Source organism: Actinacidiphila oryziradicis, from assembly GCF_005047355.1.
Classification (GTDB): domain Bacteria; phylum Actinomycetota; class Actinomycetes; order Streptomycetales; family Streptomycetaceae; genus Actinacidiphila; species Actinacidiphila oryziradicis.
Map to the genome: position 1 here is coordinate 1 of NZ_SUMC01000056.1, position 56,000 is coordinate 56,000.

The window sequence follows — 56,000 nt, forward strand, 5'->3', positions numbered from 1 at the left end:
CCTTGGCGGTCCGTGCCGACGATCTCAAGGAAGCCGTGCTTGGCCAGGTTCTGGACGACCGTGTAGAGCGAGCCCCACTTGACACCCATGTCCTGGTCCTTGCCATGGGCCCGGATCAGAGAGGCGATCTCGTAGCGGTGCATCGGCCGCTGCATGACCGTGGCGAGCACCGACAGGGCCATCAGGTTGTCGACCTTGCGCTTCGCGGCCATCGGCGGTCGCCTCCTTCCCGAGTCCGCAGTGCTGCCTCGGTTACTCGCCAACAAATATACGTCGGCGAGTAATCGAAGGCAACAGGTCCGCGCTACCACGTCCCGAGCCCCACTTGACGCCTATGTCCTGGTCCTTGCCACGGCCGCCGCTATCTGGCGCAACACCAAAACCGGCGCAGCCAGCAAACGATCTCTCCGCACCGACCGCACCACGGAGGACAAGGTGCGGACGGTCGGTGCGCACCGACCGCACCTCCGGAGGAATCGGGTGCGCACCGCACCTCGGTGCAGACGGTGCGCTCCGGCCTGGTGCGTGAGGTGCGGTGCGCAGAGCCGGTCGGTGCGCCTCCTGGCGCACCGGATGTGGTGCGCCAGGAGGTGCGGTAGCCGGGCCGCGATACCGGCCCCCAGCGCCGACCCCGCACCGTCCTGGATTCCGGAGGCCGATCGACCGAAGGCGATTGCGGACGGTGACGATCCGCCCCCCTTGTCCAGGCTGTCCTCTCTTACCGACCCCTTGTCCGCTCCCGGCGCCGCCCCCTTGTCCGAGGTACGCCGCCGGAAAGGGCACCCCCTTGTCCGGGACTCCGTTCGGCCCGGGACCCTGCGGGTGCCGAAAACCCCATCCATGGCCTGTGACGTGCAGGTTCTCGCGAACGGCCGGTGATCGCCGGGCCAGCGTGTCAGGCTGATTGATCGTGCTGCTGCGACTGTCCTACCTCGCCGTGTCGGGTGTGTTCGCCTTCATACGGCTGCTGCCGGTAAGTGATGTGGACAAGGACATCGAGATATTGACGCTGCGCCACCAGTTGGCCGTCTTGCAGCGGCAGATTGACAGGCCGCGCGTCACGCCGACGGACCGTGCGTTCCTTGCCGCGCTCCTCCATCGGCTCCCGAGGCCCAAGCTGCGGCAGCTGCACCTGATCGTCTCCCCGGAGACGATCCTGAGGTGGCACCGTGACCTCGTGCGCCGTCGCCACGCCGAGGCGTCTGGTCGCAAGAAACGGCCGGGCAGACCGCCAACCCGGCGCAGCATCCAGGCTCTCGTCCTTCGCCTGGCACGCGAGAACAGTTCCTGGGGTTATCGGCGCATCCACGGCGAACTCGCTGCCCTCGGCATCAAGGTCGCACCCTCCACGGTCTGGGAGATCCTGAAGCAGCACGGAATCGAGCCGGCGCCCGAACGCGACCGTCAGACCTGGGCCGCGTTCCTGCGCGGCCAGGCCCACGCGATCCTGGCCTGTGACTTCTTTACCGTCACCACCCTGAACGGCGTGACTCTTTATGTCTTCGCCGTCATCGAGCACGCCAGCAGCCGCATCCGCATTCTCGGTGCTACCGCCCACCCCACCGCGGACTGGGTCACCCAGGCCGCCCGGAACGTGGTCATGGACATCCAGGACGCCGGCGCCACAGTCACGAACCTGATCAGGGACCGCGACAGCAAGTTCACCCGGGCGTTCGATGCAGTCTTCGAGGGCGGGGGTATCGAGATCGTCACCACCGGTGTGCGCGTCCCCCGCATGAATTCGATCATGGAACGCCTGGTGCAGACCTGCAGACATGAACTCCTCGACCGTACCCTGATCTGGAACCTGCCCCATCTGCTCCACGCGCTCGGCGAGTTCGAGTCGTTCTACAACCAGCACCGGCCTCACCGCACCCTGCACAGCGCGGCACCCCTGCGGCCGGTTCCCGAACCGATCACCGAACCAGACCGACTCGATGTCCATCGACACGACCTACTCGACGGCACCCTGCACGAGTACGCACATGCCGCCTGAGCTGCGCGGACGTAATAATCGGCACCCGCACCGTTTGGCCACCAAGATGCTGGGCCAATGGGTCAAGGGGGCGCTCGGCGCTCCAGCCCGCTATCGAGCCCGGAGCAGGTCGAGGCCGAGGGGGGTACAGGCGTGCCAGACGACCTTTCCCTCGCGTCGCGTCGTGATCAGTCGGGCGTTGCGAAGAGCCGTGGCGTGTTCCGAGGCGGAGGATCGGCTGACGCCGAGCGCGCGGGCGATGTCGGTCGTGGTGTGAGCGCGGGTGAGCAGGCGCAGCGCCGCGGCCCGGGTGCGGCCCAGCAGCGTGGCGAGCGGATCGGCGTCGGCGGGCGCGTCCAGCAGTGGCAGCGGGGTGATGGCCGAGTAGATCAGGAGGGTGGGGCCGTCGGCGGTCGGGGCGACCAGCGGGGTACCGGCCCAGATCATCGACGGCAGCAGCAGGAGCCCGCGGCCGTTGAGGATGAACTCTCGGGTATCCGCGGCGTCCAGCTCCAGCGTCGTCCCGCGCCAGCGTCCCCGCGGCGTGAGACCGGCCAACGTCACCTGAATGCCAAGATCAGCCACCATCCTGGTACGCCAGGCGTGTTCGGCGTCGAATCCGGACCGGATTCGGGCCCAGGCCGGTTCCACGAGGCACGCGTGCGCGGCGCCCAGCGCGTCCCCCAGAACGCGCCACGCGGCGTGCTCCTGCTTGGCCAGCTGACGCATCCACAGGGTCGGCGGGAGGCCCGTGATGGTGCACGCGCGTTCGAGCTCCGAGCACACAAAGCTGGATGGCGCCGACATGACGAGATCGAGGCCGTCCTCCAGCCCCCGGCTCATAGGGTCGAGGAACAGCGGGCCCTTACCGGAGGGCGGAATCAGCTCCAGCAGCGGCCGCGCGCTGCCCGGGAGGGCATGCTGCAGCCGTTGTTGCCAGCTGCCGAATACCGCGGGCGCGTCGCAGCGCTGCAACATCGCCACGGCCAACCCAAGTTCCATCAACGGCGCCGGATGGCCAGCGAACGTCACCTGCAGCAGATCCTCCGCCGTGAACCGCAGCCGTAGCAATGCCTTCCCCCGTTCACCTCGCGCGTTGGATTCGGCCAGGACCGAAACCATTGCGATTGTCGGCCGCGCATCCCACGCTGTGAAGCCAGTCGTCGAGGGAGATCGCATGAAGCGCAGTGTCCGGGCCACAGGGGTGGCCGCAGCGGCAGGAATCCTCGCCCTGTGCACGGCGGGCGCGCCCGCTCAGGCCACCACACAAAGCGGCGAGCCGGTGGTGACGCATCCGGTCGAGCAATCGTTCAACTACACGGCGGGCGAGGTATGCGCCTTCCCGGCCCACGTGGACTTCCCGGTGAGCGACCTGACGTTGAGAACATGGGCCGACTCGAGCGGCAAGCCCGTATTCTCCATCGAGAGTGGCCCGTTGGTGATGGGCGTAACGAACCTGGCCAACGGCAAAACCGTACAGCGCGACATCTCCGGCACCGGGACCCTCACCTACCCCGACCCGAACTCCTTCATCTTGAGCGGCGACAACTGGAGCGCCGGATTCCACACAACCGACCGCCCAATGCACAACCACTGGATCGTCGCGTACGGCTACATGTCGGTCAAGGTCACCACGGTGAACGGCCAAACATCAAGGACGCTGCTGGCCCTGCACGGCCCGTACGAGGACCTCTGCGAAACCCTGGCATGACCCCGTGGCGGCAATCTCAACGGCACCGGGACGGCGCCTTCGCGTTGATGAGAACCATGATCCTGGGTTCCGCAGCTGGGGTGCCGCTCTAGATGATCAATTCCAAGGGGTGCCTGCGGAGACGAGAACGAGGGCGTCCATGATCGTTTTGTGACGAACAACCTGGACACCCTCGCGACAGCACTTTATGCCACAACCGACGATCTGCTGAAGCAGCGTCCGGACCTGGCGCCGTGGCGGCCGGCCGTGGGGATCGCGCCGCAGCTCACCGACGCCGAGCTGGTCACCCTTGCGATGATGCAGGCCATGCTCGGTTTCACCTCCGAGGCCAGATGGCTCCGGCACGCCCGGGCCCACCTGCGGCATCTCTTCCCGTACCTGCCGCAGCAACCCGGCTACAACAAGCGGCTACGCAAGGCCGCCGAGCTGCTTCGCCGGGTCACCCGGATCCTGGCCACCAGCACCTCGGTGTGGAGCGACGACGTGTGGATCGTGGACTCCACACCCGTGGAATGCGGCCGCTCGCGGGAGACCGTGAAACGCTCCGACCTTGCCGGATGGGCCCAGTACGGCTACTGCGCCAGCCACAGCCGCTTCTTCTGGGGCCTGCGGCTGCACCTGGTGTGCACCCTCCAGGGCCTGCCCGTCGCCTTCGCCCTGACCAGAGCCAAAGCCGACGAACGCGAGACCCTGCTGGACCTGCTCGCGGCCGACCCCCACCTCCTCGCCGCCCGACCCGGCCAGACACTGATCGGCGACAAGAACTACTTCGGCCGCGCTTTCGAACAGGAACTCGCCCAGCAGGGCATCCAGTTGCTACGGCCGACCCGCAAGGGCGAACGGCAGCGGCCCGGCGGATCCCTGTTCAAGCCATTGCGGCAGGTCATCGAGTCGGTCAACGAAACCATCAAGGGACAGCTCGACCTAGAACAGCACCGCGGGCGCACACCCCGCGGTGTCATCACCCGCGTCATGCAGCGAATACTCGCGCTGACCGCCGCGATCTGGCACAACGACCACATCAGACAAGACACCCTCCGCTCACTCACCTCGTACGATTCCTAATCTTTTTGTCAAGCGGCGTTCGTGACGGAGACTGCAGGGTCATAGCACCGTCCGTCACGGATCAGGGCCCACAGGACGTTCACTCGTCGCCGGGCCAGGGCGAGCACTGCCTGGGTGTGCCGCTTGCCCTCGGCGCGCTTGCGTTCATAGAAGCGGCGGGAGACGTCGCAGGTGCGGATGCTGATGAGTGCCGAGGTGTAGAAGACGCGTTGCAGTCCGCGGTGATAGCGGCGGGGCCGGTGCAGATTGCCGCTGAGACGGCCGGAATCGCGAGGCACGGGGGCGACCCCGGCGAGGCTGGCCAGCCGGTCCGGGGTGCCGAAGCGGCTGAGGTCGCCGGCGGTGACGGCCAGGAACTCCGCGCCGAGCAGTGGGCCGATGCCGGGCATGCTGCCGAGCACCTCGGCGAGGTCGTGGGCACGGAACCGGGCCTCGATGAGCTTGTCGATCTCGGCGATCTCCTCGCTCAGATCCAGTACCTCCTTCGCCAGGGTGTGGACCACGTGCGCGGTGACCTTCTCCCCGGGGAGTGCGGTGTGCTGACGCTCCGCCGCATCCAGCGCGGCTGCGGCCAGGGCTTCGGAGCCGCGGACCTTGCGGTTGCGCAGCCAGGTCTCCAGCCGCTTGCGGCCGGTCCGGCGCAGGGCGGCCGGGGTCTGGTACCCGGTGAGCAGGATCAGCGGGCCGAGATTCCCCAGGTCCAGTGCCCGCTCCAACGCTGGGAAAATGCTGGAGAGTTGGCCGCGCAGACGGTTGATCTTCCGGGTGCGGTCCGCGACGAGGTCGGCCCGGCGATTGGTGAGGACCCGCAACTCGACGACCTGCTCGTCCTGTGGCCGCAGGGTGGTCAGGTCGCGGCGCATCCGGGCCTGGTCGGCGATGACGGTGGCGTCCTTGGCGTCGGTCTTGCCGGTGCCCCGGTAGCCGGCGGAGGCCCGGTTGACCGCGAGGCCGGGTATGTATATGAGCTGCTGGCCGTGGTTGAGCAGGACGTTGACCCACAGGGCGCCCATACCGTCGGCGACGTCGACCGCCCAAACGACGTCCTCGTCGAGGGCCAGGACGTCGGCGAGCAGATCCAGCAGCTCCGGCTCATCATTGAGCACCCGCCGGGACAGCAGCCGCCGGCCTTCGCTGTCCAGCACCACGCAGTGGTGGTGAGTCTTGCCGATGTCCGTCCCTGCCCAGATCAAGGCCACGGTTTCCTCCGGTCGTTCGATGTGCTTGCGTACCGACAACGACCGCGCCGACGTGGTCCTACTCAGCGATGCACCCGCAGGGGCCCGCAGCTCCTAATGAGTGGCCGGGTCGTTGTGAGACACCGGGCGGCCAGGTCAGGTGAACCATCGAGGGCAACCCTATGAGAGCCATACCCGGTGTCTCTGGGTCTCTGGACCTTACGACTGGCCCGTCCGACCCACGCAACAAGGTAGGACTCTATGAGGGCCGGGCCCCCTTCCCTGCTCAGCCCGGCGATACCTATCGTCCGGTTATGTACGAGCTCACGAAGGAGGCCCTCAATGTCCGTCTACGTCGGAATCGACGTCCACCGCAAGCGCAGGTCGCCGTGGTCGAGGAGGGCCGACCTCCTGCCGGAGGCCTGGATCGCCCCGCTGCAGATCCGCCAGCAGCGGGCCCTGCTGCGCCACCGGTGCCAGCTGGTCCGCCTGCGCACCCTGCTGCGCAACCGCGTCCACGCCGTCCTGGCCGACCACGGCTGCGACCGCCCCGGCAGCTATTTCACCGCCCCCGGCCGCGTGTGGCTCGACGGTTTGGACCTGCCCGGCGCCTCACGCCGCGTGGTCGTCGACCTCCTGAGCCTCACCGACGCCCTCAAAGAGCCCATCGACGCTCTGGACAAGCAGCTGCTCGCGCACGCGCGCGGTGATCCGCGGGTCAAGGTCCTCACCCAGCTGCCCGGCGTGGGTACGCTCACCGCCCTGATCATCGCGGCCGAGGTCGGCGACGTCACCCGTTTCCCCTCCGCCCGCAAGCTCGCCGCCTGGGCGGGGCTCACCCCCACCGTCCGCGGCTCGGACCTCACCGTCCGGCACGGCCACATCTCCAAGCAGGGCTCGCCCTGGCTGCGGTGGATCTTGTGCGAGGCGGCCCAGACCGCGAAACGCTCACCGGAATTCGCCCCCGCCTACCAGCGCCTCGCCCACCGTCGCGGCAAGAAGATCGCCACCACCGCCATTGCCCGCCGCCTGCTCACCCGCGCCTACCACCTCCTGCGCACAGTCCAGGCCCCACACGACCGGCAGGGGACCCGATGACAGCAGCCGGCCACCACCGCCAAGGGCGGCCCCAGACTCCGGGTGAGCTCGCATCACTGCATGAGACGGCCTCACGGCCGCGCTCGATGACCTGACTGAGCAGCCCGGATCCCCGAACCACGGTCATGGCGCCGGCCTTCGCGGCCAGACGCCGAATGGGTGCATGTGAGCCCACTCCGCCGACCAGAACGCATCGGGGACGTCAACGACCGCACCCCTGACCATCCGTGACGCTTCCTCGCAGACGATTGTCGGCTGCCGCTCCTCGGCCTCCAGCTCGTTGGGTGCGTTTCTCCTGAGGTGACGGACGTGTCTGTTGGTGTCGCTGGTTCGTTTCTGTAGCGGATTGCTTGTGCTGCTCGGAGAGGTGGGCCGGTGGGCTGCGGGTCACATCGACCTGTACCAGATCCACCGCAACGACCATTCGACCCCGCTCGAGGAGACCCTCGAGGCACTCCACGACCTGGTCAAGGCCGGCAATGTCCGCTACCTCGGCGCCTCGTCGACGCCGGCCTGGGAGTTCGCGAAAGCGCTGCACCTCCAACGCGAACACGGCTGGGCCCGCTTCGTATCGATGCAGGACCACTACAACCTGCTCGCCCGCGAGGAGGAGCGCGAGATGATCCCGCTGTGTCTCGACGAGGGCGTCGGCACGATCGTCTGGAGCCCGCTAGCCCGGGGGCGCCTCGCCCGCGCGTGGACAGACGCGAAATCGACCGCGCGAAGCAGCAACGACGGGTTCGCCGACATGCTGTACACGCCGCTGACCGAAGCATCCGACCACGACATCATCGACGCCGTCGGACACATCGCGGACGCTCGGGGCGTCGGGCGCGCACAAGTCGCCCTCGCCTGGCTGCACAGCAAGCCGGTCGTCACCGCCCCCCTCGTCGGGGCGAGCACGACGCAGCAGATCGACGACGCGGTCGCCTCGCTCGCGATCAGGCTGAGTGCCTGTTTCTGAGCCAGTCATGTCAAGTCGCGGCGCCGGACAACGCATCGGCAGGGCATTTGTTGCGGCAACCTCCCGTCACCCGAATGGCCTACGCGCCGCCGTAGGGGTGCCCGGCAGCACTTCCTTGCGCTGCGGGGCCCCGAGGTGGAGCGAGCACGCCGCTGTCCGGCGTGCGCCGTACTCCGTTCGGCCCCAAGCTGAGCTGAGCCGGTTGGCTGCGCAAGGAGGCAGCTATAGCTGGTGGGCGCGGTGTACCTGGTCGCGATTGGCACATCCCTGTGAACGGCCAGCCGCGGCGAGATCGAAAGCAAGATCTGAACGGCAGACGTCATGCAAGGGCGCGGCGCGGCGCAGTCGGGGCCGTGGAGCGCGATCACCTGGCCCCCTCAGGAGGCGACCGTGGTCTTGATCTTGATAGCCCTGCTGGTGCCGATATTGATGATGCTGCTCATGCTCGCCCTGAGCGTGTTCGAAGACCGAATCTTCCGCCCCCCGCCTCCTCCGCCTGAAGGCATGCCGGGACTGATGCGACCAGCCGCAAGCCCGCCCGCCACCGACACCCGCCCAGAGGGGCCCACCCCCGAGTGAGGCCGCGCCCGTCGTTCGCGCGCATCCAGTGGTGCCCAGTGCGCGGGAGGGGCTGCGGGCTCGTCCAGTGTTCGCTGATTGTCCGCTTGGTTGAGGATGGTGGCGGCGTTGTGGCCCGCGGCTTCAGCCTCGGCGAGCACGGTGGCGAGTGCGCCTATTACTGTCTTCCCGACTCAGGGCAGCTGCGTCCCGCAGTACTCCTCACGGCTTGCCCTCTTTCGGACGCTGGTCCTGTCCTATCGGCGCGGTGTTGTTCGTCGTGAGGGTAGAGAACCGTTACGAACAAGGAGAAAGCTATGAAGTACGTGCTGCTGCTCACCCGAGGCGCCTGGCAGGAGGAGGGCTCCGACCAGGAGCGCGGCGAGGTCTTCGGCCGTATCGGGGAATGGTTCGCCAAGCACCGCGCCGACGGGACGATCATCGAGGCCCAGCAGCTCCGTGAGCCGCACACCGCTACCACGGTGGTGGTGGAGCGGGGCCGGTCCACCATGATCGACCGCCCCCTGCTGGAGGCCAAGGAGGCGATCGGCGGCTACGCCATCGTCGAGGTGCCCGATCTGGACATCGCCCTGCAGCTGGCGGCCGGTTTCCCGGTGCCTGACGGCAAGGTGGAGGTGCGCCCTGTCGTCGAGCGCTGACCCGGGCAGCGCCGGAGCCACCCGATCGCTGATCGAGCGGGTCTTCCGCGAGGAGGCGGGCCGGCTGACCGCCAGCCTGGTCCGCCTCCTGGGCGACTTCGACCAAGCCGAGGAGATGGTCAGCGAGGCAGTGGCCGAGGCGCTGCAGCGGTGGCCGAGCGCCGGCCCGCCCAAGCGGCCCGGCGCCTGGCTGCTGACCTGCGCCCGTAACAAGGCCCTCGACCGCATCCGCCGCGAGGGCCGCTTCCAGGACAAGCTCCCGCAGATCGCCGCACTGCCCACCTCGGCCGAGCGCGAACCCGACGACCGCCTGCGGCTCATCTTCACCTGCTGCCACCCCGCACTCGACCCCGAGGCCCAGGTCGCCCTCACCCTCCGCGCCGTCGTCGGCCTGACGACCGCCGAGATCGCCCGGGCATTCCTGATCCCCGAGGCCACCCTCGCCAAGCGCGTGACCCGGGCCAAGCAGAAGATCGCAACCGCCGGGATCCCGTACCGGGCCCCCGAGCCCGACGAGCGGAGTGAGCGACTGCCGCAGGTCATGCGCGTGATCTACCTCGTCTTCAACGAGGGCTGCTTCACTACCGGCGGCGGCCTCGGAGTCCGCCGCGAACTGATCGACGACGCCGAATGGCTGGCCGCCCTGCTGGCCGGCTCCCTGCCCCAGGAGCCGGAACCCCTCGGCCTGCTCGCCCTCATCCGACTGCACGCAGCCCGGTGGCCCGCGCGCCTGGACCGCAGCGGACAACTCGTGCCGCTCGCCGACCAGGACCGCTCTCTGTGGGACGCGCAACGCATCCGCAGCGCCACCGCCCTGATCGAGCGGGCCGCCGCGCTGGGCCGCCCAGGCCCGTATCAGATAGAGGCCGCCATCGCCGCACTGCACTGCGAGGCGCCCAGCTGGAAGGCGACCGACTGGCCCCAGCTCCTCCGGCTCTACGACATGCTGTTGGCCGTCGGCCTGTCACCGGTCGTGTGCCTGAACCGTGCCGTCGTGGTCAGCCATACCGACGGGCCGGCGGCCGCCTTGGCCCAGGTCGACGACCTTGCGGACCAGCTTGGCCGCTACCACCTCTTCCATGCCACCCGGGCATCTTTTCTGCGCGACCTCGGCCGAATCGACGAGGCCGCACATGCCGACCAGCGAGCCCTCCACCTCACCACCAACCCCGCCGAACGCTCCCTGCTCACCGCACGCCTGCGAGCGGCCGGCGACACTGCATGAAGCAGTGAATGACCCTGGGTGGATTCTCAGCCGTATCGGAGAACCTGCAGGTCACACGCTATGGATGGGGTTTTCGGCACCCACAACGCTGTCAACAGCATGTGGATGTGGGGCGCGCTGCTGGCCTACAACCTCTCCGCCTGGCTGCGGATGCTCGCCCCGATCGGCGCGGTCCGCCGCCGGATCGCCACCGTGCGCCGCCTGCTGATCCGTCGCGCAGCCCGCTGGACCACCACCGCCCGCCGCCACGAGCTCCACTTCACCCAGGCCGCCGACGAGTTGATCGCCGCCGCGCTGGCCCGTATCCGCGCCAACCGGCACCTCCTGTCAGCCTGAACACCACCCCGACCGGGGCGAACCACTCACCACCCGCCCTGGGAAGCCGCCCACCCGACGCGCCAGCCGGGCCACACGCCTGCCCACCATCCCCTCAGCAAATCTGACGGCCAGACAGGCCACAACCTGACCGACCGTCGGCCACTACCTGCCGATTCGGGTCAGTACCTGCTTGTGAGCCCGGAGCATGCCAATCGAGGTCTGGCCACCGACTTCCTACGGTCGGCAACGACCCCGCCCCCGCAGGCGCCTGATTCTGCCCACCACTGAGCCGGACGAGGTCGTCGCCCGTGACGATGCACGCGGCACGCGGCGAGCCGTTACAGGTAATCAACGGGATGATGCTTGTCGACAGCTGGCCGGGGCCGTTTCAGCGGATGCGGATACGGTGCGGGACATGGACTCCGTACGGATCACCACCGCATTCATCCCGGTCGCAGACCCGGCGACCTCGGCCCACTGGTACAGCCGCATTCTTGGCTTCCGAATCTACTCAGAAGACGAGTGGAGTGCCGTTCTCCGCTCGGGAGAGGGTGTTGGCTCGACGTCCCTGACGTTGCTGGGACCGGCCAGCGGTATCCAGGCCAAGCCTGGACTGGGCTGGGCGACCTGCAATTTCGCCGTGGCCGGCCTCGGTCAGGCTCGGTCGGACCTGGAGGGGCAAGGCTGCGAACCAAGCGCGATCGAAGGGGCACCCGAGATCTGTTGCTTCTTCACCATCCGGGATCCCGATGGCAACACGCTGCTGATAACCGACCGGTAGGACCATCGTGCGAAGCAGCCCTCGCAGCCACTCGTTGATGGATGCGCCCAGCACGGTGGCCTCGTAGCGGACGGCGAGCTTGTCGTATCGGGGTGTATCCCACCTTGCTCGATCTGCCGCACCGTCCGGATCCGCAGCGCTTCCAGCGTCGCGTGGTCCAGCTTCCGACCGTCGTTCTCGCGCACATTGAGAATCATCGCAGAACACGTCTACCAACTAATGATCTCCTTCTTCTCGAATATGCCCACCCGCGTTCCGGCGAGAGCCCCCAGTGTCGCGCCCTTCGTCGAGCGTGCGTAGGTGTCCAGGGTCTCCCGCGGCTTGATGTCCTCGTACTCGGCAAGGTTGAAGACCAAGATGCCGAAGCCGATGGCAACCGCGTAGGCCGCGAAGGCCGCGGCGCCGGTGAACGACTCGAAGTTCCGGGAGGCAAGGAACTGGGCGGCTGTGGCCGCGAACCCCACGAGGAAGAACGCCTTGGTGTCTACCTTCGCGCCCGACTCCGACTGCCGCGCCAGACGCGCCGCAAGTTCGCTGTTGATCAGCTCCAGAGTCTGTTCCTGATCCTGGAGCTCTTGCGGCGTCATCTTCATGTCCTGAGCGTATGAGTCAAGGTCCAGTGGCGTGGCTGCGCGTTCTGGTCAGCCTCCCGCCGGCAGTACCGGGAGTACGACCCCGAGGTAGGTGGTGAGAACGCTGCCCAGTGCTCCGCTGACAACGGGCGACAGGATGGCCACCGCCTGGTTACGCCACCGCTGGAGGCGGCTCGGATCGGGGTTGGTGCTGGTGGCTTCCTCTTCCATGCGCGTCGCCAGCTGGGTGACCTCAGCGGCATCGTCTTCGGGCAGGCCCAGGATGGGCACGGCCTGGCGGAGTGCGCGGGCGGCCATGACGACCTGGGCGAGGTCGACGCCGCTGTGCGTGGTTGCGTTCAGTGTGAAGTCGCGGCTGTTCGCGGCGATGTTGCCGGTGTTCTGCCCGATGTGGATCGTAGTGTTGCCACCGGTGTTGCGGCGTTCGTACGCGCCGATGTCGCCCTGGTAGTTATCCACGCAGTCTTCTCCTTCGGCGGTGATCTCGGCTTGCACGGGCCCGTCTGAGCTCGCGTTCCGGTCACCTTTGATCAGGCCCTTAGCGCTGAGATAGGCGGAGGCCCGGTCGATGCCCCTGTCGGTGAGGCGTTCGCCTTCGAAGAGGGACAGGGGATCGTTCAGCACGTCCGCGACTGCAGGCAGAAGGACGTCTTCGTGTTTGCGGTGCCACAGCCAGACCAGCAGGCCCCTGCGCGCGGCGACGGCCCGCGCGGCCGGATCGGCGCGCCGGCGCCTGCGCTCCTCCATCCACTCAAGGCCGCGCGGGGTCAGGTTGGCTTCCGGGCCGTCATGAGTCGTGTGGCGGTCGTCCAGGAGCCGTTGGCCCTTGCAGAACTGCAGGAGCTGGTACGTCTGGTTCTCGGTGAGGCCGTGCGACTGCCCGAACTCGGTGATCGACACCCCGCCCAATGGATCAGCTCTCGTGCGGTCGTAGATCCATTCCACCAGCGGTTCATGCAGGGCGGAGAAGTCGGCGGACACAGGGTGCTCCCTTGCTCGGTACGACGGGCTTACTGGTGCTCATGGCTTTTCGATGAACGGCAGTCCGACGGCGGCGAGTTTCGTCTGCAGGTTGATGTCCCTGGTGGCCACGTAGACGGCGGAGCCTGGGTGCCGGGACTGCAGCAGCAGAGTGGAGGCCACCAAGCGGTCGTCGGGCACGTCCAGGTCGAGCCAGTTCGGCAACCCGTCGCCCTTGGGTTCGACGTGCTCGAAGACGGCGTGCACATCGCCGGCCACCCGCACACCGCGCAGAACGTCGCCGTTGGTTCGCAGCCCTTTCAGGCGGCGGTCGGCCTTCTTCGCCGCATCGCGGATGTCGGGGTTGCGGCCGGCGAGCTTGTGGTCGTCCAACTCCCGCAGGACAACGGGCAGCAGGTGGACCATGTACCGATTCCCGAGCAGCGGCGTGTAGATCGCCACGTCGGGGTCATCGAGCAGCATGTTCGTGTCGACCGCCACACGCACCGCCCAGGTGTCATCCGGCAGGAGTTCGCCCAGCTTCCGGAGCGTGGCCACGGCCGCCTTGACCTTGTCGATGGCTCTGTCGATGCTGGCCGGCACGGTGGTGTCCCGGGGGCGTACAAGCCAGCGCTGCAACAGGGCAAGGCTCCCATCAAGGCGCTTGGTGACCTCCGGCGTCGGGTGCGGGAACAGCAGCCGGAACAACGGTTCCCATTCCCGTACACGCCCCAGCAGTTCCATCCGCCGCGCCTCGAGATCGGGGCCGCTGGGTACCCAGCCCCACTTCGCGGCACCGAAGTGCACCATGCCGCTGGACTGGCGGTTCGGATCAACATTCCGGATCTGCGAATCCGCGAGGACCTTCAGGAAATCCGCTTCGATCAGGTCCAGCTCTGACCGGAGGCGTTCCAGGTAGTCGGCGGGGCTTGTGTGGCGGCCATCTGCCGATGATGCCGCACGCCTCTGACACCTCCTTCCCGTTCCGCCCGGGCACCCCTCGGGCCCTCTTCTCCGTTACTCCCTCCCCCACGAGCCCGCCACTGTGTCGGCGGGCTGGCGCGGGCGGCCCGCCAACGCGCCCGCCGGAGGCGACGCGCAGCCTCTCGGCGAACGCCGGCACCCACACCGCGGGGTCGGCCACCTTCGCGGGAATGCCGTCGACACCGTCGAGTCCGAGGAGGCCGCGATCGATGCCGAAGATGATGTCCTTCGGCACCAGGCCGTGAAGCGCGAGGCGGGCCCGACTCCGGTTCGCGCCCTTGATGGCCGTCGCGTCGAGGACCCGGCGCACCTGGGTGGTAGTGCCACCGTCCAGTTTGGTCCTGGACGTGGCCGCCAAGTCGATTCCGGCCCTGGTCGACTGGACGGTTCGGGCCTACCGTCCAGCGCAGGGCTCGGAGCGGGCCTGCGTGCCTGTCCAGTTGCTTGATGACCTTGTGGCCCTCCGGGGCGCCGCTGATCCCTCCGTCAGGCGTAAGCCCGTCAGGTGCGGCACATCTCGCCGAACTCCTTCAGCCGTGCGGCCAAGAGGTCCTGGGGCTCCTGGAGGTGGCAGTCCAGGACGTGCACGTGCTCACGGAACGGCTCGAAGCCGATCTGGGCCCACACGGCCGCAAGCTTTCCCCGGGCCTGCTCCAGTTCGGCGTCGGTCTGCTCGCTCTGGCCGTCGGCCGATCCCGGTTCGCAGACCACGGCGACGCAGTCCGCGGACAGCCGCCGGATGGCGGACCCGGCCAGAACGGGGCCAAGGCCGAAACCACGCCAGGCTGGCTCCAGGATCACTCGGTCCATCACCAGCAGGTCACCGACGGGATGGGCCCAGCGCAGCCGCTCACCGGCCCGGGCACCGGCAGTCGACGGGAAGGGCGCCGCCTTCGATTCGGAATCAGGAAGCAGCCTCCAGCAGGTGGGGGCCGTTGTTGCGGACGTTGTTGACCGCGGTGGACACCGGCCGGGCGGCCAGGTGCCCGTCGGCAGGAGCGGTCAGCAGGGCGCGGAGCACGTCGACGTCCTGGTGCTCGGGATCGAGCCAGGTGTCGTAGTCGACGGCGGCGATGGTCAGCGGCATCCGCGGGTGGACACGGCCGGCTGCGTCGGTGGCCTCGGTGGTGATGATGGTGCAGGTCGCCCACCACGCGCCCGGGTCGTCATCGCCAGCGACATCGCGATCGCGCCAGAACTCGTACAGCCCCGCAAAGGCCATGTCCTGGCCGCCCTCGGGGCTGATGAAGTACGGCTGCTTGTAGGCCTTGGAGTCTTCGGTGGCCGGGACTGCGACCCACTCGTAGAACCCGTCCGCGGGCAGCAGGCAGCGGCGCTTGGCGAAGGCCCGACGGTAGGCGGGCTTCTCGTGCACCGTCTCCACCCGCGCATTGATCATCTTCGAGCCGACACTCAGGCTCTTCGCCCAGGACGGCACCAGCCCCCACCGCAGCGGCCGCATCTGCCGTTCCAGGGCCCCCGTCTCACGGTCGGCGCCTTCCAAGACGGCCCACACATCATTGGTCGGCGCGACATTCCAGTTCGGCGCTACGAGCGCTTCCGGGTTCCAGTCGGTGACCCGGAACTGCTGGACCAGGTCCTCAGGGCGTCGGGTGGAGACATAGCGGCCACACATACCCCCCACCTTGCCACGGAACGCCCCGGCGGCTGCGCGAGGGCTGGACCACTGGTCTGCGCCCGCACCTCGCCGCCACGGCACGGCGTCACCCACACGGATGGACCTGCCGCGTGCCGCGCCGCGTCCGTCTACGTCATGGGCGTCGTGTCTGTTGTGGCCGGGACACGAGGGCGTAAGTGCAGGTAGCGCGTCGTGCTGTTCACTCGTACGGCGGCCAGCCGTCCGGGTTGCGCGTGGCCGCGGGTAACCGGCCGCGACGCGGGGTACGTAGGTCGCGGGCGCCCCGCCGGGGCACCCCTGTGAGGCGCGCCGTGACGCGGCGCCTTACGACCAGCAGAACACGAAGGACGACAGCGCATGGCCAGCGGCACCGTGAAGTGGTTCAACTCCGAAAAGGGCTTCGGGTTCATTGCCCAGGACTGCGGAGGCCCCGACGTCTTCGCCCACTACTCCAACATCTCCGGCAACGGATACCGCGAACTGACCGAGGGCGAAGCCGTCACCTTCGACATCACCCAGGGCCAGAAGGGCCCGCAGGCCGAGAACATCAGCCGCACCCACTGACTCCCCCAGCTATGCCCCCCGGGCCGGACCGCCCTCGCGGTCCGGCCCGCAGAATGACCGCCCCGGCGGCCGGCAACCGGGACGACGCGGGCGTCTATGCCTGCTGGTCGCTGTTCAGTGCGCCCCGAACGGGGCTGGCCCGAGGCCGGAGCAACCGCTCTCCCTGAGTCCTCCAGTAGCCATGAACTCGCCTTCGCGTCCATCGGGCATGCGCAGAATGCCGGGCGCCGCATCGAACAGGTCCACGTCGTCTGCTTCCGTGGCCAACGTGACACTGCCGCCGCGCGCCCTGGCCGAAGACGTCGCAGGGTTCGCCGCGGCCCACGGTGGCCACGTCGAGCCGGTCCTGATCTTCCGGGGCGAGGTGACGGCCCTGACCGGGCCGCCTGCCCTCCCGCTCGGTCTGGGCACCCTGGCTACCGTGCCCTCTGTCGCCTACACCCACCGGTTCACCCGGGGCGACGTCCTGCTGCTGGGCACCGATGGGCTGGTCGAAGCCCGCGACGCGACCGGCGCCTTCTACCCACTGCTGGACCGGCTCCGGTACCGCTTCGCCGACCAGCCCGACCCAGGCCCCGCCGAGGTCGTGGACTTCCTCAACACGGACCTGCCCTGTCATACCCCCTACTTCCACGACGACGTCGCCATCCTCGCGATCGCCCCGCACGGACAGGAATAGACCCTGCAGGAGATGCCGACCCCGGCGCCGTCCACCGCCGTTGGCCGGCAGCGCAGCCCCGGCGCCGCTGCCCTGGTAGGTGGCGGCGGTGATCGAGCTGTATTCGACGGCGTCTTGACGGTCGATCGGCTCGGAAGGGTGACGGGAGAGGACACCGGACCCTGTTAGTACAGTAACGGCCCCCCCGTAGCGCTCTCTGTAGTGCCAGAGCGGCGTGCGGTCGCAGTACCCATCGCGCCCGGGCTACCGCGTGCGGTGGATGCGGCGTTAGGAGACGTCCGTCGGTAGATGCGCTGCCCGGTATTGGGTGGGTCGCAGGCCCTTCAGTTCGCGGAAGCGGCGGTTGAAGTTGGAGAGGTTCTGGTAGCCACTGCGGGCGGCGATCTCCGTCACCGGCAACGCGGTGCTGGTCAGGAGGGTGCAGGCCGTCTCTACGCGGAGCTGGTTGACGTAGTCGGTGAGTGTGCGGCCCATCGCGCGGCGGAAGAAGCGGCTGAAGGACGTCGGGGGCATGTGGACCAGGGCGGCCACTTCCGTCAGGTGGACGGGCTCGGTGTGGGTTTGCTGCAGATGGCGGCAGACGGCGTCGATGCGGTCGCGGACCGCGGTGCTCGGTGCGGGGGCATAACCGGGGTTGGTGATCGGGGTGGCGGTGGCGTTAAAGGCGATGCGGCGTAGGCCGTCCAGGAGTGCCACGGTCTGCGCCGCGGTCTCGAGTCGGGGCAGCCGGGTGAGCAGGGCGTGCACCTCGGCGGGGACGTGGCCGAAGCGCAGGCCGCGGGCGGAGCGGGCCAGGAGGTCGGAGAGAGTGCGGAATTGGGGGAGGTTGAAGAAGTGCGGGCCGAGGAAGTCGTGCCGGAACTGTGCCACCGCGGCTTCGGCCATGCCGTCGTACAGCTCGGAGGTGAAGGTGTGGGGCAGGTCGGGGCCGAGCAGGACCAGGTCGCCGGGGTGGTAGCGCTCCACGGTGGTACCCACATAGCGGGTGCCGGTGCCCTCGGTGATGAGGGTGAGCTCGTACTCGCGGTGGTAGTGCCAGGAGAAGTCGAAGGCTTCCTGGCGGCGGATGAAGCAGCTGAAGGTGGTCCCGTCAGGTATGCCCGGCAGCTCGTAGCGCGGCTTCACGCGGCCATCCTAGCCGGGGACGGGCGGAGGACGTGAGTGGCAAGTGAGTACCAGAAGTGGGTAACCGCGGTGTGGTGGCGCCTGCGGCGTCCTGCCACGGTGGGGAGCGGTAACCCACCCGCCCCATGACGCATGAGAGCAGGTCATATGACCGCCATAACGGAAGCACCGGTCTTCGAGCTGGAGGTCCCGTACCAGGGCCTGGCCCCGACCGCGACCGCCGACTTCAACCGCGACGGCTTCATCCACCTCTCAGGTGTGCTGTCTCCGGAGACGATCGCGGAGTACGAGCCGACGATCACCTCTGAGGTGATCCGGCTGAATACCCAGCATCTGCCGCTGGAAGAGCGCGACACCTACGGCAAGGCGTTCTTGCAGGTGACGAACTTGTGGCGGGAGAACGAGAAGGTCAAGGAGCTGGTCTTCTCCCGCCGCCTGGCGGGCATCGCGGCCAAGCTGCTCGGCGTACACGCCGTGCGCCTTTACCATGACCAGGCCCTGTACAAGGAGCCCAGCGGCGGCATCACGCCCTGGCATGCCGACCAGTACTACTGGCCGCTGTCCTCCGACCGTTGCCTGACGATCTGGCTGCCGCTGCAGGAGACCCCGCTCGAGATGGGCCCGTTGGCCTTCGCCCGCGGTAGCCACAACTTCTCGTACGGCCGCGACCTGCCGATCTCCGACGAGTCCGAGGCCCGGCTGAAGCAGGCTGTCGCCGAGCAGAACTTCGAGGACGTGGTCGAGCCCTTCGCCCTCGGCGACGCCAGTTTCCACCGCGGCTGGACCTTCCACCACGCGGGGCCGAACCGCGGCACGGTGCCGCGCCGGGTCATGACGGTGATTTACATGGACGCCGACATCCGCGTCGCCGAGCCGACCAACGACAACCAGGCCGCCGACCGCGGCTGGATGCCAGGCACGGCGGTGGGCCAGGTCCCGGACACACCGCTCAACCCGGTGCTGTATGACGGCCGGGTCGCCTGACCGCCCGAGCCGCGAGGCGCCCGGTCTGCTCCGTGCCGGACCGGGCGCCTTCGCGTGTGCCCGCTCAGTGCCCCCGGCCGATCCACTCCTGCAGGTGCGGCGCCTCCGCCGCGATCGTTGTCGTATCGCCGTGGCCGGTGCGGACCACCGTCTGGGGCGGGAGGGGCAGGAGGCGGTCGCGGATCGAGGCGATGATCGTCGGGAAGTGGGAGAAGGACCGGCCGGTCGCCCCCGGCCCGCCCTGAAAGAGGGTGTCGCCAGTGAAGACCGTGTCCAGGGTGGGCGCGTGCAGGCACACCAGCTGACGGTCCAGGTCATGCACGGCGACCTGGCCGGTCCCAACGTCCTGTTGAAGAACGACGATGTCGCCGCGATCGTGGACTTCGGACCACCCACACCTGGGTACCTCGCCTGGGAAATCGTGCGTCTTGGCTGTGACCCCAAGAGCGTCCTGTCCAACGGTGTGGAGAGCTGGCTCAAGGGATACACCGATCTCGCCCTGGCCTATCGAGACGCCAACCCCAAGGCGCCTGCGGACGACCTCTTGTCCTCGCTTCGTGTCGGCTGTGCAGCCAAGCTCTGCTCGACCTTTCCGTTGTCGGCACCAGTGGAACGACCGCACCTCGTCGACGCCGCACTCGAGTCCTACGCGCGGGCACGGCACGAGGCAGCTCTGATGCTGCTGGACCGGCTACCTGTCCTGGAGGAGGCCCTGCGTGACACTCTTCGCTGAGTTCATGCCCCTCACGGTCGGCGTAACTCACGCAAGCCGCAGGCCCGGACGGTGCGTGGACGGAGGCCGGCCGGAATTCCCGGCACGCAGCGTCGATGCCGTCGTGTGCAACTCGGCGGTGTAGCAGAAGATGGCGATCCTCGCCGAGGCCACCGCCCAGACCAAGCCAGACGACGTCACGGTGACGAGCTGGCTCGTGATCGTCGCCAAGCTCCCGGAGGAGGTATGACGCCGAACGCGCTTGCCCCGGCGTCTTCTACGACGGCATCTTCCCTGACCGCGCCACGAGAGCTCCCGGAGGCGGAGGGGTTACCTGATTCCGGTCGATGTGGTGACCGCCCGTGCGATCCGGGGCCCGACGAGGCGCTCCGCCAGATCCAGCGGGTACCAGGCGGCGCCGGTCACCTCGGACTCCTGGATACGCCCGACCTCGGCGTCGGCCGTCGTGAAGACATAGCCGAAATCCAGGTGGTAGTGGTCCGGCTCGCCCTTTGCGGGCCTGGCCGGCACCCGGCCGAACTCGACATAGGCGGGGTGCGCCGAGACGGGGACGACCTGGCCGGGGTCGATGCCGGTCTCCTCGGACAGCTCCCGCAACGCCGCGCCGACCAGCGTCTTATCGATCGGCTCAAGATGACCACCTGGCTGCAAAGTGATCCCGTACGCGAGGTGTTCGATCAGAAGGACCTCGATGCCGTCCCGGACCAGCAGTGCGCCGGCGGTGACGTGCATCGGAAAGGTGCGCCGCGAGGCGAACCCCCGGCCTTCGGCCAGGAGCCGCAGCGGCTCCGCCAGTTGTCCGGCCTCCTGCGGGTAGCGCTCAAGGTAGGCGGTGAGCACTCCCGCGATGTCGGAATCAGTGATCGCCACAGGTCATCGCCCTCCGCTCGGACCGAGGAGGGTTCCGCCGAGATGGGCCGCTCGAAGGCGCACGTGCACAGTCAGCTCCACAAAGGTCGTGGCGTACCGGAAGCCCCGCACTCTACAAGTCCGCCCGGCCCCATACGCACCAAGGAGCCGGTTGGCGTGCGGCGCTTGGGAACCTCGGCGATTCGGCCAACCGCCCTTGGTGGCAGTGCCGTTGCAGGAGCTGGGTCGGTGCAGTTTCCACGGTTCCTCGAACGCTCTATCCCGGGACTTCAGGACCGACCGAAAAACGTGTGTTCGATATCAGGGCTGTGTCGTTGAGCCTCGCGTACCAGCCGTGACCGACCGACAGGGGGATCGACTTGACCTCGGGTAGCACAGCCGCACAGCCGAGCACGGACGAGGCGGAGGGGACTCCACCGGACAGCGGGGGCGCGGTGCAGGAGGAGGAGTTCCAGTTCCGGGACGAGTCCCGGCTCCAAGCCGGCGCGCAGATGACGACGACCACGATGGCGCGGCGTCTGCCCGTGCTGGTGCGCCGGTCGTTGCGGATGGCGTGGCAGGTGGACCGGGGCGCGACGGCCGGGCTGCTCGCGTGCCAGATCGGCACCGGCGTGCTGGCCGCGCTGGGCCTGTTCGCCGTGACTGGGACCCTCACCGCGCTGATCTCCTCGGGCGACATCACCGAGCGGCTGCGGGAGGCGGCTCCGCAGCTGGCTGTCATCGCGGTGGCCGCCGGGCTGCGCGCCCTGCTGGGGGTCACGGTGACCTGGCTGACCGGGCGGCTGCGGCCGGTGCTCGCCCGGGCCGCGGAGGTCAGCATGGTCGAGGCGGCTCTCGGCGCCGAGGCCGCGGCGAACAACCAGCCGGGGTACAACGACCAGTACGACATCGCCGACCGCGGCGCGCAGGTCACCCCTGACCTCGTGGAGGAAGCCCAGGACGTGCTGGCCGCCACGGCGACCCTCGCCGCTGGTGCCACGGTCCTTACCGTGATTCACCCGGTTCTGTTGCCTCTGCTTCTCCTGGCGTGCCTGCCGCAGGCCGCCGCGTACGTGCGCGCGGCCCGCGTGGTGTACCTCGCGGGCCTGGAGACGTCGGGGCGCCGGCGGATGCTGCACAAGCTGCGCTGGCACATGTCCTACATGGAGTCCAGTGAGGAGATGCGGGCCTGCCTGGCCGGTCCGTTCCTCCTCGGCCGCTACCGGCGCCTCGCCGCGTCGGTCAACGTCTCGGAGCGCGAGGCCGCGAACACCGGGGCCTGGATGGGCCTTGCCGGTGCGGCGGCCGGTGGAGTCGCCTCGGCGGCGGTCTGGGCGACCTTGCTGTGGCTGCTGGTCTCCGGCCGGATGGAGTTGGCGGCGGGCGGCGGCGCGGTCTTCGCCCTGCAGACGGCGACCGGCTCCGTACGGGGCATCATCAACGGCGGGGCCCGGTTGGTGCGCACCGGCTGGTACGTGCAGGACTGGCAGAACTTCCTCGACAACGCCCATGGGCAGGCGATGGTGGCCTCGCGTGGCTCCGAAGTGCTGTCGGCGCCGCCGGAGCGGTTCGAGGTCCGCGACGTCACCTACCGGTACGACGGTGCGGAGAAGGACAGCCTGTCCGGGGTGTCGCTGAAGGTACGGCGCGGGGAGATCGTGGCGCTGGTCGGGGAGAACGGGTCGGGGAAGACGACGCTGTCCCGGCTGATCTGCGGGCTGCTGCTGCCGACCTCCGGGGAAGTGGCCTGGGACCACACGACCACCGCGCGGCTGGAGCCGTGGGAGGCGTGGAAGCACGTAGCGGTAGCACCGCAGCGGTTCACCTACCTGCCGCTGACCCTCCGCGACAACGTCACCCTGGGGCAGGGCGACACCAGTGACGCCGCGCTCATGGCGGCCTGTGAGGCGTCCGGAGCCGCGGACATGCTGCCCGCCCTCCGTTCCGGCCTTGACACCCTCCTGACCTCCGAATGGTTCGGCGGTCACCAGCTGTCCGGCGGCCAGTGGCAACGCGTCATCCTGACCAGGGCATTTCACCGGAAGGCCGAACTGCTGGTGATGGATGAGCCCACGGCCGCCCTCGACGCCCGGGCAGAGCACCATGTTTTCACCGGCCTGCGGGACCTGGCCAAGGACAGGGCCATCCTTCTGATCACGCACCGGCTCGCCAACGTCGCCGTGGCCGACCGGATCGTCGTCCTCGACCAGGGCCGCCTCGTCCACGAGGGGACGTACGCGCAGCTCACCCGCGAACCCGGGCTCTTTCGGACCCTGTGGGAACTGGAGCAGCGCACCGGCGGTGCGCCCGGTCCCACCTGAGCCACCGCCGCAATCCTGAGCCGACCCCGGCCGTCCGGCAACGGCCGGGGTCCTCTGACCCGCCGACCTGGCCGGCCGATCCGGCACCCCTGACGACCAACGCGACCGACACCCCCGGGAGGAACCGTGTTCCCCGACCGCACCGAACCTGATGGCGGTGTGCCCTGCCGCTCCGCCATCCCGCGCCCGGGCGCGAGGTCTGCCGGATGAGCCAGACGAAGCCGCTGCCCGCGGCCCTGCAGCGCTGGGCGGAACAACGGATCGGCGGCCCCGTCGTGTCCGTCCGCGACGCCTCGCACGACTGGGACCGCTCCCGGGTGTGGGACCTGGAGGGTGAACGCGGGGTGCACCACTACCTGAAGGTCTCGCCCTCGGTGAAGTTCTTCACCCGTGAGAGCCGGGCATACCGTCACATTGTCCCCGCTCTCGGACACACCCGGGCGCCCCACCTCATCGACAGCCGAGCCCAGGACCTGGCCCTGCTGCTCACCGCGGTCCCCGGTGCCCCGGCGAAGGAACTCGGCTTGGACGTCGCCGAGTGGCGGACCGTGCACCAGCAGGCCGGAGCGCTCTGCGCCCGGCTCCACGAGGCGGGAGAACTCGACCGCGGCGACCGGGTGGAGGCCGAAGCCTCTTTGAACGCCGCCGCTGACGGAGCGGAGAAGTACCTGGCTCGCGCCGGGGACCGGCTCAACCAGGACGAGCAGCAGCGGATCCGGGACCACGCTGCCCGCCTTCGCCGCGTCGGCCCGGTGCCCGTCGGCTATATCCACGGCGACAACCACGCCAGGAACATCCTCTACACCCCCGACGCCGCAGATGAGACGGACGATCCCGACGTCTTCGTGGCGGTGATCGACTTCGAGCGATTTGTCTCCGCTTAGTGGTCATGTCTCATAGCCGGAGCGAGTGAGGCCCTGACCTGCGTTTGTGCTTTGCAGTCTCTGTTGTCCCCCACGTACCGTCCCGGCCATGCAGATGATCTTCTTCAGCTCGAAGGGCTGGAGGTCGTGGGGGCTCAGCGGTCGGCCCGTGATAGCGGAGCTCATGCCGGTCCTTGTCGATGACGACCTTCTCTTCGAGGATGAGCGCGGCGTACGCGACACGGTGGCAATCAACACCTGGCTGCGGTGGCTGCCGCTGGATGGTGTTCCGGCTCCCAACTCGTGGGAGTTCTACGGTCGCACGCTGAGGGAGTGGTGCGAGTTCCTTGCGACTTTGCGGATCGGTGTCTTCGATGAACGTGCTCGGCTGAAGGACGCACTGAGTCTGTACGCGGTCGACAGGTCGTGCGGCCCGCTGAAGCGTCGGCTCGCAGCCACCACGTGGAACCAGCAGATGAGCATCCTGTCGCGCTTCTACGCGTGGGCGGACAAGGAGAACTATGCGCCTGCGGTGCCGTTCACCTACAAGGAAGCCGTCTCGATCTACGGGGACCAGGTACGGACCCACCGAGTCAACCAGGCCCGCCGACGCACTCCGAAGCGCCATGTCATGATCCGCTACTTCGAGTCCGACTTCGCGGAGATGTTCGTTCGGGGCCTGGCGGGGCTCCGCCCGGACGGATCACCCGACACCTCGTATCGCGGACGGACGCTCACGCGCAACGCCGCGGTGGGCGACTTCGTGCTCTCTTCGGGGCTGCGGTCGCAGGAGTTCACGTACCTGCTGAACGTGGAGGTTCCCCCGCTGCCGCCGAAGCCGACTGCGCTGCCGATCGCCTTCCCCGTCCCCGAGGGCGTGACGAAGGGGCGCAAGTTCCGAACGACGTGGACGTCCTACAGCAGCCTTGCTCGCCTGCATCGGTACATGACGACGGTCCGTTCCCTGGCCACGGTCGGCTCGCGCTGGATGCCACCGTCCCGGTGGGGGGAACCGCTGGTGGTGAGCGAGGCCGACGCCCGGGGCGGCCGGGTGAACGGCATCCGGGTGAGGTGGGCGGCGTTGACGCCGGCCGAGCGGCGACGCCTGGTGGCACCCGAGGGCGGATCGATGCTGCTGGGGGTGCAGGCGAACGGGGCGCCCTTCACCGCCTGGGCCACGGTCTTCGAGCGGACGTCAGCCCGGATCCGGGAGCGTTTCGAGCCCCGCTTCCCTCACACCGCCCCGCACCGGCTCCGTCACACTTTTGCGATCAGGACGTTGGAGTGGCTGGTCAGCGGTCACTTCATGGAGGCGGCCCGCATGGCCCACGCGACCGACACGGATGCGGCGCTGGCGCTGTATCTGGGCAAGGCGGACCCGATGATGGTGCTGCGTGACCTCCTTGGACACACCAGTGTCGTCACCACGGAAGCGTACCTACGCCGTCTGGACATGACCCGGATCTACCGCGAGGCGTATGAACGCGCGGGGCATGAGTTCGACTTGTTCGCCGATGCCGAGGCTGAGGCGGATGAGGAGTTCGCGGACGAGGCGGTGCTCGTCTGATGGCCGCTCGACTGCTGGAGGAGCCTGCGCGGCTGGTCTGCTGGTTCACGAAGGGCACGACCGCGACAGTGGAGCTGCCCGGGCAGGAGAATCCGCAACTGGTGCGCGACATGGCAGGCGGGTTGATCGGACTGATACATCCTCACGGCCAGGTGGACGCGGAGTCGACTGTCCGGGAGTTCGTGCGGGCAACTCGCCTGTTCGCCGCGGCGATGGCCAAGCGCGGGCATGTCGGCGGCGCCGCGGAGCTCACCCGTCCTGTCCTCGTCAAGCAGCTGTGGGTGACGGGGCACGCTCACGAGTCGATGATCCGGCGCATGCTCGTGTCGTTCGACCAGGACACCCAGGCGCTGCGTCCCGAGGTCCGCGAACTGGTGGGTGGACGGGCGTACAACCAGAAACGCAGGCGGGATTCCAAGCCGCTGCTGCCGTACGACGAGACGGTCTGGAGCAGGTTGCAGGAGGTGTGCCGGACAGAGATCCAGGAAGCGTGGTCGCAGTTCCGGCAGGCTCGCGCCGCGGCCGAGAAGGGACGGGACCCCTATCAGCACGGCTGGTCCTACGAGAATCTGTGCTGGTGGATGGTCCGCCATGGCCCGGAAACCGCGGTCAGTCTCGGCCAGCGGGTCGGGTGGACGCCGACGATGACCTATTTCCGTATGGGCCGCGGCGCCGCCGCCCAGCGTGCCTGTACCGCGCTGTTCCCCTCCCCGTCGGTGGTGATCGCCTACCAGTTGCTGTTCGGCGCGTACACCGGCATCGTTCCCGACGGCATCGCCGATCTGGGCGTTGAGGACCTTCAGTGGGCCGGAGACGCGGCGATGTTGGTGAACTACCTCAAGGGCCGGACCACCGAGGAGAGCGTGACGTTGTCCCCGCGGGCCGTGCGGCTGGTGGAACGGTGGCTTGAGCATTCCGCCGTCTCGCGCCGCTTCGCTGCCCAGACCGAGACTGCAGAGCTGTGGCTGCGGCACGAGTACACCCGTGTCGGGGTCTGGTGGACCGGCCCGTCGCGTCATGAGGCCATCCACGGATGGGTGAGACGGGCGGGGTTGAAGGGCACTGACGGCAAGCCGCTGCGGATCCACCGGCACAGCATTCGGACCTCCTTCGAGTCCCACCGTGACCGCAAGCACTGGTTCGGCAGCGCGCGGGGGCGGATCGACCCGAACCATAGCCCCCGGGTCGAGGACGACCACTACCTCACGGCCGCGACCCCGGCGCAGAAGGACACGCTGGAGGCGATCGTGGAGCAGGCCCAAGGCGATCTTCTGCGTAAGGCGCTCCCGCCGACCGTGCTGAGCGACGGCGACCTCGCGGAACTGGCAGACAACCTGCCCGACCTCGTCTCCCGGCTCGGCCTGGACGACGCGGCCATCGCCGAACTGGTCGGCGGCCAGCGTGACGTGTTCGTCGCCGCGTGCGCAGACCCGCTCGCGGGGCTGCACGGCCCGAAGGGCAAGCCGTGCCCGGCCCGCCCGTGGGTGTGCCTGCTGTGCCCACTCTCCCTGTTCGCGCCACGTCACGCCGCCAACTTGCTGCGGATGAAGGCGTTCTTCGCACGGCAGTGGCAGCAGATGCCTGCCGCACAGTTCATGGCTGTGTTCGGTCCCTATGCGCACCGGATCGAGCAGATCCTCACCTCCTACGATCCGGCCGAGCTTGCGCGCCTGACCACGGTGATTACCGACACCGACGACGAGATCCCCCTGCATCCCGAGGAGCGCACCGCATGATGCCGCCGCTGAACCTCAGATCGAGGCGCGTTGTCTCGCCCTTCGCCGGCGCCGAGTTGTGCCCGCTGTTCGGCTTCGCCCTGCCGACGGGCGCGAAAGGACCCTACTTCGACGAGGACCGGTGGCCCTTCGACGCGGTGATCGGGCTGCCGGCCTATCTGCGGCCCAACCAGCGCGCCCTCGACTTCACGCCGATCGTCAACAGGGAATGGCGGCTGACCGCGAAGGAGTACGTCGCGGCCCTGATGGCGCCGCGCCACGACGCCGTCCGCGACCTCGCCCATGCCGAACGCACCGTGCAGACGCTGACGACCTGCCACGGCAAACTGTCCGAACTCATACGGTGGTTCAAGTGGCTCACCGAGCAGGGCATCACCGATCTGGACCAGGTCACCAACCACCACTGCACCGCGTATGTGGACTTCCGTGGCGAGAAGCTCGGCGAAGACGGTGAAGTGGTCGCCGACTCCCCGTCGACCAGAGCCGTCGCGATGGGCGCGGTGATCGGGCTCGCGCAGTACCGGGAGCTGTTCAGCGGGCAGAAGTTCCGGGACGATCTTCGCCCCTTCGACGGCGCGAGTGCCGCTGGCGGCTCCGGCCGGACGGCGGAATTGGGCGGCGCCAACAAGGTGCAGCCGCTGGCGTCCGAAGTCCAGCAGCCCCTGCTCGCCGCCGTGCTGTACGTGATCCGGAATCTGGCCCCGCACATCCTGAGAGAAGCCGAGTCGAAACGACGGCGTCAGGCCGCGGACCGCAGCCTCACCGCCACCAAGTACCCCGGACACGGGGCGTTCCTGCGCAATCTGGAGCGCCGCGTTGAAGCCGGAGAACCTCTGGAACTGATGACACCGGCCGCGGTGAAGGATGCCCGTGCTCGCGGACTGCGCGAGGAGAACGACCTCCTTGCCGCTGTTTCCCTCAGTGCTCTCGCTCGCGAGTGCGGGATCCGGCAGTTCCGGGGTGACTGGCTTCCGGATCTCCGTCCCGACCTGGAGCGGGCCCTTGCCCTCGTCGGGGCCTGTGCCCCCTACGGCCGCCGCGCAGCTGAGGTGGAGCGTGCCGACGGGCAGGGACACGTCGCCTGGGCGGAACCCCTGTTCTCAAACGAGCTGAAGTTCCTGGTCGGATACCTGGCCACGGCCTGCGGCCTGGCGGTGGCCGCGCTCGCCGGGATGCGGCACTGTGAGTTGGGCGAACTCGTCGTCGGGTGCCGTCAGCAGCCCCAGGAGATCGCTCCTGGCCTGTTCCGCTACCGGCTCACGGGCAAGCTCGTCAAGGGGCAACCGCTCGGCGGCGTCCGGGACGAGTGGGTGGTGACCCGGGAGGTCTACGAAGCGATCGAGGTCGCCGAGCAAGTCCTCGGCCCGGACGCGGCACCCGGCACCCAGTTGTTCCATCCGGTCTTCTGCGACACGACGTATCAGAACTTCAGAACCTGGGTGAACGGGCCGGCAGGGCAGCGGCCGGGCCTGGCCCCCATCCCGGAGGGGCCAGTGACGCCACGGGCCCTCCGGCGTACCCTCGCCGTGGAGATCGCGTATCGTCCCGGCGGCCTTCTCGCGGCAAAACTGCAGCTCAAGCACCTGTCCGTAGTCACTACGGAGGGGTATGCAGCGCGGCCGGGCGGCGCTCAGGCGAAGTTCCTCGCCGAGATCAACGAGCTCGAGGAAGAGCGCAACATCGGCATTCTGACAGACGTCTACCGCGACTACCAGCGCGGGATCATGCCGTCCGGTCCCGGCGCCCGCGACCTGATCAGTCTCTTCACCAGCGTGGACGGACGGCTCCACGACCTCTCCGAGCTCGCGCCCCAACTCGTCGACAACGACCTGGAGGTCGTCGCCATGCTCTCGACTCGGGCCCGCACCCTCCACCTGGGCACGGCGAACTACTGCTGGTTCGTCGACCCGGCCAAGGCGCTGTGCCTGCGGCTGGCCGGCACCCCGGATGCCGACCGACCGCTCGCCGGCATGTGTGACTCCGCCCGCTGCCCCCAGGCCACGCACCATCCGTGCCACCGCCAGGTGTGGGAAGAATCGCGGCGGACCGCCCAAGTGTTCATCGGCAGCCTCAGCCGCCGCCAGAAGACCGAGCGGACCCGGCTGGAAGTCACCGTGACCCGCGCCGAGTGGGTTCTCGCCGAGATCGACCAAGCCGCCACCGCAGGTGCTGCCGGGAAGGACGCAATCTGATGGGGCGCATCAGCGACAGTGACCGCGCGCGCAACGAGGAAGCCATCCGAGCGGCCATTGACCTGCTGCTGCGCGGGGAACTCCCGCCGGGCGGCAAGTGCGATCTCAAGACCCTGGCCCTGGAGTCAGGCGTCACCCGAACCGGCTTCTACCCGAAGAAAAACCGGGACGGCACCACCCGGCCGGGGCCCTACCAGCACCTTGCCGAGGAGTTCGAACGGCGCCTTACGGCCCTGCAGCAGGCCGGCGAGATCGTCGACCCACGGGCCGCGCAGATCGAACGGCTCAAGGCCCAGGTCGCCGAGCTCAAGGAACGGGTCACCAAGCGGGACGAAGTCGTGGCTGAGCTCACCGAGTTCAAGACCGCCGCCATCTCGCAACTCGCGGCCCAGCACGACGAGATCACCTGGCTCCGGGAACAGACGGCCGCCCTCGGTAACGTTCGCCGCCTGCCTGCCGCCCGCGGTGGTACGGCGCCGCACGGGTCGTGCAGCTGAGGGCGTGTGGCGGTCGCCCGGGAACTGCCGCAGCCTGGAGACGCGGCCTCGGCAGTGAAGTGCCCGGATACGCTGGCTTTCTGCGGCGCGGTGTCGCCTTGGTGCGCTCGGTCGCGCGACGTGGAATTTGCGGAGGTGGCCCGTGGACGAGGCTATTCCTCTCAGACTGCTGGCGGACGTCACGAATGCTCTCAAGGCGGGCCGGGGCTGGGAGGGGATCCTGCAGCGGCTGGCGGAACTCCTGGTCGAACGGCTCGCGGACTGGTGTGTGATCGATCTGCTGGACGAGGAGGGCGGGGCTCGCCGGGCCGTGGTAGCGGGGCGTGGGTCAGGCCCTGACAGCCCCCGTCCGGGAGAATCGTCGCAGCTACTCCCGGCGTGGCCGCAGGACTCTGCCGCGCCGCTGGCCCAGGCCCTGCGCCGAGGCGCCGCAGTGCTGATCCCCGACGTGCCGTCGCCTGAACAGGCGGCGGATCCTTTGGAGCGCGCGCAACTGGAGTTGTTGGCCCGGTTGGAGGCGGATACCGCGATCGCGGCACCGCTGGACGTCAGCGGGCGCCCGTTCGGGGTGATCATCGTGGCCCGCACCAGGGCACGTCGGCCCTTCACCGAAGCTCAGGTCCCCTTGATCGAAAGCATCGCGCATCAAGGCGCGCTCGTGGTGGACAACGCGCGTCTGTACGGTCAGCAACGCGACATCGCAACGCACCTGCAGCGCTCCCTGCTGCCGGACACCCTGCCCGACGTCCCCCCATTCCGTCTCGTCGCCCGCTACGCCCCGGCACGCACGTATGCGGAGGTCGGAGGCGACTGGTATGACGCGATTGTGCTGCCGGACGGAACCTTGGCGTTCACCGTCGGTGACGTGGTGGGCCATGACGTGCGGGCCACTGCCCGGATGAGTCAGTTGCGGCACATGCTCCGCGCCCTCGTCCTCGACCGTGCCGGCCCGCCGGACGAGGTGGTGCGCCGCCTGGACCAGGCGCTGGAGAACCTTCACGAGGCCGACGTCACGGCCACGCTCATCCTTGGTATGGCGCATCCATCGACGTCTGCCGCGCCATCGCTGACCTGGGCCAACGCCGGGCATCCGCCCCCGCTGCTCATCCCCGCGCACGCTCAGCCCCGGTTCCTGGCAGGCGGTCACGGCCTTCCGCTCGGAGTGGACGTCGGTGTGCCCCGGGAGGCAGCGGCCACGGCACCGCTCACCGCGGGCAGCATGTTCCTGCTCTACACCGACGGCCTGATCGAGCGGCGTGGTGAGGACCTGTCCACTGGCATGGAACGGCTTCGGCGCGCAGCAGCGCGACTGCACGGCCTTGCACCGGCCCGCCTCCTGGACGAACTGGTCGAGCACGTGGTCCCTGCGCGTGATGATGATGTCGCGCTGCTGGCGCTGTGTCACGCAGGTGGGTCGCCGGGTTGACGCTCCCCGTATCGCAGATGCGGTGGTACCCGATGCCCTGGGCCATGCTGTCCTCGGTGACATGTCAGCCGTGCCGGATGCCGGGCATACCACGCCCCCGTGGACTCCTTTGGCCCGTCCGTCAACCGCACTGCACGGGCCGTTTGTGCGGCCGGGCCTGCCCGCGCTGCGGTGCGCGCCTCGTCGCGTCCGGCGTGAACGGACCCCGCCAAACGTCCCCGGCCGTACGGGTCAGCGCCTCAGCCGTCGCCGCAGCTCCTCGATGTAGTCGTCGTAGGCCGCGGCGACGTCTTCCAGGTCGATCAACGGCGGAAGATCGATGACGGGCTGATGGTCGCAGAGGAACGCGGCAGTCTCGCGGACGGCACACTGTTCGGCGGCATCATGGATGCCCAGCGCCTCCATGACATCGGGAGTGGCCCGAAACTCGACCTCGGCCCTCTGCGCACCGCCGCGGATGGCGGCCAGGTACCCGTGATCCTCCAGCGGCTCGATCTGGAACTCCACCGGCACACCGTCCATACCGGGGACTGTACCTACGCAAACGCGAGCCCGCGCCGCACGAGGGGCCGCCCGGGCAGCGGTTTGCGGGCCGCCGGGCCCCGGGCGGACGATGGAACGACATCAGGCTCTGCCGCGGGCCGTGAACAGGCAGCGGGAAGAACGGGGACTGCGCTCTCCGGCTGGCGGCGGGAGGAGCGGCGGTGTCATGAATCCCTTGAACGCACTGAGCGATGCCGGAGTGTCGATCTGGCTGGACGATCTGAGCCGGGAGCGGCTGGTGTCCGGGAGCCTGGCCGAACTGGTCGCGCGGGACCGGGTGGTGGGCGTGACCACCAATCCGACGATCTTCGCCAAGGCGATCACGAGCGGTGATGCGTACGACAGCCAGATCCGCGACCTGGCGGCCCGCGGCGTGGAGGTGGGCGAGGCACTGCGGGCCCTGACGACGTTCGACGTACGGTGGGCGTGCGATGTGCTGCGCCCGGTCAACGAGGCGACGAGCGGCGTCGACGGACGGGTATCGATCGAGGTCGATCCCCGGCTGGCGCACGACACGGCGGCGACGGTCGCCGAGGCGCGGGCCCTGTGGTGGCTGGTGGACCGGCCCAACCTGTTCGTGAAGATCCCGGCCGCCAGGCAGGGCCTGGCGGCCATCGCCGAGTGCCTGGCCGAGAGAATCAGCATCAACGTCACGCTGCTGTTCTCCCTCTCCCGCTACGACGAGGTGACGGAGGCGTTCCTGGACGGGATGGAACGTGCCCGCGCGGCGGGCCGGGACCTGTCCACGATCGCGTCGGTGGCCTCGTTCTTCGTCTCCCGGGTCGACTCCGAGGCGGACGCCCGCCTGGACAAGACCGGCACCGCGCGGGCGGCCGGCCTGCGCGGGAAGATGGCGATCGCCAACGCCCGGCTCGCCTACCAGCACTACGAGCGGGTGCTCTCCTCTCCCCGCTGGAAGTCCCTGGAACAGGCGGGGGCCCGCCCGCAGCGGCTGCTGTGGGCCTCCACCTCCGCCAAGGACCCCGCCTACCCCGACACACGCTACGTGACCGACCTGGTCGCCCCGAACGTGGTGAACACCATGCCCGAGGCCACCCTGCGAGCGGTCGCCGACCACGGGCAGGTGCCCGACGACTCGGTGCGCGCCCACTACGACGACGCACGGCGGGTACTCGGCGAGCTGCAGGCGGTCGGCGTGGACTACGACGACCTCGTCCAGACCCTCGAGGACGACGGCGTGGCGAAGTTCGACGCCAGCTGGGAGCAGCTCACCGAACAGCTCTCCGGCACTCTCAGCACCGCGCGCCCACCGCAGACCGGGGACTCATCATGACCGATAACAGCGCGTATGTGATCGTCGGAGCCAGTCTGGCCGGGGCCAAGGCCGCGCAGGCGCTGCGCGAGGAGGGCTTCGACGGGCCGCTGATCCTGATCGGGGAGGAGAGCGAGCGGCCCTATGAGCGGCCGCCGCTATCAAAGGGCTACCTGATGGGCAAGGACGCCCGGGAGCAGATCTACGTCCACCCGCCCCAGTGGTACACCGAGCACGACGTCGACCTGCGCCTGGGGACGGCGGTCACCGCGCTCGACCCGGCCCCGCACGAGGTGACGCTCGCGGACGGCAGCCGCCTCGGGTACGCCGAGTTGTTGCTGGCCACCGGCTCCTCACCGCGCCGACTGCCGGTGCCGGGCGCGAACCTGGACGGGGTGCTGTATCTGCGGACGGTCCAGGACACCGGATCAAGGACGCCTTCTCCTCCGCCTCACGGGTGGCGGTCGTCGGGGCGGGCTGGATCGGCCTGGAGACCGCTTCCGCGGCCCGCGCCGCCGGTGTGGAGGTCACCGTGCTGGAGATGGCCGAGTTGCCGCTGCTGCGTGTCCTTGGCCGCGAGGTCGCCCAGGTCTTCGCGGACCTGCACCGTGACCACGGGGTGGACCTGCGTCTCGGCGTGCAGGTCGCCGAACTCACCGGCAGCGCGGGTACCGTCGACGGCGTGAGGCTGTCCGACGGCACCCGCATCGATGCGGACGCGGTCATCGTCGGCGTCGGCATCAGGCCCAACACCGGGCTCGCACAGGCCGCGGGTCTTCAGGTCGACAACGGCATCCTCACCGACGAGCGGCTGGGCACCTCCACGCCGGGCGTCTACGCCGCGGGCGATGTCGCCAACGCCTTCCACCCCCTGCTCGACCGGCGCATCCGCGTGGAGCACTGGGCCAACGCGCTGCACCAGCCACAGACCGCCGCCAGGGCGATGCTCGGCCGGGAAGCGGCCTACGACCGGGTGCCGTACTTCTTCTCAGACCAGTACGACCTGGGCATGGAGTATGCCGGATACGCCGAGCCCGGCGGATACGACCAGGTCGTCTTCCGCGGCGATGTCGGCGCACGGGAGTTCGTCGCGTTCTGGCTCGCACGCGGCCGGGTGCTGGCGGGCATGAACGTCAACATCTGGGACGTCACCGAACCGATCCAGGCCCTCGTACGCTCCGGCCAACAGGTTGACATCAGCAAACTCGCCGACCCGCAGGTACCCATCGAATCGGTCCTGCACAATGCCGAGTAGCCCCCGACGGACAGTAGCCAGTGTGCTGCCCACCGCGGCGGTCAGTGGCGGTGGTGGTGGACACAGGTCGCGATGACCTCGAACGCCACGCAGCCCGGTGGGCATGGTAGCGGGCCAGTTGTTCTCCGGCGATAACGCGGTCTGAGTGGCGGTTGAGGCGGGGCGCATCAGGTGCCCCTTCAGTCCCTCGCCCCCGACGTCGAGCAGGACCGATGAGGTTCAGTGGCAGTCACACGGTGACGGTCAGCGCCATGTGATCCGCCGCGCCGCCTTGCGGGGTCGGAATCGGTAGCGGAGGAAGGGATGGGGGTACCCGTTTCCCGACACTGATCAGACTGCTGCCCAACAGGCCCGCCGCCGTCGGCTGCCTTGGAGGGATTATTCGATGACCGATACTCCCGCGCACGTCCCGGCCGGTCCGATCGTGGTCGGTACGGACGGCTCCCCGCACGCCCGGCAGGCCGTGCTCTTCGCCCTGCGCGAAGCACAGTTGCGCGGCACCGGTCTGCGCGCGGTCTGCGCCTACGACTACACCCCTGCTCGCTACACGGGCTATGGATGGATGGCCGTGCCGGAGGGCGACGGCAGCCTGTACGAAGAGCTCCACGATGTGGCCCGGCAGGCGGTGACCGACACGGTCAGCGAACTGCGGGAGCAGCTTGGCGGCCCCAGCGTGGAGGTGGAGATCGTCACGGAGGCGGGACGCCCGGCGCAGGTTCTTCTGGACGCGAGCGAGGATGCCTGCCTGCTGGTGGTCGGCAGCCGCGGTTCGGGCGCCTGGGGGCGCCTCGCGCTCGGGTCGACCAGCACCGAGGTCGTGCACCACGCACACCTGCCCGTCGTCGTGGTGCCGGCCGGATCCAGCGGCGCCGGCTCCTGACGCGTACAGGAAACCGCGGCCGACCGGGCATGCCGCCTGTTCATTCGCTGTGGCCCGCCGCCCGACCGCGGCGGGCCGGGGCGCGGCCGGGAGGCTGCTGTGGTTCCGGCAGATCGGGTGCGGCGGGTACCGGCCCGCTGCAAGGGGCGTCCTTGGTCACCGTCAACGGGCTGCCGTGGTGGTGGATCTCGAGTTCAGTGCCCTCCAGCAGGGTGTATGTGGCCTGTTGGAGGGTGATGTCCACACGCACGCAGCGCCGGCGGAACTGCACGGTGAAAGACAGCCGGCTGATCTGCTCAGGCAGTCGTGGGGCGAAGGACAGCGTGTCTCCGTGGTGTCGCATTCCTCCGAAGCCCGCCACCAGCGCGGTCCAGGTCCCTGCCAATGCGGCGATGTGGAGGCCGTCGCGCGTGTTGCGTTCCAGGTTGTCGAGGTCCATCAGGGACGCCTCGCCGAGGTAGTCGTATGCCAGGTTCAGCCGGCCGACCTCCGCTGCGATCACGGCCTGGCTGCCGGCGGACAGCGAGGAGTCCCGCACGGTGAGCGGTTCGTAGTAGGCGAAGTTGCGGGCCTTGTGCTCCTCGGTGAACGCGTCGCCGCGCAGGTGCATGGCCAGGACCCGGTCGGCCTGCTTGATCACCTGTTTGCGGTACAGGTCGAAGTACGGGTAGTGCAGCAGCAGCGGGTAGCGGTCGGGCGGGGTACCGGCGAAGTCCCACACCTGGTGGGAAGTGAAGCCGGCGGACTGCTCGTGCACGCCGAGTTCCTCGTTGAACGGCAGCACGATCCGCTGGGCGGCATCCCGCCAGGCGACGCTCTCCTCATCGTCCACGCCAAGTGAGGCGGCCAGGTCCGGGTGGCGTTCGGCCGCGTCGGCGGCCGCGCGCAGGTTCTGCTGGGCCATCACGTTGGTGTAGACGTTGTCGTCGGCGATCGCGCTGTACTCGTCGGGCCCGGTGACGCCGTCCAGGTGGAACAGCCCCTTCTGGTCGTGGTGGCCGAGCGAGTGCCACAGCCGGGCGGTGTGCACCAGCAGCTCCAGCCCCGCCTCCCGTTCGAAGACCAGGTCGCCGGTGGCGGCGGTGTAGCGCACCACCGCGTCCGCGATGTCCGCGTTGATGTGGAACGCCGCGGTGCCGGCCGGCCAGTAGGCGGAGCACTCGTCGCCGTCGACGGTCCGCCAGGGAAACACGGCCCCGGCCAGGCCGAGCTGGCGGGCCCGCTCCAGCGCGGCGGGCAGCGTGGTGTGCCGCCGGCGCAACGCCGCCCCCACCACGTGTGGCGCGGTGTAGGTGAGCATCGGCAGCACATACGTCTCGGTGTCCCAGAAGCAGTGGCCGTTGTAGCCCGGGCCGGTCAGACCCTTGGCGGGGATGGCCCGTTCCTCGGCACGAGCCGCCGCCTGAAGCACGTGGAACAGCGTGAACCGGACGGCCTGCTGGATCTCGGTGTCGCCCTCCAGCTCGACATCCGCCCGGGCCCAGAAGGCGTCCAGGTACCCGCGCTGTTCGGCGAGCAGGCCCTGCCAGCCGGTACTGGCCGCCCCGGCCAGCGCGGCGTCGACCTGGTCGCGGACGGCGGGCAATGACCTGGCACCCGACCAGCCGTAGGCGACAGTCTTCTCCACCCACAGGCGCTGGCCCGGCCGCAACAGCGAGGTCACTGTGAGCCGGCTGAGATCCTGGCTGCTCTCGGTGTCGGTGGTGGTGCCCTGTGAGCCCGCGATGCGATGGTCGGCGGCCGCCGCCACGCGCAACCCGCTGCGGGCTGTACGGTGCACCAGCCGAAGCCTGGTGCCCTGCGCGATGTCCTCCTCGGCCCGCAGGACCGAGTCCAGGGCGGCCGAGACCCGGGGATCGCCCCCCGGTTCCGGAAGCTGCTCATTGGCGACCAGCTCGGACCCCCGGCGCGGAAGTCCAGCACCCGCTCGTGGCGGTGGAGCCGGCCATAGCGCAGGTCGAGGGGTTCGTCGTCCACCAGCAGCCGCATCACCTTGCCGTTGGTCACATTGATGATCACCTGGCCGGACTCCGGGTATCCGTAGCCGGCTTCCATGTACGGCAGAGGACGGAACTCGAACACGCCGTTCAGGTATGTCCCCGGCAGCCCGTGAGGCTCGCCCTCGTTTAGATTCCCGCGCCAGCCGATATGGCCGTTGGACAGCGCGAACACCGACTCGCTCTGCGCCAGCACATCCAAGTCCAGGTCGTCCTCGCGCAGGCACCACGGTTCGACGATGTACGCGGGGTGGGTAATCATCTCCGGTCCTCCGGTGCTCCGTGACGGCCGCGGGCGATCGGGCCGTGGACCTTAACCGCCGCCGGTCTGTTCCGGGTCCATCCCGTGCTGCGGGATGGACCGGCGGCCGAGCTTGGCGAGCAGCTTGGTCTGCGGGTCGGCGTCAGCCGGCACCTGGACGGGCGGGGCGAACAGGCCACTGGCAGCCAAGCCGCCGAAGCGGGGCTCGATCTGGCGTAGGGCGAAGTCCACCAGCTCCGGTGCGAGATGGGTGTCGCCCCCCGTGGCCCGGGCCAGGTCCCAGGTGTGCACGGTGGCGTCCACCGCCATCTGACTGCAGTAGTCCCACGCCGATGTCGTACCGCGGGAGAGGTTGACACGGCCGGCCATCGCGCCCGGCGCGTTGAACGCCTCGTGCGCCGCCCTCGCCGCCGACGTCCATGCCGCGGCCGGGTCGGCGCCCAGTACGTCGCCGTCGAAACGGCCGCCGATCTGCCTGATCGTGGCGCCCGCGAGCAGTTCCGGCACCCACAGCTGCTCGGCGGTGAGGTGGTTGACTAGGTCGCGGACCGTCCACCCGGTACAGGGTGTCCGCACCGACCACTGGTTGACGGCGACCGCCCGCACACGGCGCCCGAACGAGTCCAGAGCTTCGGTGTGCAGACACAACACCTCCGCGTGCCGTCTGCTCTCGCTGTCATGCCCCATACGTCCACACTCCACGCGCCCAGCCCTGAACGCGCGCTGAGACACCTCGTCCGTGCATGCCAGAAGCAGCGATCCCGAGTTCGCGAGCCCTGCGATAGCTGGCCAGGAACCGCACGTCGCACAGCAGGGCACGGGCACGGCGCAGCCCGCTGCCGACCGTGGTCCGATGAAAGGGGGACGTCGTACCCGACCCGTCAGCCAGGAACGCAAGATTGCACGACGCCCTCGGGTGACCCATGACCCATGACCGACGCCGACGCCTTCCACCATCCGACGACGGAGATCACCGCGTGGCGGGAACACTCGGCTCCCGGTGCCCACGAAGCGTCCGAGGCGTTCGTTAGCGCGGTCTTCGCCGACGGCGCGCTGCCGGAGACCAAGCAGCTGATCGCGGTCACCTTTGCCCACATCACGCAGTGCCCGTACTGCATCACAGGGCACACCCGGTCTCGCCCGCCGCAAAGGGGCCACTCCGGAGGAGATCATGGAGAAGATCTGCGTGGCCGCGGAGATGCGCGTCGGCGGAGCCTATGCGCACACGCCACGCTCGCCCTGAACACTCTCGGCGGACCGCCGCCATCGGCGCCGGGGAAGCAGCCGTGAGTAGGTCGGCACGGTCAGCGGTCGCGACAAGGAGGCGGGCCCGCTGAGCCGAGAGTCTGCTGGTGGCGGCACCGCCCGTTGACGGCCTCGAGGTTGAGTCCGGAAGCCGAGGAACAGTGGGTCGCCGTCACGTCGTGGCGCATCAGCCCCCAGCAGTGGGAGCGGTTCGCGGCCTACATGGAGGAGATCTTCACCGCGCTCGGTCTGCTGGTCGGAACGCCGTCGGCCACAGGGTCCCGCGTGCGCGAGCAACTGAAGAGGGTCCAGCACTCCTGTCCCACGCTCCCCCGCCTCGCGCAGGAGCAGCCGGGTGCGCACGCGTCGGGGCGGGGCGGGGCATGCGTCATACACCGGGCTCCCGCTCTGTAGAAGGAGCGGACGCATCGGTGACGAGGGGAGACGGATGGCGCGTGAGACGAATGTGGTCATGGTCGGCTTGGGACCCGGCGGTGAGCAGGCAGGGTGCGTGCGCTGGTGTCTGCGGGCCGGCGGGGGCAGGCTGGGAAGTACAACACGCGCCTTAAGGGCCAGGTTCGACTGCCGGTCGCTGGGCCCTGCTCTTGGCGGATGGGCCGCGCGAAGGAAGTGTCGATGATCGAGGCAAGCAAGATCCGCAAGTGGCGCGCCCCTGACGTCTTCTCCGCCGGGCACCTTGAGCGTCGATCTACCGCGGCGCATGCCTTCGCCGCGGAGGGCAGCCCCCGAAGGGAGTAGCGCCCTGAGTGATCGGCGCAGCGCCGTAGCCGCTCCCCGTTAACGCCCCTGGCCCCAGCATGACGGGAGCGCAGCGTGGGCCCACGGCCGAAGAACGCCGTGTAGAAAGACCGTGAGGAGGCCGCTGGTGACAGCGAAGCACAAGGTACAGGTGCGAAGGGCATACGAGGAGCCGGGAAGGGGGGACGGCACGCGAGTGCTGGTCGACCGGATCTGGCCGCGAGGGCTGACCAAGGACAAGGCCGACTTGGACGAGTGGTGCAAGCAGGTCGCGCCGTCCACGCAGCTGCGCAAGTGGTACCACCACGATCCGGACCGCTTCGAGGAATTCGGCCGTCGCTACCGCAGCGAACTGGACGACCCGGAGCGTGCGCAGGCGCTGGCGCACCTGCGCGAGCTGGCGAAGGGCCGGACGCTGACGCTGCTCACCGCGACCAAGCAGCCCGAGATCAGTGAAGCCGAAGTCCTCGCCGAGCTGCTCCGGAGCTGACCTCGGCCGGGACGAGGGGCAGACCACGGAGGTAGTCCTGCGATGGCGTGTGGCCCCGGGTGGCGGATGGGCTCGCCCCAGTCCAACCTGGTGGTGGGGTGCGGCGGCTCGATGGGACAGCAGTCCCGTAACGGCGCCGGGACGGTGTATGCCCCGGCAGACATGCGGACCCGCACCGTATGCGCAGCCTCGGCCGCGCGGCGGAGAGGAGCGACGCACGCACGAATCCATCGTCCGCGCTGAGCGGAGCCGGAGTGTCTGGCTCGATGACCTTAGCCGGGAGAGGCTGGTCTGCGGCAGCCTGGCCGAACTGGCCGCGCGTGACTATGCGGTCGGGCGACCAGCAAGCCGACGATCTTCGCTAAGGCGATTGCGCACGGTGATGCGTAGGACGTGCAGATCGCCCGCGTCGGCGCCGCCATGTCGAGCCTGCGATGGCGCGTCGGCCCGCCGCACGATCCGCCGGTCTGTCGCGACGCGCCAGCCCAGACGATGCCGTCGTAGCGTGGGCCTCTTGCCGCAGACGCGCCGAGAGGCCGTGGCATAGAGGTCCGAAAAGAGCACAGGTCGGGAGGATTATCCCATGCCGATCCAGAAGATCAGGTTGACGAGCAGGCAGGATATTGCCGATGGGACAATGGCTTTTCAGTTTGAGAAGCCGGAAGGTTTTACGTACAAGGCGGGCCAATTCGCTGATTACACTCTGATCGACCCGCCCGAGACCGATGGCGAAGGCAACACGCGCGGCTTCTCTTTCGCTAGCGCCCCTTACGAAGACCACCTCATGCTGGCGTCACGGATGCGCGATACGGCCTTCAAACGCGTGTTGCAGACGATGGACATAGGCGCGGAACTCACGCTGGACGCTCCGTACGGCTCCTTCACGCTTCACAACAACACACGCGTCCCCGCTGTCTTCCTCACTGGCGGTATCGGCGTTACGCCCGTAAGGAGCATCGTCCTTCAGGCTTTCCACGACAATGCCCCGCATCGGATCCTGGTCTTTGATTCCAGTCGGCGCCCGGAAGATGCGCCATTTCTGGACGAGCTGATGCAGCCGCAGAAGCGGGAAAACCCGAACTACACTTTCGTCGGCACGATGACGCAGATGGAGAAATCACGTCGTGAGTGGCACGGAGAGACCGGGTTCATCACCAAGGCGATGCTCCTGAAATATATTGACGATCTCACGCTCCCGATCTACTACGTTGATGGTCCACCGGGGATGGTCACCGCGCTACGTGAAACACTGAACGCCGCGGGAGTCGACGACGACAATATTCGCACAGAGGAATTCTCCGGCTACCCCCAAGCCGGGTGAGCGCTTGGTGAAGCTTGATCACTCTGCGTTCGACCACCGATCAGACTTCCGTTGTGGCTTTTGGTCTCGCCTTCGAACTTCTGGAAACGGCACGGCCGTGAGCGTAACCCTCGCCCTGGCGCTGTCGGCCGCCGGAGTCGCTTGGACGATCGGCGCTGGCCTCCTTGGCTGGATGCTGGTCCAGGAGTACCACATCGGCATCCGGCTCACCCCCCGCGCAAGAGCGCGAGGAATTCGCTGTGCAAAGGCACCGCGTCGTTCGCCTTCACCACGGCTTTTCCGTCTGATCAACATCGTTGCCATCGGCGAGTCCAGGCGTCGACGATCGGATCGCCTCAGGCGGTGAGGAGCCCAGGAATGCAGGTCTATGCCGGTGGGTTGGGCACCCTTGCTGGTCGGCCAGGGGTGCTACCCGCTTGGTTGGGACCGCGGCGAACGGCAACTTCAACGCCCGACGACGCCAGCGCGTACCGGCCCTCGCGAACTCGGCAGTGCCCGTGCTGACATGCCCTTGGAGGGGTTCCCGATGACTGACACTCCCGCGCACGCCCCGACTGGTCCGATCGTGGTCGGCACGGACGGCTCGCAACCCGCCAAGCAAGCCGTGATCTTCGCTCTGCGCGAGGCATAACTGCGCGGCACCCGCTGTGCGGGCGGTCTTCGCCTACAACTACGCCCCTGCCAGTTACACGGGCTATGGATGGATGGACGTGCCGGAGGGCGACGGCGGCCTGTACGAACGGCTCCACGATTCGCCCGCGAGGACAGTGTCGAGGAAACGTGGCGGATCGTGCAGCCGCTGCTGGACGCACCGACGCAGGTGCTGCCGTACCGGAAGGGGTCGTGGGGGCCGGCAGAGGCGGATGCGCTGGTGCGCGGCCACCCGCGCTGGCAGCGGCCCTGGCTGGCGTAACGCGGCTGACCGAAGGGCCCATTCCCGCAGCACCGCACCGGTTCGGCGCCACTGACGAGGAGAATCTCATGCAGCTGGGAATGATCGGCCTGGGCCGGATGGGCGCCAATCTCGTGCGCCGGGTGATGCGCGACGGGCACCGTTGCGTCGTCTACGACCGTGATCCGAAGGCGGCCGACGCGCTGGTCGCCGACGGTGCGACCGGTGCCGGATCGATCAAGGAACTGGTGGCGGCGCTCAAGGCGCCGCGGGCGGTGTGGGTGATGGTGCCCGCCGGGCAGGCCACGACCGCCGTGATCGACGAGCTGGCCACGACCCTGGACTCCGGCGACATCGTCATCGACGGCGGCAACTCCTACTACCGCGACGATCTGCTGCATGCCCGGACGCTGGCCGAGCGTGGCATCCGGCTGCTGGACTGCGGAACCAGCGGCGGGGTGTGGGGGCTGGATGCGGGGTACTGCCTGGTGATCGGCGGGGACGCGGACGCGGTGGCCCGGGTCGAGCCGCTCTTCGTCTCGCTGGCACCGGGGGTGCAGGCCGCGGCGCGCACGCCGGGCCGAGACGGGCAGGCCGAGCCGTGCGAGCAGGGGTACCTGCACTGCGGCCCCGTCGGTGCGGGTCACTTCGTGAAGATGGTGCACAACGGGATCGAGTACGGCATGATGGCCGCCCTCGCCGAGGGTCTGAACGTTCTCCACAATGCCGATATCGGCACCCGCACGCAGGACGGCGACGCGGAGACCGCGCCACTGGAGCATCCCGAGTACTACCGCTACGACCTCGACGTCCCCCGGATCGCCGAGGTATGGCGGCGGGGCAGCGTCGTCCGGTCCTGGCTGCTGGATCTCACCGCGGCCGCACTGCGCCGGTCGCCGGACCTGGAGGACTTCGCCGGGCGCGTCTCGGACTCCGGGGAGGGCCGGTGGACCACCATCGCGGCGATCGACGAGGGCGTCCCGGCTCCGGTGTTGACCGCGGCCCTGTACTCCCGGTTCGCCTCACGCCACCTCGATGAGTTCGCCGACAAGACGCTGTCCGCGATGCGCAAGCAGTTCGGCGGGCACGACGAGAAGACGTCCATCTGACCGTGGCGGCACCCGTGAGGAACGGGCGAGGAGGACCAGCGGCATGGCACGACCGATCACGGTGCTGTTCGACATCGACGAGACCCTGGTGCACACCGGAGGGTCCGGGGCCCGCAGTTGGGCGTGGGCCTTCGACCGGCTCCACGGGGTGTCGGCCGACATCGGCGAGCACAGTTCCGCCGGGGAGACCGACCCGCAGGTCGGCACCGCGACCTTCAAGGCGGTGCTGGGCCGCGACCGGGCCCCGACGAGATGGCGCGGCTGTATGGCCAATACCTGTGGCACCTGTCCGAGGACATCTGGACCTCGCCCGGCTACCGGGTACTCGACGGCGTCGAAGAGACCCTGCGGCGGCTGATAGCGGCTGGGGTGATCCTCGGCGTGGTGTCCGGGGCGATGGAAGGCGCTGCCCGCACCAAGATGGAGCCGGGCAAGCTGGGCCGCTACTTCGTCTTCGGCGCCTACGGCTCCGACTCCCCGGACCGCACCGAGGTCACCCGCCTCGCGATCGCCAAGGCCGCCCGCCTGCAGTGCCGGGACCTGGGCAAGCAGGACGTCTACGTCGTCGGCGACACCCCACACGACATCGAAGCCGCCCACGCAGCCGGTGCCACCGCGATCGGAGTCGCCAGTGGCCACTACCACGCCGGCGAACTGCGGGCAGCCGCGCCCGACCATGTGCTGCGCTCCCTGGCCGACCCCTTCCCCGGCCTGAGCTGACCACCCACGGCACGGCCCGTTCTCACGCAGGAACTACAGCCCGGCCGCCTCGGCGGCCGCGCCGAGTACCACGCGCAGCATCACCGGGGGGAACCGGCCGATGAAGACGTTGTGCTGGCTGGCGTGGTAGCAGCCGAACAGGTTCACCGCAGGGCCCGCGTCGGCGGCTCGCAGGACGGCCCGCGCGGATGGCCGAATACGAGGCGGTCCCGGGGTATCACCCAGCCGGCGGCCTCCACGGCAGGCAGCACGGGCCCGCCAGCCGGCGTTCGACGAACCGCCGCGACTCACCCGGGCCGCGACCGGCACCCCTTAACGTGTCTGCCATGCGAGACTCGTGACAGCCTGCAGGTCTCTGCCGCACAGCCCCCCGGAGTCGGGCGTGGTGGTCCGGAATCCGGCAGATGGACCGGCTGGCATGCACCGCAGACTGGCGTCGCGGTGGTCGCACGCCTCGGCGGGTCGCCGCAGCGCAGCGCACACAAGGAGGCCCCCTTTGGGATCCACGCCTACCCCACCACCGTCCGGCGACCAGCCGCTGGGTCAGGACGCTGACAGCGGCACTGCGGCCGCCTCGGCGTACCGCCTGGCGTCACTCGTGTTGAACGTGTTCGACCTTGAAGAGCCGGTGCGCTTCTACCGCGACCTCCTGGGGTTGGAGGTCTCCCACCGGACCGGCACCGCCGCGTTGCTGATCAGTGGCGAGGGCTCCCAGCTGTATCTGCGCTCCCTGAGCCCGTATGCCGAGCACATGACCGGCGGCATCGGAGTGCACTGCGTGATCTGGACGGCTCCCAGCGCTGGAGAACTGCGGCGCTGCGAGCAGGTACTCAAGATTCGGCACGCCCACACCACCACCCAGGCGGCTGAGGGGTTCGTCTGGGTCGAGGGCCGCGATCCGAGCGGCAACACGGTGGTGGTGACCCACCCGGGGCCCGAGGAAGCGGTGCGCAGCAACATCATCACCCGGGTCTACGCCTGGTGACTGCGGCTGGCACCGCCACCACCGCGAAACGGCGACACCCGTGTGTCGTGGTCGAGCCGCCATGCTGCGTGTTGCGCGTGCGGGGCATCTGCCGGAGGTGGTCAGATTGATCGGTCCGCCCACCCTTGCGGTCGGCTCGGTCACTGCAGCCTCCCGGCCGGTCCAAAGGCGTGAGGTTGGGCAGTCTTTGCAGTGGACGGGAGGTCGATGGCATGCCCGATGACGAGCACGTGACGGGTGACGGTGCGCTGCCGCACGCGTCGGGTGCCTCCTCCCAGCCCCCCGGAGGTTTCCGCTCGAACCTGACGCGAGGTGACGACGTCGTCGACGTGGCGACCTGGGCGGGCTCTATTCCGGCGGCCGGCGGGGTCGCTCCGCGGGTGCGCTTGGGCAGCAGGTGGTTCAACCTGCTGTGGCTGCTGCCGATCGGCTTCGTGGGTTTGCTGGGGTGCGTCGCCGCGGCGAAGGGACTGCGGGGCATGCCGTCGGTGCAGGGGTTCATCGCCGAGTATCCCGGCATCGATCCGCGCGCGGATCGCGACGGCGCCTACCTGGGCGTTCCGTCATGGGCACGGTGGTCGCACTTTTTCAACCTGTTCTTCATGCTGTTCACCCTGCGGTCGGGCCTGCAGATCCTGGCCGATCATCCGCGCCTGTACTGGACCCGGCACAGCACCCCGGGGCGGGAATGGTTCCGGATGCAAGAGCCCGTCTCCGCTGACCCGCTGTGGACCGCGAAGCAGGACTCGATCGGGCTGCCCCGCGGGGTCGGCCTCCCGGGGATCCGGCACTCGATCGGTCTGGCCCGGTGGTGGCACCTGGGGGTGAACACGCTGTGGCTGCTCAACGGTCTCGTGTTCTACGTGATGCTGTTCGCCACCCCGCAGTGGAAACGCCTGGTCCCCACCAGCTGGAGCGTCTTCCCCAACGCCGCTTCTGTGGCCATCCAGTACTTGTCGCTCAACTGGCCGCGGGAGAACGGCTGGGTGGCGTACAACGGGCTCCAACTGCTGGCCTACTTCGTCACGGTCTTCGTCGCGGCACCCCTGGCGTTGATCACCGGGCTGGGGATGTCACCGGCGCTGTCGACCCGCTTCAAGCGGCTCAGCCGGGTGCTGAGCATCCAGACGGCCCGGTCTGTGCACTTCCTGGTCTTCACCTGGTTCGTGCTGTTCATCGTGGTCCACGTGAGCCTGGTCTTCACGACTGGGCTCCTGGTCAACCTCAACCACATCGACAGCGGCCGCAACGACAGCAGCTGGCTCGGCTTGTGGATCTTCCTCGGCTGGATGGCGGTGGTCGTCGCCGCCTGGGTCGCGGCCACACCGCTGACCCTGCGCCATCCCCGGGTCGTGCAGCGCGTCGGATACGCCCTTATCGGCCCCGCTCAGCGCCTGTTCGAACACGTCGATGTCTCTCCGGGCGAGTACAGCGAGAAAGACATCTCCCCCTATTTCTGGCACAACGGCCGCTACCCCGACTCTGCCGAGTACAAGGCCCTGCAGGCAGGCGGTTTCGCCGAGTACCGGCTGTGCATCGGCGGCCTGGTCGCCCACCCGGTCGAGCTGTCCCTCGACGATGTGAGGAAACTGTCCGCGCACGAGCAGATCACCCAGCACTTCTGCATCCAGGGCTGGTCCGGTGTCGCCAAATGGGGCGGCGTGTCCATGGCCACGATCCTCGACCTGGTCACGCCCGACCCGCAGGCCAAATGGGTGGTGTTCTACTCCCTGGGGGAAGGCTCCGACGGCGGTACCTACTACGACGCCCACCCCATCGAACACATGCGCAGCGAGCTCGCCATGCTCGCCTACGACATGAACGACGAGGTGCTGTCGTTCGGCCACGGCGCGCCGCTACGGCTGCGCAACGAGCTCGAACTCGGCTTCAAACAGGTCAAATGGATCAAGGAGATCGAGTTCGTCGCCGACTTCTCCGACATCGGCAGCGGCTTTGGCGGATACAACCAGGACCACGAATTCTTCGGCTACCGGCAGTCCCTGTAACGTCCGGCCACTGGGTCGGCGCGTGAGACTGCCGGCGGTGGCGAGCAGGTCGTCGGTGAGGCGCGGTAGTCCGCTGTGGGCTGCGGCCCACAGCGGACTACCGAGCAGGTCCGGACCGGCCTGCGCGGGAGCCCCCGCCCCCGGGGAGACGCGGGACCACACCGGTGGGGCCCGTTGTCACGTGGCCCTCCCGGGCCGCCCCGAGTTGCCCTGGCTCATCGAAGCGGGAGACTGGTGGGGTGCAGAGAACCTCCCTGGAAGCGCTGGCCCGTCAACAGCTGGAGTTGGCAGCCGCCGCGGGTGGTGGTCACACCGCGGACACCGTCTATGGCGGCCACGAGAAGGTTCTGCGTCAGACGGTCATCGGCATGACCGAAGGCGCCAGTCTCGCCGAGCACGAGAACCCGGGCGAGGCGACGGTGCAGGTCTTGCACGGGCGCGTGCGACTGTCGGCAGGTGAGCTGTCATGGGAGGGCCGCACGGGGGACCTGCTCATCGTCCCTGACTCCCGCCACAGCCTCGAGGCGCTCGAGGACTCCGCCGTCCTGCTGACGGTAGCCAAGCTGTCCTGACCTGCGTCCCGCACCACGGCCACGTCGCCGGCGTGCATCCACCGCGCGGCGTGGATCGCCCAGATGGCTCGTGTGTCCGAGCCCTGTGAGCAGCGTCGCCTGAAACCATGTGCGGGTGACGACGGCCCATCCCCTGACGACGTCTCGCCACCGAGTGCCGGCTTCGCGCTCGACCGTGGCGCTCAAGGCGGCCATAGCGATCTCCGGCTTGGTCATGGTGCTGTTTCTCCTGGTCCACATGTACGGCGACCTCAAGGTCTTCTCCGGCCGTGCTGCTTTTGACGACTACGCCCGCTATCTGCGGACGATGGGTGAACCGTTCCTTCCCTACTCCGGCGCCCTGTGGATCATCCGGGTGGTGCTGCTCGCGAGCGTGTTGGTTCACATCTATGCGGCGGTGACGCTGTGGAGACGCGCCCGTAGGGCGACCGCGGGTCTTGGCGGCTGGCGTTACCAGAGCACCCGGGGCCGTGGCGGTGTCCAGCGCACCTACGCGTCGTTCACGATGCGCTGGGGCGGGGTGACCGTGGCGCTGTTCGTCATCTATCACCTGCTGCAGCTGACCACGAACACGATCCATCCCGGAGGGGCCTCACCGAGCCCGTTTGATCGGACCGTCAACGGTTTCAGGATCTGGTGGGTGGTCCTCAGCTACGCGATCGCGCTGATCGCACTCGGGTTCCACCTGCGGCACGGCTTCTGGAGCGCCTTTGCCACCTTGGGCGCCAACACCAGTGTCCGGCGACGCCTGCATCTCAACATCGCGGCCGCCGCGGTCGCACTCGTGATCACGATCGGGTTCCTGGTCGTGCCGTTCTCGGTCCTGTTCGGATGGGTTGGCTAGCGTGAACACCGCAGAGACCCTCCCGCCCGCGGACTACTACACCGTGGGGGATCCGGTCGCGGATGAGAAGGCGCCGTCGGGCCCGATCGAGGAGCGCTGGGACGCCCGCAGGTTCAACGCCAAACTGGTCAACCCGGCGAACCGCCGCAAGCTCTCCGTCATCATCATCGGCACCGGCCTCGCCGGAAGCTCGGCCGCTGCCACGCTCGGCGAGGCCGGCTACCAGGTCACCACTTTCTGCTACCAGGACAGCGCCCGCCGCGCGCACAGTATCGCGGCGCAGGGCGGGATCAACGCGGCGAAGAACTACCGCAACGACGGTGACAGCATCCACCGGTTGTTCTTCGACACCGTCAAGGGCGGGGACTTCCGCTCCCGCGAGTCCAACGTCTACCGCCTCGCCCAGCTCAGCGTCGACATCATCGACCAATGCGTCGCCCAGGGCGTTCCGTTCGCCCGCGAGTACGGCGGGCTGCTGGACAACCGCTCGTTCGGAGGCGTGCAGGTCTCGCGTACCTTCTACGCCCGCGGTCAGACGGGCCAGCAACTACTGCTCGGCGCGTACCAGGCACTCGAGCGGCAGGTCGCAGCCGGCACCGTGCAGGTGCACTCTCGCCACGAGATGCTCGACGTGATCATCGTCGACGGCAGGGCGCGCGGCGTGGTCGTGCGCGATATGACGACGGGACAGATCGAGACCCATTTCGCCGACGCGGTCGTCCTCGCGTCCGGCGGCTACAGCAACGTCTTCTTCCTGTCCACCAACGCGATGGGCTGCAACGTCACCGCGACATGGCGCGCCCACCGCAAGGGCGCCCTGTTCGCCAACCCGTGCTTCACACAGATCCACCCGACCTGCATCCCGGTCAGCGGCGCACACCAGTCCAAGCTGACGCTGATGAGCGAGTCGCTGCGCAACGACGGCCGGATCTGGGTGCCGAAGAAGCGCGGCGAGGACCGCGACCCGCGCGACATCCCGGAGCAGGAACGCGACTACTACCTCGAGCGGAGGTATCCCTCGTTCGGCAACCTCGTACCGCGTGACGTCGCCTCCCGCGCGGCCAAGAACGTATGCGACCAAGGCCACGGGGTTGGTCCGGGCGGGCTCGGCGTCTACCTCGACCTCACCGACGCGATCGAACGGACGGGCCGCCCCGCCGTCGAGGCGAAGTACGGCAACCTGTTCGACATCTACGAGCAGATCACCGACGAGGACCCGTACCGGGTGCCGATGCGGATCTACCCGGCCATGCACTACACGATGGGCGGCTTGTGGGTCGACTACGACCTGCAGAGCACGATTGCGGGCCTGTTCGTCATCGGCGAGGCCAACTTCTCCGACCACGGCGCCAACCGGCTCGGCGCGAGCGCGCTGATGCAGGGCCTCGCGGACGGCTACTTCGTCCTTCCCAACACGATCCGCGACTACCTGGCCGCGGGGCCCTTCGAGAAGCTCGACGCATCGCACTCCGCCGCGTAGGAAGCGGTCCAGGCCGTACGCGACCGGGTCGACACCCTGCTGTCGATCAACGGCGAGCGCACGGTGGACTCCTTCCACAAGGAGCTCGGCAGCATCCTGTGGGACCACTGCGGCATGGAGCGTACGAAGGAGGGCCTGACCCATGCCCTCCACAGGGTGCGCGCCCTCAAGTCGGAGTTCTGGCAGGGCGTCAAGGTCACCGGCACGAACGAGGAACTTAACCAGGCGTTGGAGCGTGCCGGGCGAGTGGCGGACTTCTTCGAGCTGGGCGAGCTGATGTGCATCGACGCTTTGCACCGGGAGGAGTCATGCGGAGCCCACTTCCGGGCCGAGAGCCAGACCGCAGAGGGCGAGGCACTACGCGACGATGACCGGTTCGCGTACGTCGCCGCCTGGGAATTCTGCGTCTCCGGCACCCCCGTGCTGCACAAGGAACACCTCGAGTACGACTACGTCGAGATGAAGCAGCGGAGCTACACGTGAACATCACTGTGCGGGTATGGCGCCAAAAGGGCACGCACCACAAGGGAAGCATGGTCACGTACCACGTCGAGGACGTATCGCCGGACATGTCGTTCCTGGAGATGCTCGATGCGCTGAACGAAAGGCTCACGCTGGAGGGCGCAGACCCGATCGCGTTCGACAGCGACTGCCGCGAGGGCATCTGCGGCACGTGCGGTCTGGTCATCAACGGCATCGCGCACGGACCCAAAGCACTCATCACGACCTGCCAACTGCACATGCGCAGCTTCAACGACGGTGACGTGATCGACGTCGAGCCCTGGCGCGCCGAGCCGTTCACGGTGGTCAAGGACCTCGTCGTCGACCGTGGCGCGTTCGACCGGATCATCCAGGCGGGCGGCTTCATCAGCGCCCCGACCGGCGCCGCACCCGACGCGCACGCCGTGCCCGTGCCGAAAGCCCATGCCGACGCGGCGTTCGACGCGGCGACCTGCATCGGCTGCGGAGCGTGCGTCGCGGCGTGTCCCAACGGCTCGGCGGCGCTGTTCCTCGGCGCGAAGATCACCCACCTGGGTCTGCTCCCGCAGGGCCAGCCCGAGCGGGACTCACGCGCGCTCGCCATGATCGACCAGCACGACGCGGAAGGGTTCGGCGGCTGCACGCAGATCGGCGAATGCACCGCGGTGTGCCCCAAAGACATCCAACTGGACGTGATCTCGCGGTACCACCGGGACGTCCTCGCCGCGCTGGTCCACCGCAACACTTGACCGACCCGCTTGTCGGCGGTTCCGCTACCGTGATCATGCGCCCCAACTGTGCCCGCAGACAGGCAGGCGTGCATCGTCTCGCCTCGCCGGACGGCGACGCTCCTGCGGTGTTCCGGCTCGACGAGCGCTACCGGGATCTGAGCCTCGTCTACCGGCGATCCGCTCCCGGAGGTGAAGGCGTCGCCGCCTTAGCATCGAGCCAGCGGCCGGCGCGCCGACCAGTTCCCAGCCGTGGGCGACTTGTCACCCACGGAGGCCGGCGAGCCGCTTGCGGCCAGTTGAAGGCCGCGTCCTTGTGGCCTCTCGCGGCGCGAGGTCGCGTGACATCCCGTGAGGTGAAGGAGGCGGCTGCGGTGAACGGTGAGTTCCAGCGGTGGCGCGAGCTCGGTCAGCAGTTGCGTGTCGACTCGATCCGTGCGGCAGCCGCGGCGGGTTCCGGCCATCCGACGTCGTCGATGTCGGCCGCCGACCTGATGGCGGTGCTGCTCGCCAAGTACCTGCGCTACGACTTCGACCAGCCGACGGAGCCGCTGAACGACCACCTGATCTTCTCCAAGGGGCACGCCTCGCCGCTGCTCTACGCGCTGTACAAGGCCGCGGGAGCGATCTCGGACACCGAACTGCTGTCGTTCCGCAAGCTCGGGAGCCGGCTCGAAGGCCATCCGACGCCCGGCATTCCCTGGGTCGACGTGGCCACCGGATCGCTCGGCCAGGGACTGCCCTGCGGCGTCGGCCTCGCGCTCGCGGGCAAGCGCCTGGACCGGGTGCCCTACCGGGTGTGGGTGCTGTGCGGCGACAGCGAGATGGCGGAAGGTTCGATCTGGGAAGCCTTCGACCACGCCGGCCATGAACAGCTGGACAACCTCATCGCGATCATCGACGTGAACCGCCTCGGCCAGCGAGGCGAGACGATGCTGGGCTGGGACACAGACACCTACGTACGCAGAGCGCAGGCGTTCGGCTGGCGGGCGATCGAGATCGACGGCCACGATGTCGGGGAGATCGACCGCGCCTACGAGCAGGCGCTAGCGGGCGACGGCCGACCGGTCGCGATCATCGCGCGCACCGTCAAGGGCAAGGGCGTCAGCGCGGTCGAGAACCGCAACGGCTTTCACGGCAAACCACTGGCCGATCCCAAGGCGGCGATCCGCGAGCTCGGTGGGCTGCGGGAGCTGACGGTGCGCGCGAGCGTTCCCGCCGGCGACGCGCAGCCACACCGGTTCGAGACCCACCAAGCGCCCGCGGCGAGCTGGAAGGTGGGCGATCAGGTGGCGACCCGAAGGGGTTTCGGTGAGGCACTGGCCACTCTGGCCGCCTCGAACGACCGAATCGTCGCGCTCGACGGCGAGGTCGGCAACTCGACCTACACCGAACTGTTCGCCGACGCGCATCCCGAGCGGTACTTCGAGATGTACATCGCCGAGCAGCAGCTGGTCGCAACGGCCGTCGGCTTCCAGGTGCGCGGCTGGGTGCCGTTCGCGGCCACGTTCGCGGCGTTCCTGTCGCGTGCTTACGACTTCATCCGGATGGCGGCGGTCAGCCGTGCCGACATCCGCCTGGTCGGCTCGCACTGCGGCGTCTCGATCGGCGAGGACGGGCCCTCGCAGATGGGCCTTGAGGACATCGCTGCGCTGCGGGCGGTGCACGGCAGCACCGTCCTGTATCCGTGCTGCGCGAACCAGACCGCGAAGCTCGTTCAGGCGATGGCCGCGCAGCCCGGCATCTCCTACCTGCGAACTACGCGCGCGGCGACGCCGGTGCTCTACGCGGCCGACGAGGAGTTCGAGATCGGCGGCTCTCGGGTCGTCCGCTCCTCCGACCGCGATCAGGTCACCCTCGTCGCGGCGGGAATCACGCTTCACGAGGCGTTGGCCGCCGCCGACGAGCTGGCTGCCGAGAAAGTGGCCGCTCGCGTCGTCGACCTGTACTCGGTCAAGCCGATCGATGAGCGCACCTTGATCGAGGCAGCCGAGGCGACGGGCTTGATCGTCACCGTCGAGGACCATCACGCCGAGGGCGGGATCGGGAACGCCGTGCTCGAGGTCTTCGCCGACCACACCTCGCGGCCACGGATCGTCACGCTCGCCGTGCGGGTGATGCCGACCTCGGGGACACCGGCCGAGTTGCTCGCCCAGGCCGGCATCGACGGCGCACATATCGCTCAGACAGTGCGCGAACGCCTCGCGGCGGCACACACGCCCACACCGCGCCCGAATCGCTGACGTCCTGCGGCGTCGACCAGCAGCCACCGGCGTCGGCGTTTGCGTGCAGGGCCCGGTCGAAGACCCTTCAACGCGTGCCGTCTTTGCGCGAGGTCTCCTCGTAGACTCGGCGCCAGGTGATCTGCTCGGCCATGACGGGCACCTTCCAGATCGATCGGTCAGCCCGGCCCGCAACCGTGGGCGGCCGCCGGCCGGGACCGTCACCGCGACCGTTCGACAGACGGCGCGAGGAGGAGCATGAGCATGCACGGCAGCCACCCAACGCCGCAGACCCGCAGCTTCCCCTTGGTGACGGCTCCCCGACTGGATTCCATGCGCGAACTGGACCAGACGGTGAGCACCTGCCGGGCCTGCCCACGGTTGGTGGCCTGGAGGGAGGAGGCCGCACGCGTCAAGCGCAGGGCCTTCCAGGACTGGGAGTACTGGGCCAGGCCCGTGCCCGGCTTCGGCCCGCCGGACGCACCGCTGGCGATCACCGGACTGGCTCCGGCCGCGCACGGCGGCAATCGCACCGGACGCATCTTCACCGGTGACCCCTCCGGCGATGCACTCTATGCCGCCCTGTACGACCTCGGCCTCGCCTCCCAGCCCGTGGCCACGCACCGCAACGACGGGATGAAGCTGTTCGGCGTCCGGATCACGGTTCCGGTGCACTGCGCACCGCCCGACAACCGCCCCACCACCACCGAACGCGACACCTGCCGGCCATGGCTCGCCCGGGAGCTGGAACTCCTGCGCCCGACCTTGCGCGCGATCCTGGTGCTCGGCGGCTTCGCCTGGCAGGCGCTGCTCCCGGTACTCACCAACACAGGGTGGCAGGTGCCCCGTCCGCGCCCAGCCTTCGGACACGGAGCACACGCGCAGCTCACCGATGCCCGAAGTGAACGGGTATTGCACCTGATCGGCGGCTATCACCCGAGCCAACGCAATATGTCGACCCGCACACTGACCCCCGCCATGCTCCGCGACGTGCTGCACCGCGGTGCGGACATGGCCGACGTACCAGTCCACCGTTCTCGTCCGTGAACAGCCGATCCTCTCCTACCGCCCGCTCCATGGAAGGACCCCTGTGCCCGGAGCCCTACGTTTACCTATCGTTCCAGCTGACACACCCACCCCGCGCAGGTGTGATCTCGGTCACGCAGTCGTGCAGGAAAAGGGACACGACGGAGTGCCGCAATGCGACACACACGAAGAGCTTCGGCCTCGTGTAAAGCGACACGACCTGCGCGGGACACGGCGTCTGCCGACACAAAGCGCACCGGGATCGGGGTCGCCATCGACGACTTCGTCTGGCTCGCCGCCTACACCTGGGCAAAGCGCCCAGACCTTGAGGTCGCGTGCCTGTCCGGCTACGGCCGCGCCTTCGCCGAGGCCGAGATGCGGGCGCTGCCCGCGTTCACCGCGCTAGCCGCTGTCGACGACCTTCAGTGGGCGGCCGGCAACGACGATGCGGTGGAGGTCGCGCGAGCCCAGCACACCCTGGCCCGGCTGGTGGTGACCGCGCACCGATGACATCCCCGCCCCGCGCCTCCGATCGGCACACCTCCGGGAAGAGGAGCTGATCCCTGAGCTGATACCGCGCCCGGACTTACGCCCTCGTTCGCCGTCACCCGCTGGAGGTCTCCCCGTGTACCGCTCGCTTCCCACGCCCCGCCCCAGTGGGGCTCCTCCTGCGGGGCCTGCCAACTCCGAGACCGCCATTCCCCGGCGGGCCATGGTGGCCCGGCTCGAAGCCGACGGCGACCTTCACGATCCGGCGCTCCGCGAGGCGCTGCTCGGCGTACGACGGGAGGTGCTGTTCCCGCGCGCGTACGTACGCCGCAACGAACCCGGAGCAGAGCCCGGGAAGTGGCAGCTGCCACACCGCGCCCACCCGGAAGACCTGGCCGAGTGGCTGGAGTTGATCCACAGTGGCGTCTCGGTCCTGGTCCAGCACGATGGCGAGCCGCTGTCAGGGCAACGGTGGGGCATCGTCACCGGCGGCGCGATCACCGGTATGAGCAGCGTCATGTCGATGACTGTCCGCACGGTGGGGAGGCTGAGGTTGCGCCGAGGGCTCCGCTACCTGGACCTGGGTACCGGAGCTGGCATCGCGTCGGCCCTGGCCAAGCACATCCTCGGTCCTGACGGATCGGTGACCACGGTGGAGTCGGACCGGGATCTGGCCGACGCCGCAGCCGTACGGCTCGTATCCCTCGGGCTGGACGCCCACGTCCTCACCGCCGATGCCACCGGCGGCTTCGAGGCCGACGGACGACCGTACGACCGGGTGCTGTCCACCTTCGCCGTACCCCGGCTGCCCGTGCCCTGGGTTGGAGGAGCTCGCCGACGGCGGTCTGCTGCTGAACACCCCGACCAACAGCTCCCATAGCTGGCCGGGGAACCTCCTACGACGCCGGGGCAACCGCCTCGAGGCGACGCTGGAAGGAGACCGGTCCGGTCACCGGCCGATGCACGGCTACTGCTGGTTCACCGTCCAGAAGCACCGGCATCGCGTCGTCAGCGAACCCGGACGCCGCCGCGCCACCACGGCAACGACTACGAGATGACGTTCGAGGTGCGCACCGCCGGAGGGGTGCACACCTTTGACAGTCTTGAGTGCGCGGCCCAAAGGCTGGCGCCGATCTGCGAAAACTGTCAGTGCCGCATTCTGGGCCATGGTCTGCAAG

Annotated in this window: 52 protein-coding genes and 5 pseudogenes; 43 read left to right on the top strand and 14 right to left on the bottom strand. The window is 68.8% G+C overall.

Features of this window, described 5'->3' with window-relative positions; genetic code table 11:
- On the bottom strand, positions 1–212 hold a 212-nt coding region (locus tag FCI23_RS36855; RefSeq protein WP_211265604.1), incomplete at its 3' end, for a PadR family transcriptional regulator.
- 698 nt (positions 213–910) lie between these two features.
- Here FCI23_RS36855 and FCI23_RS36860 point away from each other — a divergent pair.
- Positions 911–1,996 carry an integrase core domain-containing protein gene (locus FCI23_RS36860; RefSeq protein WP_136728533.1) on the top strand — a complete coding sequence of 362 codons (1,086 nt, stop codon included), beginning with the start codon at positions 911–913 and terminating at the stop codon, positions 1,994–1,996.
- Positions 1,997–2,086: 90 nt separating this feature from the next.
- Here FCI23_RS36860 and FCI23_RS36865 read toward each other — a convergent pair whose 3' ends face one another.
- Entirely contained in the window at positions 2,087–3,097 is a 1,011-nt protein-coding gene (locus tag FCI23_RS36865; RefSeq protein WP_169317093.1) for an ArsR/SmtB family transcription factor, read from the bottom strand.
- A 55-nt stretch (positions 3,098–3,152) separates the two neighbouring features.
- Between FCI23_RS36865 and FCI23_RS36870 the strand changes: the two genes are divergently transcribed.
- A complete protein-coding gene (locus tag FCI23_RS36870) occupies positions 3,153–3,686 on the top strand; it encodes a hypothetical protein (protein WP_136728535.1) in 534 nt (177 codons plus the stop codon).
- A 150-nt stretch (positions 3,687–3,836) separates the two neighbouring features.
- Positions 3,837–4,751 (top strand): IS982 family transposase, encoded by a 915-nt coding sequence (locus tag FCI23_RS36875; RefSeq protein ID WP_136728536.1) that lies wholly within the window; start codon positions 3,837–3,839, stop codon positions 4,749–4,751.
- Positions 4,752–4,759: 8 nt separating this feature from the next.
- On the opposite strand, the gene FCI23_RS36880 is transcribed toward FCI23_RS36875, so the two are convergent.
- Positions 4,760–5,950: an IS110 family RNA-guided transposase gene (locus FCI23_RS36880; RefSeq protein WP_136728537.1), complete on the bottom strand. Its 1,191-nt coding sequence runs from the start codon at positions 5,948–5,950 to the stop codon at positions 4,760–4,762.
- Between the two features lie 321 nt (positions 5,951–6,271).
- Here FCI23_RS36880 and FCI23_RS36885 point away from each other — a divergent pair, with 321 nt between their 5' ends.
- From FCI23_RS36885 to FCI23_RS36915, 7 genes and pseudogenes are all read left to right on the top strand, one after another.
- Positions 6,272–7,027: an IS110 family RNA-guided transposase gene (locus FCI23_RS36885; RefSeq protein WP_169317094.1), complete on the top strand. Its 756-nt coding sequence runs from the start codon at positions 6,272–6,274 to the stop codon at positions 7,025–7,027.
- Positions 7,028–7,415: 388 nt separating this feature from the next.
- Positions 7,416–7,991 (top strand): annotated as a pseudogene (locus FCI23_RS36890) (aldo/keto reductase); the annotation flags it as partial.
- 390 nt (positions 7,992–8,381) lie between these two features.
- On the top strand, positions 8,382–8,570 hold the full coding sequence (locus tag FCI23_RS36895; RefSeq protein ID WP_136728539.1) for a hypothetical protein: 189 nt from the start codon (positions 8,382–8,384) through the stop codon (positions 8,568–8,570).
- Positions 8,571–8,866: 296 nt separating this feature from the next.
- Entirely contained in the window at positions 8,867–9,208 is a 342-nt protein-coding gene (locus tag FCI23_RS36900) for a YciI family protein (protein ID WP_136728540.1), read from the top strand.
- Positions 9,192–10,433 carry an RNA polymerase sigma factor gene (locus FCI23_RS36905; RefSeq protein WP_136728541.1) on the top strand — a complete coding sequence of 414 codons (1,242 nt, stop codon included), beginning with the start codon at positions 9,192–9,194 and terminating at the stop codon, positions 10,431–10,433. Before FCI23_RS36900 ends, FCI23_RS36905 begins: the two co-directional genes overlap by 17 nt.
- A 60-nt stretch (positions 10,434–10,493) precedes the next feature.
- Positions 10,494–10,769, top strand: a complete 276-nt coding sequence (locus FCI23_RS36910; protein WP_136728542.1) for a transposase — start codon at positions 10,494–10,496, stop codon at positions 10,767–10,769.
- Positions 10,770–11,166: 397 nt separating this feature from the next.
- Entirely contained in the window at positions 11,167–11,532 is a 366-nt protein-coding gene (locus tag FCI23_RS36915) for a VOC family protein (protein ID WP_136728543.1), read from the top strand.
- 209 nt (positions 11,533–11,741) lie between these two features.
- On the opposite strand, the gene FCI23_RS36920 is transcribed toward FCI23_RS36915, so the two are convergent.
- The 5 genes from FCI23_RS36920 to FCI23_RS36940 form a co-directional block, all read right to left on the bottom strand.
- Complete coding sequence (locus tag FCI23_RS36920; protein ID WP_246144437.1) at positions 11,742–12,125, bottom strand: hypothetical protein; 384 nt, start codon at positions 12,123–12,125, stop codon at positions 11,742–11,744.
- 48 nt (positions 12,126–12,173) lie between these two features.
- Positions 12,174–13,106, bottom strand: a complete 933-nt coding sequence (locus tag FCI23_RS36925) for a hypothetical protein (protein ID WP_136728544.1) — start codon at positions 13,104–13,106, stop codon at positions 12,174–12,176.
- 39 nt (positions 13,107–13,145) lie between these two features.
- Entirely contained in the window at positions 13,146–13,895 is a 750-nt protein-coding gene (locus FCI23_RS36930; protein ID WP_211265605.1) for a PIN domain-containing protein, read from the bottom strand.
- A 675-nt stretch (positions 13,896–14,570) separates the two neighbouring features.
- Complete coding sequence (locus FCI23_RS36935; RefSeq protein ID WP_246144438.1) at positions 14,571–14,879, bottom strand: hypothetical protein; 309 nt, start codon at positions 14,877–14,879, stop codon at positions 14,571–14,573.
- Between the two features lie 94 nt (positions 14,880–14,973).
- Complete coding sequence (locus FCI23_RS36940) at positions 14,974–15,705, bottom strand: SOS response-associated peptidase (protein ID WP_136728546.1); 732 nt, start codon at positions 15,703–15,705, stop codon at positions 14,974–14,976.
- A 360-nt stretch (positions 15,706–16,065) separates the two neighbouring features.
- Here FCI23_RS36940 and FCI23_RS36945 point away from each other — a divergent pair, with 360 nt between their 5' ends.
- Together FCI23_RS36945 and FCI23_RS36950 are read left to right on the top strand one after the other, a co-directional pair.
- A complete protein-coding gene (locus FCI23_RS36945) occupies positions 16,066–16,272 on the top strand; it encodes a cold-shock protein (RefSeq protein WP_136728547.1) in 207 nt (68 codons plus the stop codon).
- Between the two features lie 259 nt (positions 16,273–16,531).
- Positions 16,532–16,951: a SpoIIE family protein phosphatase gene (locus tag FCI23_RS36950; protein ID WP_246144440.1), complete on the top strand. Its 420-nt coding sequence runs from the start codon at positions 16,532–16,534 to the stop codon at positions 16,949–16,951.
- A gap of 267 nt (positions 16,952–17,218) precedes the next feature.
- Here the strand turns inward: FCI23_RS36950 and FCI23_RS36955 are convergent, their stop codons facing one another.
- The gene (locus FCI23_RS36955; protein WP_136728549.1) at positions 17,219–18,076 is read right to left on the bottom strand and encodes a helix-turn-helix domain-containing protein; all 858 of its coding nucleotides are present in this window, start codon (positions 18,074–18,076) and stop codon (positions 17,219–17,221) included.
- Between the two features lie 147 nt (positions 18,077–18,223).
- Here FCI23_RS36955 and FCI23_RS36960 point away from each other — a divergent pair, with 147 nt between their 5' ends.
- On the top strand, positions 18,224–19,060 hold the full coding sequence (locus FCI23_RS36960; RefSeq protein WP_136728550.1) for a phytanoyl-CoA dioxygenase family protein: 837 nt from the start codon (positions 18,224–18,226) through the stop codon (positions 19,058–19,060).
- A 64-nt stretch (positions 19,061–19,124) separates the two neighbouring features.
- Here FCI23_RS36960 and FCI23_RS36965 read toward each other — a convergent pair.
- Positions 19,125–19,358, bottom strand: a pseudogene (locus tag FCI23_RS36965) (MBL fold metallo-hydrolase); the annotation flags it as partial.
- Between the two features lie 18 nt (positions 19,359–19,376).
- Here FCI23_RS36965 and FCI23_RS36970 point away from each other — a divergent pair.
- Entirely contained in the window at positions 19,377–19,793 is a 417-nt protein-coding gene (locus FCI23_RS36970) for a protein kinase family protein (RefSeq protein ID WP_246144444.1), read from the top strand.
- 309 nt (positions 19,794–20,102) lie between these two features.
- Here the strand turns inward: FCI23_RS36970 and FCI23_RS36975 are convergent, their stop codons facing one another.
- Positions 20,103–20,663: an NUDIX hydrolase gene (locus tag FCI23_RS36975; protein WP_136728552.1), complete on the bottom strand. Its 561-nt coding sequence runs from the start codon at positions 20,661–20,663 to the stop codon at positions 20,103–20,105.
- 359 nt (positions 20,664–21,022) lie between these two features.
- Here FCI23_RS36975 and FCI23_RS36985 point away from each other — a divergent pair, with 359 nt between their 5' ends.
- The 7 genes from FCI23_RS36985 (at position 21,023) to FCI23_RS37015 (ending at position 31,244) form a co-directional block, all read left to right on the top strand.
- Positions 21,023–22,963, top strand: coding sequence for an ATP-binding cassette domain-containing protein (locus tag FCI23_RS36985; protein WP_407646080.1), 1,941 nt, complete (start codon positions 21,023–21,025; stop codon positions 22,961–22,963).
- A 206-nt stretch (positions 22,964–23,169) separates the two neighbouring features.
- On the top strand, positions 23,170–23,847 hold the full coding sequence (locus FCI23_RS36990; RefSeq protein ID WP_136728553.1) for a phosphotransferase: 678 nt from the start codon (positions 23,170–23,172) through the stop codon (positions 23,845–23,847).
- A gap of 88 nt (positions 23,848–23,935) precedes the next feature.
- The gene (locus FCI23_RS36995) at positions 23,936–25,393 is read left to right on the top strand and encodes a site-specific integrase (RefSeq protein ID WP_136728554.1); all 1,458 of its coding nucleotides are present in this window, start codon (positions 23,936–23,938) and stop codon (positions 25,391–25,393) included.
- Positions 25,393–27,129 carry a site-specific integrase gene (locus FCI23_RS37000; RefSeq protein ID WP_136728555.1) on the top strand — a complete coding sequence of 579 codons (1,737 nt, stop codon included), beginning with the start codon at positions 25,393–25,395 and terminating at the stop codon, positions 27,127–27,129. Before FCI23_RS36995 ends, FCI23_RS37000 begins: the two co-directional genes overlap by 1 nt.
- Positions 27,126–29,321 (top strand): site-specific integrase, encoded by a 2,196-nt coding sequence (locus FCI23_RS37005; protein WP_136728556.1) that lies wholly within the window; start codon positions 27,126–27,128, stop codon positions 29,319–29,321. Before FCI23_RS37000 ends, FCI23_RS37005 begins: the two co-directional genes overlap by 4 nt.
- Complete coding sequence (locus FCI23_RS37010) at positions 29,321–29,818, top strand: hypothetical protein (RefSeq protein WP_136728557.1); 498 nt, start codon at positions 29,321–29,323, stop codon at positions 29,816–29,818. The genes FCI23_RS37005 and FCI23_RS37010 overlap by 1 nt, the downstream gene beginning before the upstream one ends.
- Positions 29,819–29,960: 142 nt before the next feature.
- Positions 29,961–31,244: a PP2C family protein-serine/threonine phosphatase gene (locus FCI23_RS37015; protein WP_136728558.1), complete on the top strand. Its 1,284-nt coding sequence runs from the start codon at positions 29,961–29,963 to the stop codon at positions 31,242–31,244.
- A gap of 231 nt (positions 31,245–31,475) precedes the next feature.
- Here FCI23_RS37015 and FCI23_RS37020 read toward each other — a convergent pair whose 3' ends face one another.
- Positions 31,476–31,766, bottom strand: coding sequence for a hypothetical protein (locus FCI23_RS37020; protein ID WP_136728559.1), 291 nt, complete (start codon positions 31,764–31,766; stop codon positions 31,476–31,478).
- Positions 31,767–31,953: 187 nt separating this feature from the next.
- On the opposite strand from FCI23_RS37020, the gene tal reads away from it, so the two are divergent.
- The 3 genes and pseudogenes from tal to FCI23_RS37035 all read left to right on the top strand — a co-directional run bounded on the left by tal (position 31,954) and on the right by FCI23_RS37035 (position 35,195).
- Positions 31,954–33,081 carry a transaldolase gene (gene tal, locus FCI23_RS37025; protein WP_211265606.1) on the top strand — a complete coding sequence of 376 codons (1,128 nt, stop codon included), beginning with the start codon at positions 31,954–31,956 and terminating at the stop codon, positions 33,079–33,081.
- Positions 33,078–34,315 (top strand): annotated as a pseudogene (locus tag FCI23_RS37030) (NAD(P)/FAD-dependent oxidoreductase). Before tal ends, FCI23_RS37030 begins: the two are co-directional and overlap by 4 nt.
- A gap of 385 nt (positions 34,316–34,700) precedes the next feature.
- Positions 34,701–35,195 (top strand): universal stress protein, encoded by a 495-nt coding sequence (locus FCI23_RS37035; protein WP_136728561.1) that lies wholly within the window; start codon positions 34,701–34,703, stop codon positions 35,193–35,195.
- A 40-nt stretch (positions 35,196–35,235) separates the two neighbouring features.
- Here FCI23_RS37035 and FCI23_RS37040 read toward each other — a convergent pair.
- A pseudogene (locus FCI23_RS37040) lies at positions 35,236–37,454 on the bottom strand (glycoside hydrolase family 65 protein).
- A gap of 51 nt (positions 37,455–37,505) precedes the next feature.
- Entirely contained in the window at positions 37,506–38,141 is a 636-nt protein-coding gene (locus FCI23_RS37045) for a TIGR03086 family metal-binding protein (protein WP_136728562.1), read from the bottom strand.
- 243 nt (positions 38,142–38,384) lie between these two features.
- Between FCI23_RS37045 and FCI23_RS64070 the strand changes: the two genes are divergently transcribed.
- From FCI23_RS64070 to FCI23_RS37135, 19 genes and pseudogenes are all read left to right on the top strand, one after another.
- Complete coding sequence (locus FCI23_RS64070) at positions 38,385–38,744, top strand: carboxymuconolactone decarboxylase family protein (RefSeq protein WP_211265607.1); 360 nt, start codon at positions 38,385–38,387, stop codon at positions 38,742–38,744.
- Between the two features lie 93 nt (positions 38,745–38,837).
- On the top strand, positions 38,838–39,113 hold the full coding sequence (locus FCI23_RS37055) for a hypothetical protein (RefSeq protein ID WP_136728563.1): 276 nt from the start codon (positions 38,838–38,840) through the stop codon (positions 39,111–39,113).
- A gap of 222 nt (positions 39,114–39,335) precedes the next feature.
- On the top strand, positions 39,336–39,458 hold the full coding sequence (locus FCI23_RS62575; RefSeq protein WP_265737794.1) for a hypothetical protein: 123 nt from the start codon (positions 39,336–39,338) through the stop codon (positions 39,456–39,458).
- 127 nt (positions 39,459–39,585) lie between these two features.
- The gene (locus FCI23_RS37060) at positions 39,586–39,948 is read left to right on the top strand and encodes a DUF488 domain-containing protein (RefSeq protein WP_136728564.1); all 363 of its coding nucleotides are present in this window, start codon (positions 39,586–39,588) and stop codon (positions 39,946–39,948) included.
- A 583-nt stretch (positions 39,949–40,531) separates the two neighbouring features.
- Complete coding sequence (locus FCI23_RS37065) at positions 40,532–41,269, top strand: ferredoxin--NADP reductase (RefSeq protein ID WP_136728565.1); 738 nt, start codon at positions 40,532–40,534, stop codon at positions 41,267–41,269.
- Between the two features lie 700 nt (positions 41,270–41,969).
- A complete protein-coding gene (locus FCI23_RS37070) occupies positions 41,970–42,182 on the top strand; it encodes a hypothetical protein (protein WP_136728566.1) in 213 nt (70 codons plus the stop codon).
- A 68-nt stretch (positions 42,183–42,250) separates the two neighbouring features.
- A complete protein-coding gene (gnd, locus tag FCI23_RS37075; RefSeq protein WP_136728567.1) occupies positions 42,251–43,270 on the top strand; it encodes a phosphogluconate dehydrogenase (NAD(+)-dependent, decarboxylating) in 1,020 nt (339 codons plus the stop codon).
- Between the two features lie 43 nt (positions 43,271–43,313).
- A complete protein-coding gene (locus FCI23_RS58535) occupies positions 43,314–43,628 on the top strand; it encodes a hypothetical protein (protein WP_211265608.1) in 315 nt (104 codons plus the stop codon).
- Positions 43,523–43,990 (top strand): HAD hydrolase-like protein, encoded by a 468-nt coding sequence (locus FCI23_RS37080; protein ID WP_211265609.1) that lies wholly within the window; start codon positions 43,523–43,525, stop codon positions 43,988–43,990. The genes FCI23_RS58535 and FCI23_RS37080 overlap by 106 nt, the downstream gene beginning before the upstream one ends.
- Positions 43,991–44,486: 496 nt before the next feature.
- Positions 44,487–44,975: a VOC family protein gene (locus tag FCI23_RS37085; protein WP_169317095.1), complete on the top strand. Its 489-nt coding sequence runs from the start codon at positions 44,487–44,489 to the stop codon at positions 44,973–44,975.
- Between the two features lie 212 nt (positions 44,976–45,187).
- Positions 45,188–46,981 (top strand): molybdopterin-dependent oxidoreductase, encoded by a 1,794-nt coding sequence (locus FCI23_RS37095; RefSeq protein WP_246144442.1) that lies wholly within the window; start codon positions 45,188–45,190, stop codon positions 46,979–46,981.
- A gap of 239 nt (positions 46,982–47,220) precedes the next feature.
- Complete coding sequence (locus FCI23_RS37100; RefSeq protein WP_136728570.1) at positions 47,221–47,553, top strand: cupin domain-containing protein; 333 nt, start codon at positions 47,221–47,223, stop codon at positions 47,551–47,553.
- A 115-nt stretch (positions 47,554–47,668) separates the two neighbouring features.
- A complete protein-coding gene (locus tag FCI23_RS37105; RefSeq protein WP_136728571.1) occupies positions 47,669–48,397 on the top strand; it encodes a succinate dehydrogenase cytochrome b subunit in 729 nt (242 codons plus the stop codon).
- Position 48,398: 1 nt separating this feature from the next.
- A pseudogene (locus FCI23_RS37110) lies at positions 48,399–50,360 on the top strand (fumarate reductase/succinate dehydrogenase flavoprotein subunit).
- Positions 50,357–51,106 carry a succinate dehydrogenase/fumarate reductase iron-sulfur subunit gene (locus FCI23_RS37115; RefSeq protein ID WP_136728572.1) on the top strand — a complete coding sequence of 250 codons (750 nt, stop codon included), beginning with the start codon at positions 50,357–50,359 and terminating at the stop codon, positions 51,104–51,106. The pseudogene FCI23_RS37110 and the gene FCI23_RS37115 overlap by 4 nt, the downstream one beginning before the upstream one ends.
- A 353-nt stretch (positions 51,107–51,459) precedes the next feature.
- Positions 51,460–53,328: a transketolase gene (locus FCI23_RS37120; protein WP_246144447.1), complete on the top strand. Its 1,869-nt coding sequence runs from the start codon at positions 51,460–51,462 to the stop codon at positions 53,326–53,328.
- A gap of 243 nt (positions 53,329–53,571) precedes the next feature.
- Positions 53,572–54,354: a uracil-DNA glycosylase gene (locus FCI23_RS37125; protein ID WP_136728579.1), complete on the top strand. Its 783-nt coding sequence runs from the start codon at positions 53,572–53,574 to the stop codon at positions 54,352–54,354.
- Positions 54,355–54,507: 153 nt separating this feature from the next.
- Positions 54,508–54,843, top strand: coding sequence for a hypothetical protein (locus FCI23_RS37130; RefSeq protein ID WP_136728573.1), 336 nt, complete (start codon positions 54,508–54,510; stop codon positions 54,841–54,843).
- A gap of 115 nt (positions 54,844–54,958) precedes the next feature.
- Entirely contained in the window at positions 54,959–55,702 is a 744-nt protein-coding gene (locus tag FCI23_RS37135; RefSeq protein ID WP_136728574.1) for a hypothetical protein, read from the top strand.
- The last annotated feature ends 298 nt before the right edge of the window (positions 55,703–56,000 follow it).

Excerpts from the sequence above, each read along its gene's own strand:
- FCI23_RS36865 (WP_169317093.1), bottom strand. The coding sequence starts at position 3,097 with ATGGTTTCGGTCCTGGCCGAATCCAACGCGCGAGGTGAACGGGGGAAG.
- FCI23_RS36870 (WP_136728535.1), top strand. The coding sequence starts at position 3,153 with ATGAAGCGCAGTGTCCGGGCCACAGGGGTGGCCGCAGCGGCAGGAATC.
- FCI23_RS36885 (WP_169317094.1), top strand. The coding sequence starts at position 6,272 with ATGTCCGTCTACGTCGGAATCGACGTCCACCGCAAGCGCAGGTCGCCG.
- FCI23_RS36900 (WP_136728540.1), top strand. The coding sequence starts at position 8,867 with ATGAAGTACGTGCTGCTGCTCACCCGAGGCGCCTGGCAGGAGGAGGGC.
- FCI23_RS36910 (WP_136728542.1), top strand. The coding sequence starts at position 10,494 with ATGGATGGGGTTTTCGGCACCCACAACGCTGTCAACAGCATGTGGATG.
- FCI23_RS36915 (WP_136728543.1), top strand. The coding sequence starts at position 11,167 with ATGGACTCCGTACGGATCACCACCGCATTCATCCCGGTCGCAGACCCG.
- FCI23_RS36920 (WP_246144437.1), bottom strand. The coding sequence starts at position 12,125 with ATGAAGATGACGCCGCAAGAGCTCCAGGATCAGGAACAGACTCTGGAG.
- FCI23_RS36930 (WP_211265605.1), bottom strand. The coding sequence starts at position 13,895 with ATGGTGCACTTCGGTGCCGCGAAGTGGGGCTGGGTACCCAGCGGCCCC.
- FCI23_RS36935 (WP_246144438.1), bottom strand. The coding sequence starts at position 14,879 with ATGGACCGAGTGATCCTGGAGCCAGCCTGGCGTGGTTTCGGCCTTGGC.
- FCI23_RS36940 (WP_136728546.1), bottom strand. The coding sequence starts at position 15,705 with ATGTGTGGCCGCTATGTCTCCACCCGACGCCCTGAGGACCTGGTCCAG.
- FCI23_RS36945 (WP_136728547.1), top strand. The coding sequence starts at position 16,066 with ATGGCCAGCGGCACCGTGAAGTGGTTCAACTCCGAAAAGGGCTTCGGG.
- FCI23_RS36960 (WP_136728550.1), top strand. The coding sequence starts at position 18,224 with ATGACCGCCATAACGGAAGCACCGGTCTTCGAGCTGGAGGTCCCGTAC.
- FCI23_RS36970 (WP_246144444.1), top strand. The coding sequence starts at position 19,377 with ATGCACGGCGACCTGGCCGGTCCCAACGTCCTGTTGAAGAACGACGAT.
- FCI23_RS36990 (WP_136728553.1), top strand. The coding sequence starts at position 23,170 with ATGAGCCAGACGAAGCCGCTGCCCGCGGCCCTGCAGCGCTGGGCGGAA.
- FCI23_RS36995 (WP_136728554.1), top strand. The coding sequence starts at position 23,936 with ATGCAGATGATCTTCTTCAGCTCGAAGGGCTGGAGGTCGTGGGGGCTC.
- FCI23_RS37000 (WP_136728555.1), top strand. The coding sequence starts at position 25,393 with ATGGCCGCTCGACTGCTGGAGGAGCCTGCGCGGCTGGTCTGCTGGTTC.
- FCI23_RS37005 (WP_136728556.1), top strand. The coding sequence starts at position 27,126 with ATGATGCCGCCGCTGAACCTCAGATCGAGGCGCGTTGTCTCGCCCTTC.
- FCI23_RS37010 (WP_136728557.1), top strand. The coding sequence starts at position 29,321 with ATGGGGCGCATCAGCGACAGTGACCGCGCGCGCAACGAGGAAGCCATC.
- FCI23_RS37020 (WP_136728559.1), bottom strand. The coding sequence starts at position 31,766 with ATGGACGGTGTGCCGGTGGAGTTCCAGATCGAGCCGCTGGAGGATCAC.
- tal (WP_211265606.1), top strand. The coding sequence starts at position 31,954 with ATGAATCCCTTGAACGCACTGAGCGATGCCGGAGTGTCGATCTGGCTG.
- FCI23_RS37035 (WP_136728561.1), top strand. The coding sequence starts at position 34,701 with ATGACCGATACTCCCGCGCACGTCCCGGCCGGTCCGATCGTGGTCGGT.
- FCI23_RS37045 (WP_136728562.1), bottom strand. The coding sequence starts at position 38,141 with ATGGGGCATGACAGCGAGAGCAGACGGCACGCGGAGGTGTTGTGTCTG.
- FCI23_RS64070 (WP_211265607.1), top strand. The coding sequence starts at position 38,385 with ATGACCGACGCCGACGCCTTCCACCATCCGACGACGGAGATCACCGCG.
- FCI23_RS62575 (WP_265737794.1), top strand. The coding sequence starts at position 39,336 with ATGATCGAGGCAAGCAAGATCCGCAAGTGGCGCGCCCCTGACGTCTTC.
- FCI23_RS37065 (WP_136728565.1), top strand. The coding sequence starts at position 40,532 with ATGCCGATCCAGAAGATCAGGTTGACGAGCAGGCAGGATATTGCCGAT.
- FCI23_RS37070 (WP_136728566.1), top strand. The coding sequence starts at position 41,970 with ATGGATGGACGTGCCGGAGGGCGACGGCGGCCTGTACGAACGGCTCCA.
- gnd (WP_136728567.1), top strand. The coding sequence starts at position 42,251 with ATGCAGCTGGGAATGATCGGCCTGGGCCGGATGGGCGCCAATCTCGTG.
- FCI23_RS58535 (WP_211265608.1), top strand. The coding sequence starts at position 43,314 with ATGGCACGACCGATCACGGTGCTGTTCGACATCGACGAGACCCTGGTG.
- FCI23_RS37080 (WP_211265609.1), top strand. The coding sequence starts at position 43,523 with ATGGCGCGGCTGTATGGCCAATACCTGTGGCACCTGTCCGAGGACATC.
- FCI23_RS37095 (WP_246144442.1), top strand. The coding sequence starts at position 45,188 with ATGCCCGATGACGAGCACGTGACGGGTGACGGTGCGCTGCCGCACGCG.
- FCI23_RS37125 (WP_136728579.1), top strand. The coding sequence starts at position 53,572 with ATGCACGGCAGCCACCCAACGCCGCAGACCCGCAGCTTCCCCTTGGTG.
- FCI23_RS37130 (WP_136728573.1), top strand. The coding sequence starts at position 54,508 with ATGCGACACACACGAAGAGCTTCGGCCTCGTGTAAAGCGACACGACCT.